This window comes from Nocardia sp. NPDC049149 (genome assembly GCF_043197455.1).
Classification (GTDB): domain Bacteria; phylum Actinomycetota; class Actinomycetes; order Mycobacteriales; family Mycobacteriaceae; genus Nocardia.
Genome location: NZ_JBICTD010000007.1, coordinates 175,851 through 233,156 on the forward strand (window position 1 = coordinate 175,851; position 57,306 = coordinate 233,156).

General features: G+C 67.6%; 54 protein-coding genes (1 of these 54 cut by a window edge). 11 read left to right on the forward strand and 43 right to left on the reverse strand.

Annotation, left to right across the window (positions count from 1 at the left end):
• The 9 genes from dprA to ACGFNJ_RS28455 form a co-directional block, all read right to left on the reverse strand.
• Positions 1-245: the start of a DNA-processing protein DprA gene (gene dprA / locus ACGFNJ_RS28415; RefSeq protein WP_393454602.1), read on the reverse strand. It extends 883 nt beyond the left edge of the window; 245 of the gene's 1,128 nt are visible here — the first part of the coding sequence; it begins with the start codon at positions 243-245; the stop codon falls past the left edge of the window.
• 38 nt (positions 246-283) lie between these two features.
• Positions 284-1,792: a YifB family Mg chelatase-like AAA ATPase gene (locus ACGFNJ_RS28420; protein ID WP_393454605.1), complete on the reverse strand. Its 1,509-nt coding sequence runs from the start codon at positions 1,790-1,792 to the stop codon at positions 284-286.
• On the reverse strand, positions 1,792-2,148 hold the full coding sequence (locus tag ACGFNJ_RS28425; RefSeq protein ID WP_393454608.1) for a YraN family protein: 357 nt from the start codon (positions 2,146-2,148) through the stop codon (positions 1,792-1,794). Before ACGFNJ_RS28425 ends, ACGFNJ_RS28420 begins: the two co-directional genes overlap by 1 nt.
• Positions 2,149-2,286: 138 nt before the next feature.
• Positions 2,287-2,592: a DUF2469 domain-containing protein gene (locus tag ACGFNJ_RS28430; protein WP_011210678.1), complete on the reverse strand. Its 306-nt coding sequence runs from the start codon at positions 2,590-2,592 to the stop codon at positions 2,287-2,289.
• 46 nt (positions 2,593-2,638) lie between these two features.
• Positions 2,639-3,430 carry a ribonuclease HII gene (locus ACGFNJ_RS28435; protein WP_393455363.1) on the reverse strand — a complete coding sequence of 264 codons (792 nt, stop codon included), beginning with the start codon at positions 3,428-3,430 and terminating at the stop codon, positions 2,639-2,641.
• A 43-nt stretch (positions 3,431-3,473) separates the two neighbouring features.
• Positions 3,474-4,277 carry a signal peptidase I gene (lepB, locus tag ACGFNJ_RS28440; protein WP_393454611.1) on the reverse strand — a complete coding sequence of 268 codons (804 nt, stop codon included), beginning with the start codon at positions 4,275-4,277 and terminating at the stop codon, positions 3,474-3,476.
• Positions 4,278-4,344: 67 nt separating this feature from the next.
• Entirely contained in the window at positions 4,345-5,094 is a 750-nt protein-coding gene (gene lepB, locus ACGFNJ_RS28445) for a signal peptidase I (protein WP_393454614.1), read from the reverse strand.
• A gap of 75 nt (positions 5,095-5,169) precedes the next feature.
• A complete protein-coding gene (gene rplS / locus ACGFNJ_RS28450) occupies positions 5,170-5,511 on the reverse strand; it encodes a 50S ribosomal protein L19 (RefSeq protein WP_029893064.1) in 342 nt (113 codons plus the stop codon).
• A 162-nt stretch (positions 5,512-5,673) separates the two neighbouring features.
• On the reverse strand, positions 5,674-6,240 hold the full coding sequence (locus ACGFNJ_RS28455; RefSeq protein ID WP_393454618.1) for a helix-turn-helix domain-containing protein: 567 nt from the start codon (positions 6,238-6,240) through the stop codon (positions 5,674-5,676).
• A gap of 74 nt (positions 6,241-6,314) precedes the next feature.
• Here ACGFNJ_RS28455 and ACGFNJ_RS28460 point away from each other — a divergent pair, with 74 nt between their 5' ends.
• A complete protein-coding gene (locus ACGFNJ_RS28460; protein ID WP_393454621.1) occupies positions 6,315-6,773 on the forward strand; it encodes a hypothetical protein in 459 nt (152 codons plus the stop codon).
• Between the two features lie 5 nt (positions 6,774-6,778).
• Here ACGFNJ_RS28460 and ACGFNJ_RS28465 read toward each other — a convergent pair whose 3' ends face one another.
• The 7 genes from ACGFNJ_RS28465 to ACGFNJ_RS28495 form a co-directional block, all read right to left on the reverse strand.
• Positions 6,779-7,933 (reverse strand): serine hydrolase domain-containing protein, encoded by a 1,155-nt coding sequence (locus ACGFNJ_RS28465; protein WP_393454624.1) that lies wholly within the window; start codon positions 7,931-7,933, stop codon positions 6,779-6,781.
• Positions 7,934-7,954: 21 nt separating this feature from the next.
• A complete protein-coding gene (locus ACGFNJ_RS28470) occupies positions 7,955-8,374 on the reverse strand; it encodes a DoxX family protein (RefSeq protein WP_393454627.1) in 420 nt (139 codons plus the stop codon).
• A gap of 137 nt (positions 8,375-8,511) precedes the next feature.
• Positions 8,512-9,417 carry a hypothetical protein gene (locus tag ACGFNJ_RS28475; RefSeq protein WP_393454630.1) on the reverse strand — a complete coding sequence of 302 codons (906 nt, stop codon included), beginning with the start codon at positions 9,415-9,417 and terminating at the stop codon, positions 8,512-8,514.
• 33 nt (positions 9,418-9,450) lie between these two features.
• Complete coding sequence (locus ACGFNJ_RS28480) at positions 9,451-11,865, reverse strand: Tex family protein (RefSeq protein WP_393455366.1); 2,415 nt, start codon at positions 11,863-11,865, stop codon at positions 9,451-9,453.
• Positions 11,866-12,007: 142 nt separating this feature from the next.
• Positions 12,008-12,442, reverse strand: coding sequence for a hypothetical protein (locus ACGFNJ_RS28485; protein ID WP_393454633.1), 435 nt, complete (start codon positions 12,440-12,442; stop codon positions 12,008-12,010).
• 228 nt (positions 12,443-12,670) lie between these two features.
• Entirely contained in the window at positions 12,671-14,296 is a 1,626-nt protein-coding gene (locus tag ACGFNJ_RS28490) for an AMP-binding protein (protein ID WP_393454636.1), read from the reverse strand.
• Positions 14,296-15,933, reverse strand: a complete 1,638-nt coding sequence (locus ACGFNJ_RS28495; protein WP_393454639.1) for an AMP-binding protein — start codon at positions 15,931-15,933, stop codon at positions 14,296-14,298. The genes ACGFNJ_RS28490 and ACGFNJ_RS28495 overlap by 1 nt, the downstream gene beginning before the upstream one ends.
• A gap of 86 nt (positions 15,934-16,019) precedes the next feature.
• On the opposite strand from ACGFNJ_RS28495, the gene ACGFNJ_RS28500 reads away from it, so the two are divergent.
• The gene (locus ACGFNJ_RS28500; protein ID WP_393454642.1) at positions 16,020-16,871 is read left to right on the forward strand and encodes a response regulator transcription factor; all 852 of its coding nucleotides are present in this window, start codon (positions 16,020-16,022) and stop codon (positions 16,869-16,871) included.
• Positions 16,872-16,912: 41 nt separating this feature from the next.
• Here the strand turns inward: ACGFNJ_RS28500 and trmD are convergent, their stop codons facing one another.
• The 10 genes from trmD to ACGFNJ_RS28550 form a co-directional block, all read right to left on the reverse strand.
• On the reverse strand, positions 16,913-17,605 hold the full coding sequence (trmD, locus tag ACGFNJ_RS28505; RefSeq protein ID WP_393454645.1) for a tRNA (guanosine(37)-N1)-methyltransferase TrmD: 693 nt from the start codon (positions 17,603-17,605) through the stop codon (positions 16,913-16,915).
• A 13-nt stretch (positions 17,606-17,618) separates the two neighbouring features.
• Entirely contained in the window at positions 17,619-18,143 is a 525-nt protein-coding gene (rimM, locus tag ACGFNJ_RS28510) for a ribosome maturation factor RimM (protein WP_393454649.1), read from the reverse strand.
• Positions 18,144-18,386, reverse strand: a complete 243-nt coding sequence (locus ACGFNJ_RS28515; RefSeq protein ID WP_011210690.1) for an RNA-binding protein — start codon at positions 18,384-18,386, stop codon at positions 18,144-18,146. It lies immediately after the preceding gene.
• Positions 18,387-18,468: 82 nt separating this feature from the next.
• Complete coding sequence (gene rpsP / locus ACGFNJ_RS28520; protein WP_393454652.1) at positions 18,469-18,900, reverse strand: 30S ribosomal protein S16; 432 nt, start codon at positions 18,898-18,900, stop codon at positions 18,469-18,471.
• Between the two features lie 385 nt (positions 18,901-19,285).
• Entirely contained in the window at positions 19,286-19,843 is a 558-nt protein-coding gene (locus ACGFNJ_RS28525) for a dihydrofolate reductase family protein (protein WP_393454655.1), read from the reverse strand.
• A gap of 101 nt (positions 19,844-19,944) precedes the next feature.
• Positions 19,945-20,967, reverse strand: a complete 1,023-nt coding sequence (locus tag ACGFNJ_RS28530; protein ID WP_393454658.1) for an LLM class F420-dependent oxidoreductase — start codon at positions 20,965-20,967, stop codon at positions 19,945-19,947.
• Positions 20,968-21,045: 78 nt separating this feature from the next.
• Entirely contained in the window at positions 21,046-22,140 is a 1,095-nt protein-coding gene (locus ACGFNJ_RS28535; RefSeq protein ID WP_393454661.1) for an amidohydrolase family protein, read from the reverse strand.
• Positions 22,141-22,249: 109 nt separating this feature from the next.
• Positions 22,250-22,981 carry a LysR substrate-binding domain-containing protein gene (locus ACGFNJ_RS28540; RefSeq protein WP_393454664.1) on the reverse strand — a complete coding sequence of 244 codons (732 nt, stop codon included), beginning with the start codon at positions 22,979-22,981 and terminating at the stop codon, positions 22,250-22,252.
• Between the two features lie 45 nt (positions 22,982-23,026).
• On the reverse strand, positions 23,027-24,334 hold the full coding sequence (locus ACGFNJ_RS28545) for a hypothetical protein (protein ID WP_393454667.1): 1,308 nt from the start codon (positions 24,332-24,334) through the stop codon (positions 23,027-23,029).
• Between the two features lie 102 nt (positions 24,335-24,436).
• Positions 24,437-26,074: a DUF4331 domain-containing protein gene (locus ACGFNJ_RS28550; RefSeq protein ID WP_393454670.1), complete on the reverse strand. Its 1,638-nt coding sequence runs from the start codon at positions 26,072-26,074 to the stop codon at positions 24,437-24,439.
• A gap of 131 nt (positions 26,075-26,205) precedes the next feature.
• Between ACGFNJ_RS28550 and ACGFNJ_RS28555 the strand changes: the two genes are divergently transcribed.
• Entirely contained in the window at positions 26,206-27,750 is a 1,545-nt protein-coding gene (locus tag ACGFNJ_RS28555) for an HD domain-containing phosphohydrolase (protein ID WP_393454673.1), read from the forward strand.
• Positions 27,751-27,796: 46 nt separating this feature from the next.
• Here the strand turns inward: ACGFNJ_RS28555 and ffh are convergent, their stop codons facing one another.
• The 6 genes from ffh to ftsY form a co-directional block, all read right to left on the reverse strand.
• Positions 27,797-29,362 carry a signal recognition particle protein gene (gene ffh / locus ACGFNJ_RS28560; protein ID WP_393454676.1) on the reverse strand — a complete coding sequence of 522 codons (1,566 nt, stop codon included), beginning with the start codon at positions 29,360-29,362 and terminating at the stop codon, positions 27,797-27,799.
• Positions 29,363-29,467: 105 nt separating this feature from the next.
• Positions 29,468-29,782: a hypothetical protein gene (locus tag ACGFNJ_RS28565; protein WP_245745826.1), complete on the reverse strand. Its 315-nt coding sequence runs from the start codon at positions 29,780-29,782 to the stop codon at positions 29,468-29,470.
• 117 nt (positions 29,783-29,899) lie between these two features.
• Complete coding sequence (locus ACGFNJ_RS28570; RefSeq protein ID WP_393454680.1) at positions 29,900-32,392, reverse strand: [protein-PII] uridylyltransferase; 2,493 nt, start codon at positions 32,390-32,392, stop codon at positions 29,900-29,902.
• A 69-nt stretch (positions 32,393-32,461) separates the two neighbouring features.
• The gene (locus ACGFNJ_RS28575; protein ID WP_069161855.1) at positions 32,462-32,800 is read right to left on the reverse strand and encodes a P-II family nitrogen regulator; all 339 of its coding nucleotides are present in this window, start codon (positions 32,798-32,800) and stop codon (positions 32,462-32,464) included.
• A gap of 5 nt (positions 32,801-32,805) precedes the next feature.
• On the reverse strand, positions 32,806-34,185 hold the full coding sequence (locus tag ACGFNJ_RS28580; RefSeq protein WP_393454683.1) for an ammonium transporter: 1,380 nt from the start codon (positions 34,183-34,185) through the stop codon (positions 32,806-32,808).
• Between the two features lie 311 nt (positions 34,186-34,496).
• Positions 34,497-36,017: a signal recognition particle-docking protein FtsY gene (gene ftsY, locus ACGFNJ_RS28585; RefSeq protein WP_393454686.1), complete on the reverse strand. Its 1,521-nt coding sequence runs from the start codon at positions 36,015-36,017 to the stop codon at positions 34,497-34,499.
• A gap of 119 nt (positions 36,018-36,136) precedes the next feature.
• Between ftsY and ACGFNJ_RS28590 the strand changes: the two genes are divergently transcribed.
• Entirely contained in the window at positions 36,137-36,526 is a 390-nt protein-coding gene (locus ACGFNJ_RS28590; RefSeq protein WP_014987060.1) for a DUF2237 family protein, read from the forward strand.
• Positions 36,527-36,674: 148 nt separating this feature from the next.
• Here ACGFNJ_RS28590 and ACGFNJ_RS28595 read toward each other — a convergent pair whose 3' ends face one another.
• A complete protein-coding gene (locus ACGFNJ_RS28595; RefSeq protein ID WP_393454689.1) occupies positions 36,675-37,448 on the reverse strand; it encodes a TetR/AcrR family transcriptional regulator in 774 nt (257 codons plus the stop codon).
• Positions 37,449-37,553: 105 nt separating this feature from the next.
• On the opposite strand from ACGFNJ_RS28595, the gene ACGFNJ_RS28600 reads away from it, so the two are divergent.
• A complete protein-coding gene (locus ACGFNJ_RS28600; RefSeq protein ID WP_393454692.1) occupies positions 37,554-38,468 on the forward strand; it encodes an NmrA family NAD(P)-binding protein in 915 nt (304 codons plus the stop codon).
• On the opposite strand, the gene smc is transcribed toward ACGFNJ_RS28600, so the two are convergent.
• Positions 38,465-42,082, reverse strand: a complete 3,618-nt coding sequence (gene smc / locus ACGFNJ_RS28605) for a chromosome segregation protein SMC (protein WP_393454695.1) — start codon at positions 42,080-42,082, stop codon at positions 38,465-38,467. The genes ACGFNJ_RS28600 and smc overlap by 4 nt on opposite strands.
• A 597-nt stretch (positions 42,083-42,679) precedes the next feature.
• Here smc and ACGFNJ_RS28610 point away from each other — a divergent pair.
• On the forward strand, positions 42,680-44,197 hold the full coding sequence (locus ACGFNJ_RS28610) for a hypothetical protein (protein WP_393454698.1): 1,518 nt from the start codon (positions 42,680-42,682) through the stop codon (positions 44,195-44,197).
• Positions 44,198-44,235: 38 nt separating this feature from the next.
• Here the strand turns inward: ACGFNJ_RS28610 and ACGFNJ_RS28615 are convergent, their stop codons facing one another.
• Entirely contained in the window at positions 44,236-44,661 is a 426-nt protein-coding gene (locus ACGFNJ_RS28615; RefSeq protein ID WP_393454701.1) for a DUF1707 domain-containing protein, read from the reverse strand.
• A 198-nt stretch (positions 44,662-44,859) separates the two neighbouring features.
• Here ACGFNJ_RS28615 and ACGFNJ_RS28620 point away from each other — a divergent pair, with 198 nt between their 5' ends.
• The 3 genes from ACGFNJ_RS28620 to ACGFNJ_RS28630 all read left to right on the forward strand — a co-directional run bounded on the left by ACGFNJ_RS28620 (position 44,860) and on the right by ACGFNJ_RS28630 (position 48,179).
• Entirely contained in the window at positions 44,860-45,945 is a 1,086-nt protein-coding gene (locus tag ACGFNJ_RS28620; protein WP_393454704.1) for an S-(hydroxymethyl)mycothiol dehydrogenase, read from the forward strand.
• A complete protein-coding gene (locus ACGFNJ_RS28625) occupies positions 45,942-46,568 on the forward strand; it encodes an MBL fold metallo-hydrolase (protein ID WP_393454707.1) in 627 nt (208 codons plus the stop codon). The genes ACGFNJ_RS28620 and ACGFNJ_RS28625 overlap by 4 nt, the downstream gene beginning before the upstream one ends.
• A gap of 435 nt (positions 46,569-47,003) precedes the next feature.
• On the forward strand, positions 47,004-48,179 hold the full coding sequence (locus ACGFNJ_RS28630) for a Cmx/CmrA family chloramphenicol efflux MFS transporter (protein ID WP_393454710.1): 1,176 nt from the start codon (positions 47,004-47,006) through the stop codon (positions 48,177-48,179).
• 69 nt (positions 48,180-48,248) lie between these two features.
• Here the strand turns inward: ACGFNJ_RS28630 and ACGFNJ_RS28635 are convergent, their stop codons facing one another.
• The 8 genes from ACGFNJ_RS28635 to ACGFNJ_RS28670 form a co-directional block, all read right to left on the reverse strand.
• Positions 48,249-48,704 (reverse strand): DUF350 domain-containing protein, encoded by a 456-nt coding sequence (locus tag ACGFNJ_RS28635; RefSeq protein ID WP_393454713.1) that lies wholly within the window; start codon positions 48,702-48,704, stop codon positions 48,249-48,251.
• Positions 48,705-48,739: 35 nt separating this feature from the next.
• Positions 48,740-49,906, reverse strand: coding sequence for a glutathionylspermidine synthase family protein (locus ACGFNJ_RS28640; RefSeq protein WP_393454716.1), 1,167 nt, complete (start codon positions 49,904-49,906; stop codon positions 48,740-48,742).
• On the reverse strand, positions 49,906-50,598 hold the full coding sequence (locus tag ACGFNJ_RS28645) for a hypothetical protein (RefSeq protein WP_393454719.1): 693 nt from the start codon (positions 50,596-50,598) through the stop codon (positions 49,906-49,908). The genes ACGFNJ_RS28640 and ACGFNJ_RS28645 overlap by 1 nt, the downstream gene beginning before the upstream one ends.
• 31 nt (positions 50,599-50,629) lie before the next feature.
• On the reverse strand, positions 50,630-50,917 hold the full coding sequence (locus ACGFNJ_RS28650; protein ID WP_393454722.1) for an acylphosphatase: 288 nt from the start codon (positions 50,915-50,917) through the stop codon (positions 50,630-50,632).
• A 58-nt stretch (positions 50,918-50,975) separates the two neighbouring features.
• Positions 50,976-51,422, reverse strand: a complete 447-nt coding sequence (locus ACGFNJ_RS28655) for an OsmC family protein (protein WP_393454725.1) — start codon at positions 51,420-51,422, stop codon at positions 50,976-50,978.
• A gap of 124 nt (positions 51,423-51,546) precedes the next feature.
• Positions 51,547-52,254, reverse strand: a complete 708-nt coding sequence (locus tag ACGFNJ_RS28660; RefSeq protein WP_069161742.1) for a response regulator — start codon at positions 52,252-52,254, stop codon at positions 51,547-51,549.
• Between the two features lie 56 nt (positions 52,255-52,310).
• Positions 52,311-54,809, reverse strand: coding sequence for an ATP-binding protein (locus tag ACGFNJ_RS28665; protein WP_393454728.1), 2,499 nt, complete (start codon positions 54,807-54,809; stop codon positions 52,311-52,313).
• A 114-nt stretch (positions 54,810-54,923) separates the two neighbouring features.
• Complete coding sequence (locus ACGFNJ_RS28670; protein ID WP_393454731.1) at positions 54,924-55,088, reverse strand: hypothetical protein; 165 nt, start codon at positions 55,086-55,088, stop codon at positions 54,924-54,926.
• 379 nt (positions 55,089-55,467) lie between these two features.
• Here ACGFNJ_RS28670 and ACGFNJ_RS28675 point away from each other — a divergent pair, with 379 nt between their 5' ends.
• Together ACGFNJ_RS28675 and kdpA are read left to right on the forward strand one after the other, a co-directional pair.
• Complete coding sequence (locus tag ACGFNJ_RS28675) at positions 55,468-55,554, forward strand: potassium-transporting ATPase subunit F (RefSeq protein ID WP_393455370.1); 87 nt, start codon at positions 55,468-55,470, stop codon at positions 55,552-55,554.
• Entirely contained in the window at positions 55,555-57,225 is a 1,671-nt protein-coding gene (gene kdpA, locus ACGFNJ_RS28680) for a potassium-transporting ATPase subunit KdpA (RefSeq protein ID WP_393454734.1), read from the forward strand. It begins immediately after the preceding gene.
• Positions 57,226-57,306 lie beyond the last annotated feature (81 nt).

Consider the following 57,306-nt stretch of genomic DNA (forward strand, 5'->3'; position numbering starts at 1 on the left):
AGGCCGAGCAGGCGCCAGGCAGGCCACTCGGGATCGTCGGGCGTCACGACTCGCCCGCCGATCCGCGCCATCAGCTCCAGATCCCGTTCCGCCGTGTCCGTTCCACGCCGCTGCTCGGTCGGCCCTCTGAGTACCGCGGGCAGTGCGCAGTCACGGACGGCGCGCGCCGCCTCCTCGACACCCACCGAGTCGATCAACGCCGACAGCGCCGGGCAGGGTCCGGAGATCACGCGCGACAGGTACACCCAAGCCAACCTCCGCGCGTCCGTCGGCGACCCCGCGCTCACTGCGCGCTCCGTTGCCGGAAGTTCAACGCCGCCAGCACATCCTGCGCAGACGGAAGTTCCGCGCCACGCAAGTCTCCGATAGTCCAGGCCACTCGTATTGCACGGTCGGCGCCACGCGCGGACATCCGACCGAGCCGCAATGCCGTTTCCACCGGAGCGATCGCCTCGGCGGGCAGCCGGAACCGCTGGCGCAGAACATGGCCGGGCACTTCGGAATTCGTCAGCCACCCGTGGTCTCGCCAGCGGTGCACGGCCGCCTGCCTGGCCATGGCGACCCGCTCGCGCACCACCGCACTGCTCTCGGCCGCGTCGGTGCTGAACGCCGCGCCGGACTGACCGCGCATCTGCACCCAGATGTCGATCCGATCCATCAACGGCCCGGACAATTTCCCCAGATATCGCCGACGAGCCAGCGGCGCGCAGATGCAATCGACGTCGCGCGCCGGCGCACACGGGCACGGATTGGCGGCCAGCACGAGTTGGAAGCGCGCCGGATAGCGCGCGACACCGTCGCGGCGGGCGATGCGAACTTCGCCCTCTTCCAACGGAGTCCGCATCGCCTCCAGCACTTTAGTCCCGACCTCGGCGCATTCGTCGAGGAAGAGCACACCGCGGTGGGCCCTGCTCACCGCGCCCGGCCGCGCGGTTCCCGAACCGCCGCCGATCATCGCGGTGACCGAGGTCGAATGGTGCGGTGCGACGAAGGGCGGCACCGCAATCAGCGGATGGTCGTCGGACAGCACCCCCGCCATCGAATGGATGGCGGTCACCTCGAGCGACTCGGACTCCGACAACGGCGGAAGCAGACCCGGAAGACGTTGAGCCAGCATCGTTTTCCCGATGCCTGGCGGACCGGTCAGCAGCAGATGGTGACCACCGGCCGCCGCCACCTCCAGCGCCCACCGTGCCTCGTCCTGACCGACCACCTCGCTCAGGTCGCCACCGGAACGGACCGGGTCGGGCAGGTGCCCGCTCGGTTCGAGCAGCGTGCCTTCCCCACGCAACCAGGCGATCAGCGCGCGCAGGCTGCCCGCCCCGAAAACCGTTATCCCGTCGACCAATCCGGCCTCGGCCAACGCCGACTCCGGCACCACGACCGAGGGCCAGCCCGCTTTGCGCGCCGCGATCACCGCGGGCAGGATGCCGCGCACTCGCCGCACCCGGCCGTCGAGGGCGAGCTCGCCGAGCAGCACCGTCTTCGCGAGTCGTGCGGCGGGGATGGTGCCCGCCGCGTCGAGCACCGCGATCGCGAGGGCGAGGTCGTAGACACTGCCGATCTTGGGCAGCGTCGCGGGCGACAACGCAAGGATCACCCGCCCGTCGGGCCACTTCTCCCCCGAGTTCGCGACGGCCGAACGCACGCGGTCCCGTGACTCCTGCAACGCGGTGTCCGGCAGCCCGACCAGGTGCACGGTCGGCAACCCCTGCCCGATGTCGGCCTCGATCTCGACGAGCAGACCGTCGACGCCGGTGACCGCGACCGAATGGGCTCGGCCGAGCGCCATCAGAACACCGCCGGGAGGTGATCGATCACCGGTTCGTGGCCGCGGGTCAGCAGCACCGAGACGACATCGAACCGGATCTGCCGCCACGGTCCTTCCTGCTCGGCCAGCCACAGCAGGGCCAGCCTGCGGATGCGCTGGCATTTGGCGAACGTGACCGACTCGGCCGGTATCCCGTAGCCGAGCCCGGATCGGGTCTTCACCTCGACGAAGGCGGTGATGTCGCCGTCCCTGGCGATCAGGTCCAGCTCACCGTATCTGCATCGCCAGTTCCTACTGACGATCTCCATCCCAGAGGCCTGCAGGAATCGTGCCGCCAACTCTTCCCCGTGCGCGCCGAGCGCCTGTTTGCTTGTCACCCGGCCAGCGTGCTCGGCGGCGCGCCGCCCACCCGGGCGCTGACCTGGGCAAATGCCAGGGCTGTTGATAACGGGCACCCTGTGCACAACTCACCGTGCGCAGGGCCGGAAAGGGCACCGAATCGTCGGTGCCCCGTGCTACTCGGGCAGCCGCAGGTCCGGCTTCTCCAGCTCTTCGATGTTGACGTCCTTGAAGGTGATCACCCGGACGTGTTTGACGAAGCGGGCCGGGCGGTACATGTCCCACACCCAGGCATCGCTCATCCGAACCTCGAAATACACCTCGCCGTCGGCGTTCTGCGGGCGCAATTCCACGGAGTTGGCCAGGTAGAAACGGCGCTCGGTCTCCACCACGTACGAGAACTGACCGACGATGTCCTTGTACTCGCGATACAGCGAGAGCTCCATCTCGGTTTCGTACTTCTCGAGGTCCTCGGCACTCATCGGGTGGGACGTCCTCCTTCTCGCCGCGCTGCGTCGTGTGCTGACATCATCGCGCATGGGTAGCGCCGGTAGCCACTCGGCTGTCCGGACGCAGGTCGGTGAACTCGGCGGGCAGCATCTCGTCCACCTCGCCTGCCAGCGTGGCGTCGGCCTGCTCGGCCACGTCCGCGACCGGCCGCAAGCCGGCCACCTCGCGCACATTGCGCCACGAGCGCCGGTGCTCGTCGCTGGCGCCGAGACGCTGCAGCGCCGCGAGATGATCGGGCGTGTTGTAGCCCTTGTGGGTGGCAAAACCGTAGCCGGGATAGCGCTGGTCCAGATCGACCATCATCCGGTCTCTGGTGACCTTCGCCAGGATGCTGGCGGCGGCGATGCAGGCCGCGGCGGCGTCACCGCCGATCACCGGCAGCGACGGCGCCGGGATGCCCGGCACCCGGAATCCATCGGTCAACACGTACCCCGGCGAATGACCGAGCCCGGCCACCGCCCGCCGCATGCCTTCGATATTGGCGACGTGGATACCGATCGAATCGATCTCCCAGGACGGGATGACCACCACGTGATAGGCCAGCGACAATCGCTGGATCACCGGGAACAGTTCTTCCCGCACCGGCTCGGTGAGCTTCTTCGAGTCGTCGAGCCCGGCCAGCTTGTCGTACGCCTTCGGCGCGAGCAGGCATGCCGCGACGACCAGCGGCCCCGCGCACGGTCCACGACCCGCTTCGTCGACGCCGGCCACCGGGCCGAGTCCGCTGCGGATCAACGCCGCTTCGAGCGTGCGCAGACCACTGGCCTTGCGCATCACCACACGCGGCGGCCACCCATTGCTGTGTCCCACTCGGCTCTGCCCCACCGTCCAATTATGCTGCGGCCGCTGACGATCAGTTCTGTTGGGCGTTCTGTGACCGCACCGGCCCGATCCGATTCGGCGGCCAGATCTTGAACACCGCCTTGCCGCGGACGTTGTCCACCGGCACCGTGCCCTGCAGCTCGTCGGTGATGTGGGCGCGGGAATCGGCGGACTCGTTGCGGTTGTCGCCCATCACCCACAGATGCCCCTCCGGCACCTTCACCTGCTTGAATTCGCGGCCGCCGCCCGGACCGTAGGGCTGGCCGGGCACGTAGGGGAAGATGTAGCGCGCGTACGGCTCGTCCAGTGGTTTGCCGTCCACCAGCACCCGGCCCTGTGCGTCGCAACATTCCACGGTCTGACCGCCGACGGCGATCACCCGCTTGACCAGATCGTTCTCGTCCGGGGGCACCAGACCGAAGAACGAGAAGAAGTTCTGCACGCCGCGCACGACCGCATTGTCCGAGCGGATCGACTGGTAGTGGGTGTTCCAGGACGGCGGGCCGACGAAGACCACCACGTCGCCCGGCTTCGGATCGCCCCAGTAGTAGCTCAGCTTTTGCACATAGATGCGGTCGCCGACGCAGCCGGCGCAGCCGTGCAGAGTGGTCTCCATCGATTGCGACGGGATCACGTACGGCCGCCCGACGAAGGTGACCATCAGCGCCGCGATCACGGCGGCGATGACGACAAGAATCGGCAGCTCCTGCCAGAACGGCCGCTGCTTCTTCGCCCGCCGTCGCTTGCCCCGACGCCGCTCGACCCCCTCGTCGTCCGAATCGGACACCGACACCGACCCACTCTCGTCTGCCACGCCGAACAGATTAGCCCGCATGGGTGACTCACGCCCTAGGCCGGGCCGTCCCTGGGGCCAGTCTCGAGCAACTCCCAGCCTCGCGCTGCTACGGCTGCGGGTTCTCCGACCGCACCGGCCCGATCCGGCCCGGTGGCCAGATCTTGAACACCGCCTTGCCACGGATGTTGTCCACCGGGACTGTGCCCTGCAGACTGTCGCCGACATGGGCACGCGAGTCGCGGGAGTTGCGGCGGTTGTCCCCCATCACGAACACGTGCCCTTGCGGCACGTGCACGGGACCGAAGAGCCTGCCTCTGGGATATGTCTCGTTCTGCTGGCCGCTCACCCACAGGTAGTCGGTGTGCACGTATGGCTCGTAGAGCGGCTCGCCGTCGACGGTGACTCGGCCTTGCGCGTCGCAGCACTGCACGACTTGGCCGCCGACCGCGACCACTCGCTTCACCAGGTCGTTCTCGTCCGGCGGCACCAAGCCGAAGATCGAGAAGAAGTTCTGCACCCCACGCACCGCCGTGTTGCGCGAGCGCGTCGAATGGAAGGTGTCGTTCCAGGAGGGCGGGCCGACGAAGACCACCACGTCGCCCGGCTTCGGGTCACCCCAGTAGTAGCTCAGCTTCTGCACATAGATGCGGTCGCCGATGCAGTCGGCGCACCCGTGCAGCGTCGGCTCCATCGACTCCGACGGAATCATGTACGGCCTGCCGACGAAGTTCACCAGCAACGCGGCGACCACCGCCGCGATCACGATCAGGATCGGCAGTTCCTGCCAGAACGGCCGCCGCTTTCTGCCCCGGCGTCTCGGCGCGTTGTCCGCCGGGTTCCCCCTGTGCTTTGCCACGCTTAAAACAGTAGCCCGACACCGGATTTGCGGTCCGATGCCGGGCTACTGGATGTTTTCGGTAGCGCTACGAGCTCAGCGCTTTTCCTTGATCTTGGCGGCCTTGCCGCGCAGATCGCGCAGGTAGTAGAGCTTGGCGCGGCGGACGTCACCGCGGGTGACGACCTCGATGTGGTCGATGTTGGGGGTGTGCACCGGGAAGGTGCGCTCCACGCCGACACCGAACGACACCTTGCGGACCGTGAAGGTCTCGCGGATGCCACCGCCCTGGCGTCGGATGACGACGCCCTTGAAGACCTGGATGCGCTCCTTCGAGCCTTCGATGACCTTCACGTGCACATTGAGAGTGTCGCCCGGCCGGAAGTCGGGGACGTCGCTGCGCAGCGACTTCTCGTCGACGAAGTCAAGGGTGTTCATGTCCATCCTTCTGGGTTGCGCGAACAGAGGACCCTGGCGGCACCGCACGTGCTCGGCCGGTTCATGCTCCGATTTAGGGGGATGCGCCTGGTCCACAACTCACCCAGGGCAACCTGAGCATTGTGCCAGATCGGCAGGTCGCGAGAAAAATCGGCCCCCGGATCAGGCAGGGCTGTCGGGTACCGCGAACAACCGGATGCTCATCGGTTGTGCGCCGTCGACCGCGTCCTCGCGAGCGAAAGTGTAGCGCTCGATCAGCGCCAGATACTCGGTCATGAACTCGCCCACCTGGGCTTTCGTCAGATGCGTCCCGAGACGTTGGACCTGCGCCCAGCCGTCGGGGCCGGCCCATTCGCGCACCGCCCGCAAATAGAGCTCGACGTCGTGCCCAGCCTTCAGCCTGCCGAGATGCTCCGCGGCGGCGTACTCCGCTGGTTCCATGGTCGCCGGATCGGGCGTGGTGTGGTGGAACGGCAGCGACTTCCACCAGCGCTCTCGGCCCGCCGATTTCTCCGCGATCTCGGCGATCAATCCGAGCTCGGCAAGCTTGCGCAGGTGGTAGCTGGTGCTGCCGGTGCTCTCCCCCAACACGTCGGCCAGCGTCGCCGAATTGGCCTCGCCGTGCTTGCCCAAGTAGTCGAGGATGCGGCCGCGCAGTGGATGGGCCAGCGTGCGGTAGAGCGCCGTGCGCTCGGCGCTTGTCATGTCGTCGGATCTGCGCAGCGCCATACACGAAGAGTAGCAAAGAGTTCTTTGCAAAGAAATGTTTGCAAAGAACTCTTTGCCTACGTAGCGTGGCCGACATGCGAACCACCGCACTTCTAGAGCCGTCTCGCCCACGCAACCGACTCCTCAGCCGAGCCATCCGCGACAAACCACGCGCGTTCCTCGCCGCCACCACCCTGGCGCTCCTACCGTGGGCAGCCGTCCTCGCACAGACGCTGCCGCACACCACGCAGGTCAGGAACTGGTCGTCGGCGTGGGTCGGTCTCGACCTGCTGCTGGCCGCCGGGTGCGGGCTGACCACAATCCTGTTGCACCGCAATGACCCTCGCGCTGGACTCACCGCCGCCGCAGTCGCCGGGGTTGCGGTCGTCGACATGTGGTTCGACGTGGTCACGTCGGATCCGGGGGCACAACTCGCCCAGGCCTTGGTGTGCGCGGTGGGCGAGACTGCGTTGATCGCCGCATGCATGCATATTGCGCTGACCCAGCTTTCGGAGCTCGAGCCAGCTGTGGCACGAATTACCGCGCAACGCTGAATATTTCAACGCGCACGCGGTGCTGCGCGGAACAGAGCCGCTGCCAATCTCCCGTTCTCGGGCGCAGTGAAGCCGAACGCGGCCCGACGGCGGGTGTAGCCGTAGGACAGGGCGCTGTGCGGATCTGCGAAGGCGTCGGAACCTGCAGCGCCGGAGTGGCCGAAGGCGTTTGCGGCAAGGAACGGGTGCCGCAGGCCCTTGGCTTCGAAGCCGACGAGGTATGCGACATCCGCGCCACGGACCAGGTCGTCGGCCGCGGTCTGGATGGTCGTGAACTCGGCAAGGGTGTCAGGTTTCAGCAGGGGCGGCAGGCCATTGACGGTCGAGATTGCGGCCGCGTACATGGTCGCGAGTCCTCGGGCGCTGCCGACGGCGCCCATCGAGGCGGGGCCGTTGGCTCGCAGTGCGGGGTTGTTGGAGAGAGCCAGTACGTCGCCATGGGTGAAATCGGGGGCGTTGATGTTGTATGCGATACCCGGAATACTTTGCGGTCCAGGTGAATTGGCCTCGAAGGCGGCCTCTTGCTCCGGTGTCGCGAGCCATGGCAGCACGGGGAGGTAGCGCTTGTCCACGGCTGCGGGCAGGCCGAGGAAGACATCGAGGTCGTAGGGGTCGCCGATGCGTTCCTCGAACAGGTCCTGAATCGAGCTGTCCATGACGCGACGGATGACCGCGTCCAGGATGGCGAAGGTCACGAAACCGCCGTAGCCCTGGGCTGCGCCCGGCCGGAAGAAGGGGCGCTGTCCGGCAACGCGCTGGGCGATCGCACGATCGTCACAGAGTTCGGCGAGGGTGAATCCGCCGCCGACGCCGATCACTCCGGATTGGTTCGCGAGCACCTGCCGCACAGTGATCGCGGCCTTTCCCGCGTCGGCGAACTCCGGCCAGTACGCCGCGACAGGACGGTCCAAGTCGAGCATTCCGTCCTGAACCAGCAGGGCGACAACCACTGTCGCCGCCCCTTTGGTCGAGGAAAGCAGCCCGGTCAGCGTGTCACCGGTCACCTGCGCGCCAGCCCACAGGTCGACAACCAGCTGGCCGTCCACGAAAGCCGCCAGCTGCGCGCCGGATTCGCCGTTCTCCTCGGCCACCACCGCACTGAATTCGGCGTGCACCTCTTCGAATCCCGCTGCGACTGTGCCTTGTACGTCGTTGCTCATCGATATCTCCTCGGCCCGATATCAGGCGTGTGCCGGACGGCGCAGCAAGGCAAGCGGATTGCGCCGGCCTGCGGGTGGGCGAAGGCCCCAGGACGCGAGGGTGAGACCGGTGGCAATCATCGGCCCGATCCACGCTTTGGGCGAGTCGCCGACCGCGAGGTGTGAGGCCGCCGCGCCGCCGTAGACGAAAGTCAGTCCGGCATAGGCCCATTCCTCGAGGCGCGGCGGACCGGGCAACACGACCGCGGCCACGGCGGCGATCTTCGCGGTGCCCATAATTGTTGCGAAATACATCGGATACCCGAGGTGATCGAAAACCTCACGGACATAAGCGATTCGGGCGAGATCCCAGTAGGAGCCGACCACCGATTCGGTGAGAATGAGCCCGGTGGCGGCCAGGTACGCCAGTCGTACCGCACGGTCCTTGGTGTTGGTGTTCACGGTTCGTTCCTTCCGTCGGTCGTACCTCTTTGACGGACGGGAGTGGACGAAGGTAACAACACATCTTCGGCCCCTGGTGAACGGGCCGGGTGAGCCGACTCGGGCCTTCTCGCGATTCGCTGTCCGCGGAGCAGGTTTCAGAGACCGTCGCCGCGGTCCGGCGTCTGCGACACCGGCTCCGGGCCGGGCTCCGACGCGAACAGCGACAAGTGGTGCCGGTGTGGCGCGGGCGGCGCAGGCACGACCGTGCGAGTGAGCTCGGCCTCGGCGGCGGTGCGGACATGCTCGACATCCGGTTTGCCTGCCACCAGATCCTGCACGAAGATCTTGGCGCGGATCACCGGCCTGCGATACCTGCGCTCACGCACGATGGCGCGATACATCAGCCGCCGACGGTCGGCGTAGCGCCAGCGCGCCCACGGCGCGCCGGGCCTGCTCAAACGGAACGCGCCGACGACGAGCAGCGGCAGGAAGAACATGCCGAACAACCCGGTCCAGATCTTGCCCTTGGCAATGACAATCGCCGCGAGCGCCAGGTTCACCACCGCGAAGATGATCACGAAGATCCGCACCTCGAGGCTCGGGTCGCTGCGAAAGTCGTTGATATCCAACAACCACAGCGGATGAAACCCGAGCAAGAGCAGCCCGGTCACCGCGAGCGCGACGAACACCGCGTCCACCGAGGTGCGTCCCTGTTCCTCCCAGTACACGTCGCGCAGATAGAAGATCAGCGCGAATTCGTCGAGGGTCAGCGCGGCGCCGACACCGAAGGCGGCGGCGAGCACGCTGGCCGTCGTTGCGGAGGCGTTCTGATACAGAGCGACCATGCCGAGGCCGGACGACAGCACCAGGATCACCCCGAACACCATGTGGTGAATGTGCACCCCGCCGGAGCGCAGGTTGCCCGGCCACCACCGCACCTGTTTCCGGATCAGCCGGACGCTGAGCCGGATCAACAGGAAGCCGACGATGAACCCCAGAAGGAAGCACAGCAGTGGAAGCCTGCCCTGCGCGATCACATCCTCATTGAGCCACCGTCGCATGGCGACCTGAATCCTCCGTCCGGTGCGTGCGTCCTACTGCCCGAAACCCGCGCGACGCAACGCGTCCGCCATGGAGCCGGTCGGCGCAGGCGCATTGCGGCGCTGGTTGCCTTGGTTGCGGCCCTGGCTCTGCTGCTTGGCTTGTCCCTGGCCCTTGCCCTGTCCATTCTGCCGTTGCCCGCCACGGTCCGGCCCGCCGCGACCACGTTCGCCCTGGCCACCGCCCTGCCTACGACCACCGTCGCCCTTGCCTGCGGTACCGGGTTCGTCGTCCAGGCGCAGCGACAGCCCGATGCGCTGGCGGGCGACGTCGACCTCGAGCACCTTCACCTTCACCACGTCGCCGGACTTCACGACCTCGCGCGGGTCCTTGACGAAGTTGTGCGACATGGCCGACACGTGCACCAGCCCGTCCTGGTGCACGCCGATGTCGACGAACGCGCCGAAGGCCGCGACATTCGTGACGACCCCTTCGAGCACCATGCCCGGCGTGAGGTCGGCGACCTTCTCCACGCCAGCGGCGAATTCGGCGGTCTTGAATTCCGGGCGCGGGTCACGGCCCGGCTTCTCCAGTTCGGTGATGATGTCGGTCACCGTCGGCACGCCGAAGCGTTCGTCGGTGAACTCGTCGGCACGCAGCGCGCGCAGCACGGTGGTGTTGCCGATGACCTCGGTGATATCGCGTCCGGTCGATTCCATGATCCGGCGCACCACCGGGTAGGCCTCGGGGTGCACCGAGGAGGTGTCGAGCGGGTCGTCCCCGCCGCGGATCCGCAGGAAGCCCGCGCACTGCTCGAACGCCTTCGGACCGAGTCGCGGCACGTCGAGCAGCGCCGTCCGGCTGCGGAACGGCCCGTTCTGATCCCGGTGCGCCACAATGCTTTCGGCCACCGACCCGGCGATGCCGGACACGCGCGACAGCAGCGGCACCGAGGCCGTGTTCACGTCGACGCCGACCGCGTTCACCGCGTCTTCGACCACCGCGCCGAGCGACCGCGCGAGCAGCGTCTCGGAGACATCGTGCTGGTACTGCCCGACACCGATCGACTTCGGGTCGATCTTCACCAGCTCGGCCAGCGGGTCCTGCAGGCGACGCGCGATCGAGACCGCGCCGCGCAGCGACACGTCCATGTCCGGCAGTTCCTGCGTGGCGTACGCCGAGGCCGAGTACACCGAAGCGCCGGCCTCGGACACCACGATCTTGGTCGGCTTGTTCTCCGGGATCCGCGAGATCAGCTCGGTGGCAAGGGCATCGGTCTCGCGCGAGGCGGTGCCGTTGCCGATCGCGATGAGCTCGACGCCGAACCGGGCGACCAGCGCGCCGAGCACGGCAAGCGACTTCTCGGTCTGTCCCTGCGGCTTGTGCGGGTAGATCACCTCGGTGGCGACGGCCTTGCCGGTGGCGTCGACAACGGCCACCTTCACGCCGGTCCGGTAGCCGGGGTCGAGGCCCATCGTCGTGCGCGTCCCTGCGGGCGCGGCGAGCAGCAGGTCGCGCAGGTTGGCCGCGAACACGTCAACGGCGTCCTTCTCGGCCGCCTGCCGCAGCCGCATCCTGGTGTCGATGCCGAGGCTCACCTGCAGCTTGGTCCGCCACGCCCAGCGCACGGTGTCCAGCAGCCAGCTGTCGGCCGCGCGACCCTTGTCGGAGATGTTGAACTTCACCGCGATCCGGCCCTCGTAGATGGTCCGAGTGCCTGGCTCGAGTTCTTCCGTATCGGGCTCGAGCTGGATCGAGAGCACCTCTTCCTTCTCGCCGCGCAGCAGCGCGAGGATCCGGTGCGAGGGCAGTTTGGTGAACGGCTCGCTGAACTCGAAGTAGTCGGCGAACTTGGCGCCGGCCTCCTCCTTGCCTGGCCGCACCGTCGAGCTCACCTGGCCGCGGTTCCACATCAGCTCGCGCAGTTCGCCGACCAGGTCGGCGTCTTCGGCGAACCGTTCGACCAGGATCGACCGCGCGCCGTCGAGCTGCTCGGCGGTGTACTGCGCGGGATCGGTGGTCGGCTCGTTGATCAGCGCGTCGGCGACCGGCTCGTGGCCCGCCTCGCGCGCGATCTGCGCCTTGGTGCGCCGCTTCGGCTTGTACGGCAGGTAGATGTCCTCGAGCCTGGCCTTGGTCTCGGCGAGCATGATCTGCTGGTGCAGCGCGTCGTCGAGTTTGCCCTGGCCACGGATGGATTCGAGGATGGCGCCGCGCCGCTCGTCGAGTTCGCGGAGATAGTGCAGACGTTCGTCCAGTTGTCGCAGCTGCGCGTCGTCGAGACCGCCGGTGATCTCCTTGCGGTATCGCGCGATGAACGGCACGGTCGAGCCCGCGTCGAGCAGCTCGACGGCGGCACGCACCTGGGTCTCGCGCACCGCGAGCTCGTCGGCGATGCGCCGGTTCACGCTGGCCTGAGGCGCGACGCCTGCGGATGTCGCGGGCGGCGCTGCCGTGGGCGGAAGCACGGGGTCGGACTCTGCACTTGCGGTCTCGGGCGCTGTCGTCACGTCCGGAGACACTACCTTCGTCACCCGACAAGACGCACCGGACCAGGCCGAGTGTGCCTGGCCTGGTCCGGTGTTTTCCACGTGCGTGCCGATTCGCGTACTACAGGACCACGCGCGGGCTGTAGATACGCGCGACCCCATCGTTGTACCTGGTGATTTCGGTGTAGCTGCCGTAACTGTGCCCTGGCTTCGCCTTTGCGCTGTCCACAGTCATCGGCGGCGAGGGATACCTGCCGTTCGTGCAGGGCATTTTGCCGCTGTCTGCGACCTCCTCGTTGTCCCCGGTCTTGTACGCGTCGAAGTCGATCACTTTGACGACCATGGTGCAGTTATAGGGCGAGAGCGAGTCGTCTTTGATGGTGAGCCCGCCGAATGCCCGGGGTACTCCGTTCTCGACGTAAATGCACGACTCCACATCCGAGGAGCCATCTTTCGACGGCACCGACTCCGAGCAGGTGTACGGGCTACCGGGATTCGCCTCGGCGGCCGGCGCCAGCACCAGCAGCGGTGCGGCAGTGGCGAAAACACAAGACATAACACGTGACATCGAACCGACGAACATGCAAGACCTTTCGAGACGCATTGGACAAAACCCCCAGATCGAATGATCAAGAGTCACCTTATGCGCGCAATCCACCGGTGACATGACCGCAATAATCGGGGCACCGACTACGAAAGGCCGTGCACTGCAACATGTAACGCATTTCCGCCGACAAACGATAAACTCATTTATCGGAACACCGGACCGGTCGAGCTTCCAATTTCAGCCGTCGGCGGGCAATCCCAAAAGCTCGCGCGACAATTCACGCATTTCGGCCTTACGGACTTTCCCGGTGACGGTCATCGGAAACTCGTCCACCACATGCACATAACGCGGAATCTTGAAGTGCGCCAGCTTCCCCGCACAGAACTCACGGACCGCGTCGGCGTCCAACGGTGTTGCGCCCTCGCGCATCCGGACCCAGACCATCAGCTCCTCGCCGTACTTCGGATCGGGCACGCCGATCACCTGGGCGTCGAGGATGTCGGGATGGGTGTAGAGGAACTCTTCGATCTCGCGCGGGTAGACGTTCTCGCCGCCGCGGATGACCATGTCCTTGATCCGGCCGGTGATCGCCAGGTACCCGTCGTCGTCCATCACGCCGATGTCGCCGGTGTGCATCCAGCGGGCGGCGTCGATGGCCTCGACGGTCTTCGCCTGGTCGTTCCAGTAGCCGAGCATCACCGAGTAACCGCGGGTGCACAGCTCGCCGGGCGCGCCGCGCGGCACCGTGAGACCCGTTGCCGGATCGACGATCTTGACCTCGAGGTGCGGGCCGACCCGGCCGACGGTGCCGGTGCGCCGATCGATGCCGTCGTCGCGGCGCGTCTGGGTAGACACCGGCGAGGTCTCGGTCATGCCGTAACAGATGCAGACCTCGTGCATGCCCATCCGGTCGATCACCCGCTTCATCACCTCGACCGGGCACGGTGAGCCCGCCATGATGCCGGTGCGCAGGCTCGACAGATCCGGTGTCGCGGAATCCAATTCGGCCAGCATCGCGATGAACATGGTCGGCACGCCGTAGAGCGAGGTGCAGCGTTCCGACTCGACAGCGGCGAGCGTCGCCACCGGATCGAACGACGGTGCCGGAATGATCACCGCCGCACCGTGACTCGTGCTCGCCAGGTTGCCCATCACCATGCCGAAGCAGTGGTAGAAGGGCACCGGCACGCAGATCCGGTCCTGCTCGGTGTAGCCGCACAGCTCGCCGACGAAGAAGCCGTTGTTCAGGATGTTGTGGTGGCTCAGCGTGGCACCCTTGGGGAAACCCGTTGTGCCAGAGGTGTACTGAATGTTGATCGGGTCGTCGATGGACAGTTCCGCCGCGAGCCCGGCCAGCCGGTCCGCATCGATCGCGGTCTGCGCCACCTCGTCCCATTCCGGGGAGCCCAGCACCAGCACCTGCGCCAAGTCCGCCAGGTTGGGCCGGACTTCCTCGATCATCGCGACATAGTCCGACGTCTTGAACTCGGCCGCCGACACCAGCATCCGCACGCCGGCCTGACGCAGCACGTACTCGAGCTCACTGGTGCGATAGGCCGGGTTGATGTTGACCAGGATCGCGCCGATCTTCGCCGTCGCGTACTGCACGAGGAACCATTCGGCACAGTTCGGCGCCCAGATGCCGACCCGGTCGCCCTTGCCGATGCCACGTTCGGCCAGCCCGGTGGCCAACGCGTCGACCGCCGCACCGAGCTCACGGTAGGTCCAGCGGCGGCCGGACGGCTTGTCCACCAATGCTTCCCGGTCCGGGTAGGCGGCGACCGTGCGGTCCAGATTGCCGCCGATGGTGTCGCCGAGCAGCGGAGTCTCGGCGGTACCCGACGCATAACTCGGAGCGGACATCACTTGTTTCCCTTCTGCCGCAACACGAACCGCTGCACCTTGCCGCTCGGCGTTTTCGGCAGCTCCGTCACGAAGTGCACGGTACGCGGGTAGGCGTGTGCGGCGAACTTCTTCTTCACCAGTTGCTGCAGCTCGGTCGCCAGTTCATCGCTGGCGGCAGACCCGGTGCGCAACACCACGAATGCCTCGAGTACCTCGCCGCGCAGGTCGTCGGGCATGCCGACGACGGCCGCCTCGGCGACCTGCTCGTGCAGCACCAGCACGCTTTCCACCTCGAAGGGGCCGATGCGGTAACCGGCCATGATGATCACGTCGTCGTCGCGGGCGGAGAAGTGGAAGAAGCCGTCCGCGTCCCGCGATCCGGCATCGCCGGTGAGATACCACCTGCCGTCGGCGGTGTAGCGCTGCGCGGTGCGTTCCGGCGCGTCGAGGTAGCCGAGGAACCACAGCAGCGGACTGTGCGTGGTGTCGATCGCGACCCGGCCCAGTTGGCCGACGGGCGCTTCGACATCGGCGTTGTCGTCGAGCACCGCGCAGGTCCAGCCCGGCATCGCCTTGCCCATCGAACCGGCGGGCGCGTCCACTCGCAGCGCGTCGTGCCAGTGGTTGCAGATGAGCATGCCGTGCTCGGTCTGCCCGTAGTGATCGCGCACCGCGACACCGAGCGCGTCCACCGACCAGGACACCACGTCCGGGGTCAGCGGTTCACCGGCCGACGAGGCCCGGCGCAGGCGCAAACCGGGTGGGACAGTGGCGGTGTCGGCGCGCAACGCGCGGTAGACGGTCGGCGCCGCGGTGAAGTTCGTGACACCGAAGTTCTCCAGCACCGCCCAGGTGAGCGGCGGCGAGAACCCGGCGTGCAGCAGCAGGCTGCGGATGCCGGAGGCCAACGGGCTCAGGATCGCCCAGTACAGGCCGTAGGCCCACCCGGGATCGGCGGCGTTCCAGTACACATCGTCGGCGCGCACATCCAGCGAGAACTCCTGGTACGCAACGAAAGCCGCGAGCGCGCGGACCGGGATCGGCACGCCCTTCGGCGTGCCGGTGGTGCCACTGGTGAACAGCTGCACCATGATTCCGTCGCCGCCCACCGCGACGGCTTCGGCCCCGGTCGGCTGCGCGGCGATCAATTCGTCCAATCGCAACGCATCCTGCGGCGTCTCAGCGGACCCGGTGTCGCCCGCGACAATAAGCCGCCACGGCGCCTCGGCAGGCATGTCTTCGCCCGGCGCCAGCTTGGGCGCCTGGTCTGTATCGGCGATGACCACGGTAGTGCCGCTCGCCTGCAGCCGGAACGCGATGGCGGGCGGGGCGAACGCGGTGAACAGTGGCACGTGCACGGCACCGCACCGCCAGATCCCGAGCAGCGCCACCACCAGATCCACCGACTTGGCCATCAAGGTCGCGACCCGATCCCCCGGTTCGACCCCGAGCGCCACCAGCGCCGCCGCGAATCGAGCCGACCGCTCCCGCAGTTCGCCGTAGGTGAGGTCGGTCGAGGACAGGTCGCTCTCGACGATGGTGAACGCGATGCCGTTGGCCGGATGCCGGTCGCACAGCAGGTCGGCGGCCGACGCCGCAGGCCCGTCATACGTCGCCAACAGTTCGCGCACGCGCAGGTTCAGGTCGGTGCCCATCTCGCCACTCCTCATAGTGATCCAGCTCACCCCATAGGATGTAGATCACACCATTTCGCCACTACCCCCGAAAAGGGTTGAGTTCGATGACCGACACCGCAGTGCTGCGTCCGCGCGACGGCGATGCGTTACGCGCCGAGATCCGCTGGGTGGCAAGCACGGCCGGGGTGCCGGTGACGTTCGGCGGCGAGGTGCACGGCAACGCGCTGCTGCTGACGGAATTCGTCGGTACTCGCACCAACGGACTGCGCGGGCTGTCCGTGCTGCGCACCTCCGGACTCGGCGGCCGGGTGATGGATTCGGGGCGGCCCGCGTCGGTCACCGATTACGTCAACACCTCGACGATCACCCATCATTACGACGGCCCGGTTTCCGGCGAGGGGCTCCGCTCGATCGTCGCCGTCCCGGTGCTCGTCGACCGGTGCTCCCGCGCGGTGCTCTATGCCGCCACTCGCGGTGGCAGTCCGCTCGGCGACCGCACCGCCGACCTCGTCGTGCAGGCGGCCCGCCGCCTCGGCACCGAATTCACCATCCGCGACGAGGTCGACCGCAGGCTACGCCTGCTCGAAATGACCACGCCCACTGCGCATACCGCACCCGCCGTCGCCGAGGAATTGCGTGACATTCATGCCGAATTGCGCGGCTTGGCGCGCTCGGCCGACGACGAGGACCTCCGCGACCGCCTGCACACCGTCTGCGAGCGGCTCACCCGCGTCGTGGTCGGCGAGCCCGTCCCCGGCGCACCGCGCCTGTCCCGCCGCGAACTGGACGTGCTCGCCCAGATCGCCCTCGGCTGCACCAATCAGGAAGCGGCGCAACGCCTCTCGCTCGGGCAAGAGACGGTCAAGAGCTATCTCCGCAACGCGATGGCCAAGCTCGACGCGCACACTCGCCACGAGGCCGTCAGCGCCGCACGCAAGCACGGCCTACTCCCCTAGGACGGGTCACTCGGCCACCGAGCCGTGAACATGACTGAGAGTCAGGGCTTTTCAGCGTCGGGCAGGAGATCCGGGCGCCGTTCCCGCGTACGCGCGAGCGATTGCTCGTGCCGCCAGGCAGCGACCTTCGCGTGGTCACCGGACAACAGCACCGGCGGAACCTCCAGCTCACGCCAGACCACGGGCCGGGTATAGCTGGGACCTTCGAGCAGACCGTCGGAGAACGAATCCTCTTGATGGGACTGCTGATTCCCGAGCACACCGGGCAGCAGCCGAACCACCGCCTCGGTCATCACCAAAACCGCCGCCTCGCCACCGATCAACACGTAATCGCCGATGCTGACCTCTTCGACCCGGACCCGCCGGGCCGCATCGTCGAAGACCCGCTGATCGATGCCTTCGTAACGGCCACAAGCGAAGACGAGGTGATTCTCGGCGGCCCAGCGGTGCGCGGTGGCTTGTGTGAACGGCACACCGGCGGGCGTCGGAACGACGAGCAGCGCGTCGTCGGGGCAGACCGCATCGAGCGCGTCACCCCAGATCGTCGGCTTCATGACCATGCCAGGCCCGCCACCGTACGGCGCATCATCGACGGACTTGTGCACGTCATGGGTCCACTGCCGCAGGTCGTGCACGTCCAGCGAGATCAGGCCCTTGTCGATCGCCTTGCCGAGCAACGCCGTTCGCAACGGCTCGAGATACTCCGGGAAGATCGTGACGACATCGAGTTTCATGTGATCCTCGTGTTCATTCCGGATCGAGCAGGCCCTCGGGCGGATCGATGACGACAAGCCGGTCCGCGAGCGAGACGGTGGGCACGATGGCCGTGACGAACGGGATCAGGATCTCCCGCTTGTCTTCGACGGCGCGCACCGAAAGCAGTTCTCCCGCAGCCGAATGCAGCACCTCGTGCACGGTGCCGACCACGGTGCCGTCGGTGAGCTGAACGGTCAGCCCTTCGAGCTCGTGGTCGTAGTACTCGTCCGGGTCGTCGGACGGCGGCAGTTCCGCGCTCTCCACCACGAACAGCGTGCCGCGCAACGCATCGGCGGCGTCCCGGTCGGCGATGCCGTCGAGAAACACGAGAAGCCGGCCCGAGTGTTCTCGGGCCGACTTGACCGTGAAGTCGCGGACATCCTTGGAGCGCGCCAGCCGACCACGCAGGGTGGCGCCGGGCGCGAACCGGGCCTCCGGCTCGTCGGTGCGAATCTCGACGACCAGCTCGCCGCGCACACCGTGCGATTTGGCGACCCGTCCTACGACAAGTTCCATCTACTGGTCGGTGTCGACCACGTCGACCCGGATACCCCGGCCGCCGATGCCTGCGACGAGGGTGCGCAGCGCGGTCGCGGTACGACCGCCACGACCGATCACTTTGCCCAGGTCGTCGGGGTGCACATGCACCTCGACGGTGCGTCCGCGGCGGCCGGTGATCAGCTCGACACGGACGTCATCGGGATTGGCGACGATGCCGCGAACAAGATGTTCGACAGCATCGGCGACGACGGCACTCACGACTCCACCTCGCTGGCGCTCGGTTCCGTCGTGATCGCCGGGGGCGCTGCGCTTGTGGTTCGCTCGCTCCGCTCACTCACAGTTACTCAGCAGCCTCGGTTGCGGCCTCAGCGGCCTCGTCCTTCTTGGCGGTCTTCTTCTTCGGGGTGACGGCCTCGGTGGTCGGCGCATTGTCGGCGGCGGCAAGCGCGGCGTTGAAGAGGTCCAGCTTGGACGTCTTCGCGGCCTTGACCTTCAGCGTGCCCTCGGCGCCCGGCAGGCCCTTGAACTTCTGCCAGTCACCGGTGATCTCCAGCAGGCGCTGGACGGGCTCGGTCGGCTGCGCGCCGACACCCAGCCAGTACTGAGCGCGCTCGGAATCGATCTCGATGAGCGACGGCTCTTCCTTCGGGTGGTACTTGCCGATGGCCTCGATGGCCCGGCCGTCACGGCGGGTGCGGGCGTCGGCGACGACGATGCGGTACTGCGGGTTGCGGATCTTGCCCATGCGGGTGAGCTTGATACGAACAGCCATGCTTGTTCTGCCTCTTTCATAGGTGTGGTCACGGCGCAATTCAGCGACCCGCACGGTCTGCGAGCCCGGTTTAGCGCTTGGAGTGTGTGACCGCCGCGCGGTACGGAACCGGAGACGGGCTGACACTTGTCCAGGAAGGACGGTGGTTCATTGTGCCAGATGGGTCGGCGTCGAAAGAAATCGCCTCGGCGCTGTTACGAACCGCCGCCAGACCGCTATAACGACGCATGGGTATCTTCCGTCGCAACAGGCGCCGCAGCACCACCCGCGAGATGGCGAGTGAAGTAGGCCAGGAGGCCGCCGCCGAGTTCGTCCTTTCCGGCGTGTTCCGCGTCCTCGGCGGCATGTTCAAGGGACTCTTCCGACTGCTCGATTGAGCGCGAACTCACGCCTTCCGGTACCGCAGCAGCACCACGCCCGAGTTGAACGGCCGCGTCTCGACGAGCCGCAGCACCGGCACCTCGGTGGCGTTCTCGAACAGCCGCCGACCGGTCCCGAGCACGACCGGGTAGACGAACAGCCGGTACTCGTCGACCAAGTCGGCAGCGATCAGCGCCCGGACGAGCTGAATACTGCCGGTCGACACGATGTCCTTGCCCGGCTGATCCTTCACCGCACGGATCTCCTCGACCAGCGGTCCGCGCAGCACCACCGTGTTCTCCCACTCCGGATCGTGGAGCGTGCTGGACACGACGTACTTGGTCACCTTGTTCAGGTGCTCGGTGACACCGGAGGTGTCCTCGGTTTGCTGCGGCCAGTACCCCCGCATCTCCTCGAAGGAGACCCGGCCGAACAGCACCGCGTCGGAGTCGGCCATGTGGGCACGCAGCGTCCCGACGAGGTCGGACTGGTCCACACCCGCCGCGTTGGCCACGTCGAACCATTCGGCCGCCTCGACCACCCCGTCCACGGTGATGTTCTCGGTGACGATCAGCTCCCGCATCGATACTCCTCCTGTTGGCGTGCGTCTCCTACTGAAGACGGTCCACGCCGACAGAACTCATCGGTGCCTACGTCATCAATGCCCTGCGAAGGCGGTGCTGATCAGGCGAACAGCGGCGCGAGAGTCCGTCCGGCGAGCTCGACCGCGCCGGGCTCGTGGCCGTTGGTGACCATGTTGACGATGACGCCGTCGATGCCTTGGTCGAGCACCCTGGTCTGCAGCTGCTCGACGACATCGTCGGGGTTGCCGACGAACTGACGGTCGGCGACGGACTGTGCGCGTTCCTCCTCGGACATCGCGGCCAGGTCGATCCCGATGTTGCCGAGGAAGTCCTGCTGCGCTTTGCGCGCCCGATCGCCGTCCTCGTCGATCATCAGGAAGCACAGGTAGCTGGTCTCCAGCGTCTTCGGATCACGGCCGACCTCGGCGCAGCGCTCGTGCAGCGCCGCGATCTTGCGCGGCAGCTCCGAGGCGTTGCAGATGATGTTGAGGTGGTCGGCGTACTTGGCGGCCAGCGCGAAGGTCTTCTTCTCGCCCGCACCGCCGAGCATGATCGGCAGGTCGTCGCGCAGTCGCGGCTCGTTCATCGCGTTGTCGGTGTGGTACCACTTGCCGTCGAAGGTGGCGTGCTCGCCGCGCAGCATCGGGTGGATGATCTGCAGCGCCTCGTCGAGGCGTTCGAAGCGCTCGGTGAAGGTGCCGAATTCGAAGCCGTAGGACTTGTGTTCCAGCTCGAACCAGCCCGCGCCGATGCCGAGGATCGCGCGGCCTGCGCTGACCAGGTCGAGGGTGGTGACGGTCTTCGCGAGCAACGCGGGATTGCGATAGGTGTTGCCGGTCACCAACGCCGACAACTGGATTCGTTCGGTGGACGCGGCGATCCCGGACAGTGCGGTGTAGGACTCCAGCATCGGGTCTTCGGGGGCGCCGAGGCCGGGCAGTTGATAGAAGTGGTCCATCACGAACACGGTGTCGAAGCCAGCCGCTTCGGCCTCTCTTGCCTGCGTGACCACCGTCGGGAACAGCTCGCTGACCGGCTGTCCGTAGGTGAAGTTGGGCATCTGATAACCGAGGCGAATACTGCCATGTCGACGGACGTCCCTGGCGGTGTCTTGGTTGCTCATACTGTCAACGCTAGGACTTGGAGTGCACTCCAAGTCAACCCTTCGACGCACCGGCGGGTCTCGCCACCGTTGCCCGCCTCACCGATGGCCTGTGATGGGGCCGTGGCGCTGAAACAGTCGCCCCCGCAGGATCACCGCGTACGGGGTGGCGAGAATTTCCGGGTTGACGCGCGGATCTTCCTGATAGACAACGAAATCCGCAGGAGCACCGGCCTCGATACTCGGCCGCCCCAGCCAGCTACGAGCGTTCCACGAGGCGGCTCCGAGCGCATCGTGCGCGGACAATCCGGCCGCACCGAGCGCCGCGATCTCCTCGGCGATCCGGCCGTGCCGGATCGAGCCGCCCGCGTCGGTGCCCGCAAAGATCGGCACGCCCGCCTCGTGCGCGTTGGTGACCGTCTGCTTGACGCGCCGATGCAGGTCACGCATGTGCGCGGCGTAGGTGGGGAATTTACCTGCGCTGTCCGCGATTTCGGGAAACGTGTCGATGTTGACCAGCGTCGGCACCAACGCGGTGCCGTGCTCGACCATCATCTCGATCGTCTCGTCGGTGAGCCCCGTGCCGTGTTCGAGGCAGTCGATGCCCGCGTCGATCAGGCCGGGCAACGCGTCCTCGCCGAACACGTGCGCGGTGACCCGGGCACCGTTGGCGTGTGCGGCGTCGATGGCTTCCTTGAGGATCGCGTCGCTCCAGAGCGGGCGTAGATCACCGACGGACCGGTCGATCCAGTCGCCGACGATCTTCACCCAGCCGTCGCCGAACCTCGCCTGCTCCGCGACGATCTCCGGCAGGTCGCGTTCGTCGTCGAGTTCGATGCCGAGCTCGCGGATGTAGCGCCGGGGGCGGGCGATGTGGCGGCCGGCCCGGATGATTTTCGGCAGGTCGTGGTGGTCGTCGATGAACCGGGTGTCGATGGGCGATCCGGCGTCGCGCAACAGCAACGCGCCCGCGTCACGCTCGGTCTCGGCCTGCGCGATCGCACCGGCGTGATCCTCGTCGCCCCCGCCGTACCTGATCCCGACATGGCAGTGCGCGTCGACCAGCCCCGGCACGATCCAGCCTGTGCGACACAGTGTTTCGGCACCCGGCACCGGCTCGAACGACACCAGCCCATCCCGCACCCACAGATCGCGCACGTCAGCATCGGGGAGAACCACACCACGCAGATGCACAGCAACCTCCTGGAACTAGTCGGCTGCCTCCAACCTACTGTCCACGCCCCCTGACAGTCACGCGCCAACCGCCGACGTGGACAGCCGGACCGAGCAGTGCCCGCGGTGGTCAGCGAACGACCACGACGTCCGTTCGTTCCTCGCAGACCGCACGCACCGCCGCCAACCCGGCGGCGATCGCGGGATGACCACCGCTGCCCCGGCGAATGCAGGCAACGTGGCGGCGAGTCGGGCGGGCGTCACCGTGCAGCGGCACGCGCACCACGTCGTGCGCGCCGGGCAGGTCGGCCAGGCGCGGAATCAGGCTGACGCCGAACCCGCGAGTGACCATGGCGGAGATGCCGATCCAATCCATGCCGCGATGCACGATGCGCGGCGTGAATCCGGCTGCGGCACAGGCACTCAGCTGCAGCTGGTTGTGCGCGACGCGTTCCGGTGCGCCGATCCAGGTCTCCTCGGCCGCCTCCGTCAATGCCACGCTCGTCCGGCCCGCCAGCGGGTGGTCGGCCGCGACCAACAGGTCCTGCGGCTCGTCGATCAGCGGAAATTGCTCGAAGCGTGGATCGTCCGTGGTCGGACTGCCTGCCGTCGGAATGAGCACGCCCAGATCGGTGTCCCCGAGCAACAGCAGCTCGTAGCACTGCCGGCTTTCGTCCTCGTTCATCTGCACAGCCAAGCGAGGGTGAGCGTCCCGCAGCCGCGCCGCGGCCGGGGCAACCAGCGCGACCAACGCGGTCGGCATCGCGCTGATCCGCAGCACCCCGGCCACCGAGTCCCGCTCCAGCGCCAGCTCGGCCTTGGCCCGCTCGGCCTGTGCGGCAAGCACTCTGGCTGACGCCAATCGAATTCGACGCGGCGCGGCTACTGCACCGCTGATCCGATCGGCTCATCCGGCTCCGAGCAAGGCATCGAGCGCGAGCCTGGCGCGCGGCGCATGCAGGGGTGAGAAGTGCGCGTTGATCTGCAAGGCCTCGGTGAGCGCCGCGGCGGCTTCCGTGTTGCGGCCGAGCGCGGCGAGGATCATGCCGCGGTGATAGGCGAAGGTGGCGTTGCGCCAGCCGAGGCTTGCCGCGCGATCGGCAAGCACGAGAGCGTCGGCGTCGCGCCCCGCCTTGTGCAGCGACCACGCCAGGGTGTCCGCGGTGAGAACGAACTGGCGACGCCCGAACTCCAACTCGGCCAGTCGAACCGCCTCGGCGGGGTCACCGTGGTCCGCCGCAAACAGGGCGGCGCCTGCGTACTCCGTCGTGCCCTCCGCCGCCAGCCTGTCGAACCGAGCAGCGACCTCCCGGTATTTCGCGGCCGCCTCGCCTGGTCGGCCCGCGGCATCGAGCAGCTCACCGAACTCGATCAGATACTCCGGCAGCGGAGCTTCCTCGGTCAGCGCCGTGTACTGCGTGATTGCCTCGCCGATAGCGCCGCGCGCGGCGGAAATCTTGGCCTGCCCTTGACGCAAAGCCACGCTGCCCGGGTTGGCCAGCAGCCCGGCACGGTACTGGCTCTCAGCCTCCGCGAGGTCACCGGTATTGAAGGCGAGCTCACCGAGGTGGTACCGGCAGAAGGCGATCTGGTCGGGAATGTTCGCCGCCGCCAGCGCCATCTGCAACGCGGTCCTCGCGTCCGCGGTGCGGCCGTGCAATTCCAGGTCGTAGGCGGCGCGGGTGAACGACGGAACGCCGGGTCGCAGCGCCAGCATCCGCTGCACGGCCGCGGTCGCCGCGTCCGCGTCGCCGAGCTGGGTCAGCGCATCGATCAGGACGCCGTAGCCGTCCGCACTGGTCGGCCGCAACGCGACGGCTTGTTCGGCATAGCCACGCGCGGGACCGAAGTCGTGCCTGGCGTTGGCGAGGGCGCCGAGCCCGATCAGTGCGTCGGCGTTGGCCGCCGGCTGTAGCACCAGCGAACGATCCAGCGCCCGTTGCGCATTGCCGTAATTCTCCGGATCGCCGGTGACGCGGGCCAATTCGACGTACGAGCCGCCCAGGTCGGCCCAGGCGCGCGGATTACCGGGTACTCGCTCCAACTGTTGGGTCAGCTGACTGATGTGTGCGGACAGCGGGTCAGTGGCCGCAGCAGCTGCGGTGGTCGACGGCCGGTCGTACAGCGTCGCGGTCACGCCGAGTGCTACGGCGCTGACCCCGATCAGGATGGTCGCGAGCACGTATCGTGGCCCGCGGAAACGTTTTTCGGTCATCTCGAGCTTCTTCGCGATGGGTTGTCGAACTTCTTCAGAGCACTGGGTAGTCGAAACACCGGGTGGCGCAACGAGTTCACGTTCCGCCACCCGGTGTCCGGGTCAGGCGTTCGGCTGCTGCTCCTGCAGCACGATCCGGTTGCCCCGGCGACGCCACCACAGCCACCCGCCACCGGCGAGCACTGCGGCGGCCGCACCGCCACCCGCGACGATCGGCGTCAAGGACATCCCGTCGTCACTCGGCGCCACCGGTGCCGCCGCGGGAGCCGTTGCCCCCGACGATGATCCGGCGGATGTCGTCTTGCTCCGCGCGGGCAACGCGACATACGGGAAGGAGGTGGAGAACGCCGCATCGTTGGCGTCGACCTTATCCCCTGCCGCCAGCGCGGGCACCAGCTTGCCCGTCTGCGCCGCACCCTCCACGGCCTGGACAGCGATGTCGACCACATCGTCACTCAGCCGCCTGCCGTTCGGGAACCCTTGCAGGTCACCGCCGAGCACGCCGAGCCGATTCGGCGTGGCCGTCACCGGCACCGCCATGTTCAACCGCAGCATTTCCGAGGGCCGGAACGCCGCGGCATTGGCATCGGCGTTGAGGACCTGCGAATTCAGATCCGCCTGGATGGGCGGTGCGCTGTGGTCCAGCGTCGGCGCCTGCTTCGCGATGCCGGTCAGGAAGATCTCGACCAGGTCGTTGCGTGGCGTGGCAGGCGCGGGCACCTTGTAGATTCCCTCGATCAATTGCGCCAGTTCGGGTTTGGTGACCCGCTCGACCACCTGCGGAACTCCGGCGTCGCCGACCGGTTGCAGCGCGTTGAACGCGTCCTTCAGCCCCGTCGGCACCACCACCTCGTTCACGAGCGGGTTGCCGAGCCGGGATACCTGCACGAACTCACCGGTCGGCGTGGCGGCGCCAGGGGTGAGTTGCATGGTGCGCCGCTCGGTGTCGCTCCACACCCCGATCACCGGGTTGCGCACCGGGTCGTTCTTCAACGCGAGATCACGCATCGGCACTTGCAGCACAACGGTATTGACGTTCGTGCCGGCGAGTGTGTCGGTGCCGACCTCGGACAGATTGCCGCCGTAGAGCAGATCGAACACCCGCAGATCGAGGAAGAACGGATCCTCGGCGGCGCCGACGTACACCGAGCCGCCGCTGGGCAGACTGTGCGTCGCCTCCTTACGCAACACGCCGTAGTCGGGGATGGACGCCGGGCCGGTGTCGGACGGCGCGACCGCCCCGTGCGCGATCGGCCGCCAATCGTTGGCGCCGTGGCTGACCGACAGCTCGTAGTTCTGCCGGTACAGCAGGTTTTCGTCGGTCAGGCTGGTGACCGGTCCGTTGTTGTACAGAAAGGTGTTGGCCCCACGGCGATCATCGGTCGTGACCGTGACGCGATAGCTGACATTCGGTTTCGCGTCGCCATCGCTGTCGATGTTGATGTCGTGATAGGTCTCGGTGGCCCATGGGTAGAAGTTCGGGCCGCCGTTGGGTTCCTGCAACCCGAACCAGTTGGCGACGATCGTCACGGTATCGGGCTTGTCCGGACTCACGAACGCGTAGACGTCGGTGTTGTCGGCCGCCGGATCTCCGGCGATCAGTGGGGCTTCACGATGGCTGGACGCGTCTGCGGCAGGCAGCGTCAGGCCGCAGACCGTGCCGCCGAGAACCGTGATTCCGACGACGGCGATGGCACCGGCGGCGCGGCGGCGAACACCTCGCCGAGGTGAACATGACATGAGGTTTCCTTCGGGACGTGCGAATAATGGTGCAGCTCATGGTGGCCGCGCGGGACGGTCACCCACATCGGTCGATCGACCTATCCCCGATTCCGCGGGACGCGCCGCCCCCGGCGAACTAACGTGGCAGAGTGACGATCCCGCCCGCCGCCATCCGAGTCACCGAGGTGCTCGCGGCACTGTCGCTGACGACCGACCTGGCGACCGGCGTGCCGTTCGAGAAGGGCTTGGCGACCTGCCTGGTCGCCACCGCGCTCGCCGAACGCATCGGCCTGGCGGAAGCGGATCGCAGGATCGTCTTCCACGCGGCGCTGCTCGGCGCCGTCGGTTGCACCAGCCGCGCCTCGGAGAACGCGGCCGCATTCGCCGATGACGTTGCCTTCCAACGCGCTTACCACGTGCTCGATCCCGGCGACGCACCCGTGTTCGCCGCACAGCTGGCCAGCTTCGGCTCCTGGGCGCCCGAAAGGCAGTCGCAGTTGCGTGACCGATACGTCGGCGCGCCACCGCAGCAGGCGGCCGCGGCGGTCCGGTCCGTGTGCGAGGTGAGCCGCGCCCTCGGCTCCCGGCTCGGACTGCCCGAGGCCGCGGTGCTTGCGCTCACCGAGGTCAAGGAACGCTGGGACGGGCTCGGCGCGCCGGAACAGCTTCGGGGCGAGGAGATCTCGCTGACCGGGCGGATCGTGCACCTCGCCGAACAGGCGGTCCTCGCCGCGGCGGGCCGGAACCGGCAGGACGCGACGGCCGAGCTGCGACGGCGGGCAGGCGGACATCTCGATCCCGATCTGGTTGCCCTGTTCAGCGCGGACGCGGACGCGATGTGGGACTGCCTCGATGTGCCGGATGTGCTGACCGCCGTTGTCCGCGGGGAACCCGGTGTGCCGCTGCATATCCGGCCGCGTGAGCGACTGCACCTGTGTTTGGCGCTGGCGATCGTGGTCGACTTGAAAGGCCGGTGGCTGCTCGGGCATTCGGGCCACGTCGCCGATCTCGCGGGCGCGGCGGGCGAGCTGTCCGGGATGACCCCGGACGACCGGGAAACCCTGCGGGCCGCGGCGCTGCTGCACGACATCGGGCGGGCCGGGGTGTCGAGCGCGATCTGGGACCGGCCGGGCCCGCTCGGTCCCGGCGATTGGGAACGGGTTCGGCTGCACACGTATTGGACCGAGCGGGTGCTGCGCCGCTGTCCCGGGCTCGCCGATCTCGCCGATCTCGCCGCAGGCCATCACGAACGGCTGGACGGCACCGGCTATCACCGCGGCGTCCGTGGCCGGGACCTGGCGCGTCTCGCCCGGATTCTCGCCGCCGCCGATGTCTTCGCCGCACTCACCGAGCCGCGCCCGCACCGACCCGCCTACGCGCCCGACGACGCCGCCCGCGAATTGCTCGCCGCAGCGGCTGCGGGAAGCCTCGATCGAGAGGCGTGCGTGGCCGTCGTGGAAGCGGCCGGACTACGCAAGCCACGGACCGACCTGCCCTGCGGACTCACCGAGCGTGAGCTCGATGTGCTCAGGCTGGCCGCCCGCGGACTGTCGAACCGGATGATCGCCGCGGAGCTGGTGGTCTCCGAGCGCACCGTCGGCCACCATCTCGCGCACATCTACGACAAAACCGGCCGACGCACCCGCGCGGGCGCCGCGGTGTTCGCGATGGAACACGGGCTGCTGCCGGACTAGGCCCCGGCGCCGCCCCGTGCCGGAAAGGCCGGGGCGGCGAAAACGGTTAGTTCTTCGGGAATTTCAGCTTGCTGAGGTCGAAACCTTCCAACCCCGGCGGGAGTTGGTCGAGGCCGGGAGGCATGTTCGACAGGTCAGGCATCCCTGCGGGCATACCTGGCATGCCGGCGGGCATCCCGGGGAAGCCGCCACGAACCTTCGGCGGTGTGGGACCGCGCCCACCCTTCTTCCCCTTCTTGCCCTTTTTGTTGTTCCCGCGTCGAGTGCCTGGCATGCCCATCTGACGGCCCATCATCGCCATCATCTTCTTGGCTTCGAAGAAACGATCGACGAGCTGGTTGACATCGGAAACCTGGACGCCGGAGCCGTTGGCGATGCGCAACCGCCGAGAGGCGTTGATGATCTTCGGGTTGTCCCGTTCGGCCGGGGTCATGCCGCGAATGATCGCCTGCACCCGGTCGAGCTGCTTGTCGTCGACCGCGGCGAGCGCGTCCTTCATCTGGCCCGCGCCGGGCAGCATGCCGAGCAGGTTGCCGATCGGGCCCATCTTGCGGATGGCAAGCATCTGCTCGAGGAAGTCCTCCAGCGTCAGCTCGCCGCTGCCGATCTTGCGGGCGGCCTCCTCGGCCTGCTCCGCGTCGTAGATCTGCTCGGCCTGCTCGATCAGGCTGAGCACGTCGCCCATGCCGAGGATGCGGCTCGCCATCCGGTCGGGGTGGAAGACGTCGAAGTCCTCGAGCTTCTCACCGGTGGAGGCGAACATGATCGGGGCGCCGGTCACCTCGCGCACCGACAGCGCCGCGCCACCGCGGGCGTCGCCGTCGAGCTTGGTGAGCACGACACCGGTGAACCCGACGCCGTCGCGGAACGCCTCGGCCGTGGTGACCGCGTCCTGACCGATCATGGCGTCGAGCACGAACAACGTCTCGTCCGGCTGCACGGCATCGCGGATGCCTGCGGCCTGCCGCATCAGTTCCTCGTCGATGCCGAGACGACCGGCGGTGTCGACGATGACCACGTCGTACTGCTTGGCCTTGGCCTCGGCGATACCCGAGCGCGCGACCTCGACCGGGTCGGCCGCGCTCACCCCGAGCGCGTTGTCGCCGCCGCCGATGGAGGTGCCGGGGTGCGGCGCGAACACGGGCACTTCCGCACGCTCACCGACCACCTGCAGCTGGGTGACCGCGCCCGGCCGCTGCAGGTCGCAGGCCACCAGCAACGGCTGATGTCCTTGTCCCTTCAGCCATTTCGCGAGCTTGCCCGCGAGCGTCGTCTTACCGGCGCCCTGCAGACCGGCCAGCATCACCACGGTCGGCGGGTTCTTCGCCAGGCTCAGCCTGCGGGTCTCGCCGCCGAGAATCCCGACGAGCTCCTCGTTGACGATCTTGACGACCTGCTGCGCCGGATTGAGGGCCGCGGACACCTCGGCGCCCTTGGCGCGCTCCTTGATTCGCGTGATGAAACCGCGCACCACCGGCAGCGCAACGTCGGCCTCGAGTAGGGCTAACCGGATCTCACGACAGGTGGCGTCGATGTCGGCCGGTGACAGACGCCCCTTACCACGCAGATCCTTGAGGGCACCGGTAAGCCGGTCGGACAGGGATTCGAACACCGATCGCGCTCCTGATCTCGGGGGACGTCAATTGCCTCCCAGGGTAATGGGATCGCCCCCACTACTCTGCAGGCGGTTCGTCCTTCGAGGTCGAAGTGTGTCTTTTCAGTCGAGTGAACGGCGACGCGGTTTGGCTGTCCTGCGGTAGTCGTGGTTTTCCTTGGCCACCATGTAGACCGCCTCGCGAGCGGTCAATCCCAGTTCCAACGCGAGGTCATCGAGAATGGCCCACTCCGTTGTCGTCGGGATCCGGGAATTGGCCACCGTAGAGGCGATGGTCATCGCGGTCACAGCTTGCTGCGCGGTCAGGGTGCGACCGGGTAGCCAAGAAACAACCCAGCGATCTCCGCCGACGCACCGCGCCATATGCGTGGTTTCGTCGCTCGTCATCATCGACGCCGCAACAACTTCAATTGCCACAGACGTGCTCCCCTCATGCTAGCGATAGCCAGACGCTACTGATCCTAGGGCGCGAAAGGTTCACAATAGAAGGGTTCCAGCAAATCATGTGCAACAGATTGGTTACTTCCCGTGCTGTCAGGTTCCGATGACCTCGGGACCGGGCATACCATCCTCCGGCTTCTTCGGCGCGGGCCGCGGCACGACCGCCAGGATCGCCTTTTCGATGGCCGCTCTGCGGTCGGGGCCGTCGTCGGCACCGAGGTCGACGCAGAAGGTGTCGACCACCGCAGAACCCATCGTCACCACCTTGGCCCAGCGCACGTCGGCGCCGCACTCCTCGAGCGCGGCGGCCAGCCTGCTCAGCACGCCGATGCGATCCTCGGCGCGCAATTCCAGCAGCACCTGACCCGGCACCGAGGTGCCCGACCAGAGCACTCGCGGCTGAGCCTGCGCGTATTGGCTCGGCCCGATACCGCCCGCCTCGCGCTCCCTTTTGACCAGGAGCGCGGGCACGTCCAGGTCACCGGCCATGGCGCGGATGAGTTCCTGGCGCAACAGTCCCGCATCCGGCGGGTCACCGAACTTGGGCGAAACCACGAAAGCGTCGATGGCGGAATCACCTTCGCCGCCGAGCGAGGCCGAAAGCACCCGCAGCGAATGCAGCGCGAGCACCCCGGCGGCGTCGGACAACAACCCGGCCTTGTCCGGGGCGATCACGGTGACCGCGTAGGTGTGCTTGCTCTCCCCCGGTTTCAATTCGACGTGCACGCCGCCCGCCTTGGCCTTCGCGATCAGCTCCGGGGCGATGGGCTCCGGCGTCGGCAGCTCGCCGCCCGCCATCACCAGTCGGCAGCGGCGGACCAGATCGCCGATGAGCGAGGCCTTCCAATCACCCCACACGCCGGGCCCGGTGGCCAGCGAATCCGCTTCGGCCAGGGTGTGCAGCAGTTCCAGCAGTTCCGGATCACCGCCGAGCGCGTCGACCACGAATTGCACGGTGTCCGGGTCGGCGAGATCGCGCCGCGTCGCGGTATCCGGAAGCAACAGGTGGTGGCGCACCATCGCGCTGAGCGTCCGCACATCCGAGGGCCACAGGCCGAGCCTGCGGCCGATGTGGTTGGCCAGTTCCGCCCCGACGATGCTGTGGTCGCCCACCCGGCCCTTGCCGATGTCGTGCAGCAGCGCGCCGAGCGCGAGCAGATCCGGCCTGGCGACGCGGGTGCTCATCGCGCTCGCGTAGGCGACCGTCTCCATCAGATGGCGATCGACCGTCCAGGTGTGCAGCGCGTCGCGCGGCGGCAGGTCACGCACGGCGCCCCATTCCGGAAGCAGCCTGCCCCACAAGCCCGTTCGATCGAGCGCCTCGATCGCGTCGATGGCGCCGCGGCCCGCGCCGAGCAACACCAGCAGGTCGTTGAGTGCGTCCTTGGGCCACGGCTCGCGCAGCTCGGGGGCGTCCTCGGACAGTCGATTGAGGGTGGTCGCCGACATCGGCAGCCCGGTCTGCGCCGAAGCGGCGGCCACCCGCAGGATCAGCCCCGGATCGCGCTGCGGCCGCGCGTCCCTGGCCAGCACCACCTCGCCCGCATGCTCGACCACCCCCTCATCGAGTGGTCGCCGCACCGGCATGCGGCGTAGGCGCGCCAGGCCGCGACGCGGCAAGGCGTTGGCAGCGGTGCGCAACCCGACATCGACCGAGTAGCTCACGGTCCGCGCCGAATCACTCAGGGTGCGAGCAAGATCGAAGCGATCGCCGATCCGCAGCGCCGCCCCGATCTCGTCGGCATCCTGCGCCCGCAGCTGGTCACGGGCCCTTCCCGCCACTCGGTGCAATTCGGTGCGAACGTCCAGCAAACGTCGATGCGCCTGTTTCAAGCCGCCACCGGGCACCTCGGGACCTAGGCCGGGCATGGCGTCGGTCAACTGGGCGATGGCCAGCGCATCGAGGAGTTGGATGTCACGCAGTCCGCCGCGCCCGTTCTTCAGATCGGGCTCGGCCCGATGCGCGATCTCGCCGCTGCGCTGCCACCTGGCCTCGGCCTGGGCGATGAGTTCGTCGAACCGGGAACGGATCCCGGTCCGCCATTCCCGGCGCACACCGCCGATCAGCAGGTTGCTCAGTTCTTGATCGCCCGCGATGTGTCTGGCCTCCAGCATCCCGAGTGCCGCGATCAGATCGTCGGAGGCGACCCGCAGCGCCTGGGGGACGGTCCGCACACTGTGATCGAGCTTGATGTGGGCGTCCCACAACGGATACCAGAGTTGGTCGGCGACCTCGGCCACCCTCGCGGGATCGACGTCGTCGTGCAGCAGCACCAGATCGAGATCGGAGTACGGCAGCATTTCTTTGCGACCGAGACCACCGACGGCGACCACGGCGAGACCACTCTCCCTGGTGATACCGAGCTCGACGGCCTTGCCGGTGAGCCACAGCTCGTACAGGTCGACCAGGGCCTGTCGCAAGGATTCGGCGTCGAGTCGTGGATTACGCGGCACCCCACCGTCGAGCAGTTGGCCGCGAGCGCGGACCAGATCGGCCGCTCCGTTGGATACCTTGCCGCCGTTGGTGTCTCCGGTGCCGGTCCGCCCACCGTCGTGCTCACTGCCCACAACCCACCGCCCATTCATGCAGTGCGGCCCCGCCCCGACCGGAGCTCCGGTGGGAGGCGAGGCCGCCGCGTTAACAAGGATTTTCGGTTACAGCGCGTCAGAACCGCGTTCGCCGGTCCGCACCCGGATGATCGCCTCGACCGGCGTCACCCAGACCTTGCCGTCACCGATCTTGCCGGTCCGCGAGGCTTCGACGATCACCTCGACGACCTTGTCGACGGACGCGTCGTCCACGACTACCTCGACCCGGACCTTCGGCACGAAATCCACGGAGTATTCGGCACCGCGGTAGACCTCGGTGTGACCCTTCTGGCGGCCGTAACCCTGCACTTCGCTGACGGTCATGCCGAGCACGCCTGCCTGCTCGAGCCCGGTCTTGACGTCCTCGAGTGTGAACGGTTTGACGATTGCGGTGATCAGTTTCATGTTCGTCATGCCTCCTTGACGGCCGAACGTGCCGTGCTACCCACAGCGGCGAAATCGTAGGCGGTTTCCGCGTGCTCGGACTCGTCCAAGCCAGCGGACTCGCCTTCCTCGCTTGCGCGCAGCCCAATGGTGAACTTCACGATATAGGCAATGATCAGGCTGGCGATGAAGGAGAAGGCAAGTACCGCACCGGCACCGACCGCCTGACGCCACAGCTGATCGATGCCGCCGCCGTAGAACAGGCCGGTCTTCGCGGCGCCCATCTCGGGCGCGGCGACCAAACCGACCATCAGGGTGCCGACGATGCCGCCGACCAGATGCACGCCGACCACGTCGAGCGAGTCGTCGAAGCCGAACTTGAACTTCAACCCGACCGCGAGGGCGCACAGCGCACCGGCGACCGTGCCGACCGCGAGGGCGCCGATCACGTTCACCGAGGAGCAGGACGGGGTGATGGCGACCAGGCCTGCCACGATGCCCGAGGCCGCGCCGAGCGAGGTCGGGTGACCGTCACGCAGCTTCTCCACCAGCAGCCAGGCCAGCATGCCCGCGGCGGTCGCCACGGCGGTGGTGACGAAGGTGGTGCCCGCGAGACCGCCGGAGGTCAGCGCCGAACCCGCGTTGAAGCCGAACCAGCCGAACCACAGCAGGCCTGCGCCGAGCATCACGAAGGGAAGGTTGTGCGGGCGGAAGGCGGTGGTCGGCCAGCCCTTGCGCTTGCCGAGCACCAGCACGAGCGCCAGCGCGGCAGCACCGGCATTGATGTGCACCGCGGTGCCGCCCGCGAAGTCGACCGCGAGCAGTTTGTTCGCGATCCAGCCACCCTCGTGGATGACGTTGCCGTCGGCATCCTTGGCGTCGAAGTCGAAGACCCAGTGCGCGACCGGGAAATAAACGACCGTGACCCAGATACCCGCGAAAAGCAGCCAGGCACCGAACTTCAGGCGGTCGGCGACCGCACCCGAGATGAGGGCAACCGTGATGATGGCGAACATCAATTGGAAGGCGACGAACACGCTCATCGGAATCGTGCCGAGCAGCGGAATGCCGGTGGCCGCGGAGGTGACGGCGCCGCTGGCGTCCTTGACCTCGGCAACGGCGTTGCCGCCGAGGATGCCCTTCAGGCCGAAGAACTGCGATGGATCGCCCATCACGCCGAACTTGTTGTCACCGAACGCCATCGAGAATCCGTACAGCGACCACAGCACTCCGACGAGGCCCATGGCGCTGATGCTCATCATGATCATGTTCAGCACATTCTTCGACCGGACCATGCCGCCGTAGAAAAATGCCAGACCAGGCGTCATCAACAACACCAGGGCTGAGCTCGCCAGCATCCATGCGGTGTCACCGGTATCCGGTGCACCGGTAAGGGGAAATGCCACCTTAATGTCCTCCTCATCTCGGGCCCTGCCGACTCCGGCAACTGGACCTGACCAGAAGGGTGCTCACTCGGTGTTTCATCCGAAGAGCAGTCGTGTTTCCCCGACGTGAACGGATGCGGCAGTTGTGTTGCCTTTACGTTTCGCGATTTACACCGTGAGTTTGCGCGCAACTTCGGGGCACGTTCCGGACAAAACGGAAACATGGTTACCGGCGGGTATCAGCAGCAAACATTCGGTGTGCGGTGCGCTGCGCCGCACAAGCACACCGAATACCGCGCGCAACCACGAGATGCGGCGAGCATGCCGGCGTCTCAGCCGAGCAGCGCGTCCACGAAAGCGCCCGGCTCGAACGGAGCCAGATCGTCGGCGCCCTCACCGAGGCCGACCAGCTTCACCGGCACACCGAGCTCGTGCTGCACCTGGAAGACGATGCCGCCCTTGGCCGTTCCATCGAGCTTGGTGAGCACCACGCCGCTGATGTCGACCACGTCGGCGAACACACGTGCCTGCATCAGACCGTTCTGGCCCACGGTCGCGTCGAGGACGAGCAGCACCTCGTCGACGGCGGCCTTCTTCTCTATCACGCGCTTGACCTTGCCGAGCTCGTCCATCAGGCCGGTCTTGGTGTGCAGGCGACCCGCGGTATCGATGAGGACCACGTCGACGCCGCGCTCGATGCCCGCACTCACCGCGTCGAAGGCGACCGCGGCTGGATCGGCGGCCTCCTTGCCACGCACGGTCTCGGCGCCGACCCGCTCACCCCAGGTCTGCAATTGGTCAGCAGCGGCGGCACGGAAGGTGTCTGCGGCACCGAGCAGCACGCGCCGCCCGTCCGCGACGAGCACGCGCGCGAGCTTGCCGGTGGTCGTGGTCTTTCCAGTGCCGTTGACGCCGACGACAAGCAGGATCGACGGGTGATCCGCGTGCGGCAACGCCCGGATCGAACGGTCGAGCTCCGGGCGCAGCGCCTCGATCAGCACGTCGCGCAGCACCTCGCGGGCCGCGTCGGTGGTGCGTGCGCTGCGCGACGCCATCTCCTCGCGCAGCCGCGCCACCACGGCGGCGGTGCTCGCGGTGCCGAGGTCGGCGAGCACCAGGGTGTCCTCGACCTCCTCCCACGATTCGTCGTCGAGGTCGCCGCCGCCGAGCAGGCCGAGCAGGCTCTTGCCCACCGCGTTCTGGGACCGGGCCAGGCGGCCGCGCAATTTGATCAGGCGGCCCGCGGTGGGTTCGATCTCTTCGAGCGGGGCGGGAGCTTCGGCGCCCGCGGCGGTGTCGGGCGCGGCGGCAGGAGCGGTGCTTGCCTCTGCGGTGTCCGCACCGGACTGCGCCGCTGCCGTTTTCAGCTCGGCGACTTCTGTTCCGGTCGGAGTCGAATCAAGTCCGCTCGGAGCGGAATCCGCTTCAGACGGAGTTTCCTCAGCGACCTCCGGAGCTACCTGCGTGTCCGCCGAGGCGGTCGCTGCACTCTCCGGTGCGGTCGTCGCCGTTTCCGGCACCTCGGCGACATCGGCCTCGGGCAGCCGGACATTCGTGATCCCCCGCTTCGGCGCATCACGCGGAATCGCCGCGTCGTCGCCGACATGCGGCTGGCCGTCCGTGTCGGTCCGCTCGATCAGCTGCGGCTCGGGTTCGGCGGTCGCGGTCCCGCCGCGACTGAAACTGAACCCGCCCGACGCCGCGTAGCCGCCGGACCGATCCGCCAGCTCCTTCTCGGCAGACGGTGGCGTCAGCGACACCCGGGAGCGCTTGTACCGGACAAAACCGACGACAAGCACGACGAGGAGCAGGGCGGCAACCGCGGCGATCAGGATCCAAGCTTCGGAACTCACGCGCCCATCCTTGCAGAACGCCGCAGCCCGCTTTACCACGCCGCTCCGGCTGGAAGACACAACCCCTGAGATTTCTTGTCCTGCGGAACTTCTCGCGACGTGCCAATAGGATCGGCGACGTGACCGATCGAAACGTGCTTGGGGGGCCGCTGGAAGAGTGCGGCGCCGATCCTCTCACCGGCTTCTACCGGGACGGCTGCTGCAGCACCGGGCCGGAGGATCTCGGTAGCCACACCGTGTGCACCGTCGTCACGGCCGAATTCCTGGAGCACCAGGCGTCTATCGGCAACGATCTCAGTACGCCGCGGCCGGAAAACAACTTCCCCGGCTTACAACCGGGCGACCGGTGGTGCGTCGTTGCCGTGCGCTGGCTACATGCGCACGAGGACGGTGTCGCCGCACCCGTCGTGCTGGCCGCGACCCACGAAAACGCCCTGGAAGTGATCTCCATGGACATCTTGCGCAAGTACGCGGTCGATGTCCCCGACGACGTCAGCGACCTGTTGTAAACCCCAGACCGTGCCAGGCAGCCCGGGCCACCCTCCGGCTGCCGGTTTTCTGCTGTCCGTCGCCCGGCAGCGACAGTCGCGGGCGACATCTGTCGCTTTTGCGCCGTGTGATCTCCCTCCCATTCAGGGCAACTCGGGCATTACCCGCTCACCGGCGCGTGGCAGCGACCCTTTGCCGATGCGCCTTCTGACGGCAGGCAGGCGAGCAATACCGAGGACGACGGCCGGTCCCGGTGTGCCGGACGCCCGCGCCACACACAGGGCAGCGGTGCGCAGAGTCTTCCGTTTCGTTACGACCCGCCATTTCGTTACGCAGATCGGTGTCGGCGGCTGAATTCGTCACGCCCGGTACGGCGCGCATCGCGTCGAGAACAATCGCGGCGGCACGGGCGAGGCCACCGTCGGTCGGCTGAACTCGCTGGATGGCAACACATCCGGTGAAGATCGCCAGCACATCGGAGACCTCGATGTCGGCACGCACCGCGCCGTCGCGTTGCGCGGCCGCCAGCAAGGCCGCCAAGGCTCGGTGGAACCGCTCCCCCGCGCTCATCAGCAGCGCACGCGGCCAGCCGTCATCGGATTGCACCAGATCGCACAGCGCCTGGTTACCCGGCGTCGACGTGACCACTTGGTGGCAGAACGCGAAGAACGCCGCACCCGGATCCGGCGACCCGAGCCGGTCGGCGGCCAGCGCGGCGAGCCGATCGACCCGCTGCTGCATAACCGCTTCCAGCAGATCGACTTTCGTCGGGAAGTGCCGGTAGACCGTGCCCGCGCCGACCCCGGCCCTGCGGGCCACCTCGGCCAGCGACACCGAGGGGCCCTGCTCCGCCAACGCCCGCTGTGCTGCGGCAAGAACCAGGGCACGGTTGCGTCTGGCGTCGGCGCGAACCGCCGGTGCCTCGTCGATGATGTCGGTCATTTCGTTACGGCCCTCTCTTGCGTGACCTGGCCAAGCGGGCCAGTGCACCCGTAACGTCCGAAATACGGGTTACCCGACCCGATTCTATCGACAGAGAAGGCACGCATGTCCCCTCAGCACAACCTCGTCCTGGTCACCGGCGCAACCGGCAAGCAGGGCGGCGCGACCGCCCGCCGACTGCTGGCCGACGGCACAGCCGTCCGGATACTGGTCCGCGACCCGAATACGCCTGCGGCCCAAGCATTGGCCGCCGCGGGCGCGGAAGTCGCCGTCGGCGACTTCGACACACCCAACAGCCTCCCCGCCGCATTCGCCGGAGCCACCGCACTTTTCGCGGTGCCACCCGCCACCTACGGCGCGCAAGGCTGGGACGCCGACCTGGAAGCCACCCGCGGCATCGCCCTCGTCACCGCCGCCCGCCGCGCAGGCGTCGAGCAGATCGTCTTCACCGGCATCGGCTCGCTGAGCGACGACACCTCATGGGGCGCAGACGGAAAGCAGCGCATCGAAGACGCCGTCGCGACCAGCGGCGCCCGATACACCCTGCTGCGCCCGGTTCGCTTCATGGAGAACTATCTGCTGCGCGGCATGCCGGTCGACGGCATCGTCGACGGCGTCCACCGCCACCTGTTCCCCGCCGACCGCCCGATGAAGATCATCGCCCTCGCCGACATCGCCGACATCGCGGCAATGGCGTTCGCGGACCCGGACCGATTCCACGGCCGCACACTCGAACTCGCGGGCGACGCCCTCACTCCCCCCGTGGCCGCCGCGGCGATCACCGAGGCCACTGGCCACCAGGTCCGCTACCAGGAACTCGACGAATCCGACGCCGCCGCACTCGGCGACGTGATCGCCCACACCTGGCGGCTGATGCGCGCCACCGGCGGCTGGCGCGCCGATATCGCCACCGTCCGCGAAATCCATCCTGGCCTGCGCACTTTCGACACCTGGCTCGCCGAAACCGGTGCCGCCCAGATCAAGTCCCTCCTGGACAGCGACCGAGTCGGCGCGCGCTAGCTGGCGGCGCCCACCGGGGTCAGGTTCTCGCCGCGCATGCGCTGCGAGATCACCTGGGTGATGCCGTCGCCGCGCATGCTGACGCCGTAGAGCGCGTCGGCGATCTCCATGGTCGGCTTCTGGTGGGTGATGACGATCAGCTGGCTCTTCTCGCGCAACTGCTCGAACAGCCCGATCAGGCGGCGCAGGTTGGTGTCGTCGAGCGCCGCCTCGACCTCGTCCATCACGTAGAACGGGGACGGGCGGGCGCGGAAGATGGCCACCAGCAACGCCACTGCGGTGAGCGACTTCTCGCCGCCGGAGAGCAACGAAAGTCGCTTGACCTTCTTGCCCGGCGGCCGTGCCTCCACCTCGATGCCGGTGGTGAGCATGTCCGACGGGTCGGTGAGCAGCAGCCTGCCCTCGCCGCCGGGGAACAGTTTCGCGAACACGCCGACGAATTCGCGCTCGACGTCCTCCCACGCCTCGGTGAACACCTGCAGGATCCTGGCGTCCACCTCGGCGACCACCTCGAGCAGATCCTTGCGCGCACTCTTGACGTCTTCGAGCTGCGTGGACAGGAAGTTGTAGCGCTCCTCGAGCGCCGCGAACTCTTCCAGCGCAAGGGGATTGACCTTGCCGAGGGTGGCGAGATCCTTCTCGGCGCGTTTGGCGCGGCGTTCCTGGACGGTCCGGTCGAACGGCATCGGCGCGGGCGCGGTGACCTGTTCACCGCGCTCCTTGGCCTGCTCGTACTCCTGCCACTCCAGGTCCGACGGCGGCAGCGGCACGTCGGGGCCGTATTCGGCGATCAGGTCGTTGAGGGCGATGCCGAACTGCTCGGAGATGGTCGTCTCGAGCTGCTCGATGCGCAGTGCCGCTTGGGCTTTGGCCACCTCGTCGCGGTGCACCGCGTCGGTGAGCTGAGCCAGCTGGGCCGACAGCGCGCGCACTCGCTCCTTGATCTGCTCGACCTGACCGGCGACCTCACCGCGGCGGCGGACCAGATCGTCACGCCGCGTACCCGCCTCGGCCACCACCTTTTCCAGTTCCGCGGCGACCCTGGCGCCGGATTCGGCCACCGCCGCAGCCACTTCCGCCGCCTTCTTGCGGGAGGCCTGGGCGCGTTCGGCCCGCGCGCGGGTCTCGCGTTCGGCCCGCGCGGCCCTGCGCAACGAATCCGCCTTGCCGCGCACCGATTCCGCGCGTTCCTCGGCGGTGCGCACCGACAGGCGCGCCTCCACCTCCATCGACCGCGCCTCGGCCAGCGCGGCGGCGGCCTCCTCGCGTTCGCGGCCCGCGGTCTCGGTGCCCGCCGAGGTGCCGTCGGCGTCGATGTCGCTCTGTTCCATCTCGGAATTGCGCAGCCGGTCTTCGAGTTCGGCGAGCTCGGCCAGCGATTCCTCTCGGCTGGCCTCGATCTCGGCACGCTGAGCGTGCAGTCGCTCGTTGTCGGCCTGTGCGGTGCGGGCCGCGTGGCCGAGCCTGCCAAGCCGGTCGTAGATGGCGACCAGCGACTGGTCGGATTCGTGCAGCGCGAGCAGCGCCTGATCGACGGCGTCCTTGCGGTCCGTCTGTTCGGCGAGCGCGCCGGACAGTGCGGCCTCGAGCTCCTCGGCCCTGCGCTGCGCCGCAACGAGATCGGCCTTGGCCGTGTCGATATCGGCCTGGATCTCCAGCTGGCTCGGGGCGCGATCGGATCCGCCGAGCAGCCAACCGGTTCCGGTGAGGTCGCCGTCGCGGGTCACCACCCGCACATCGGGCCGCGCCGCCACCACCTGGCGGGCGGTGGCCAGGTCGTCGGCGACCGCGATACCCGCGGTCAACGCCATCATCGCGGCGCGCACGGTGTCGGGGCACTCCACCACATCGGACAACCAGCGGGCGGCACCCGGCAGCGGTCCGAGCTGCGGGCGGCCGTGCTCGGCGGCACCGAAGACCAGCGCGACCCGGCCACCGTCGGCGTCCTTCAACGCGCGCACCGCGGCGTGCGCCGACTCACCGGTGTCGGCGGCAACCGCGTCCGCGAGCGGGCCGAGCGCGGTGGCGACCGCGGCCTCGAAGCCGCCGTGCACCCGCAGCAGTCCGGACAGCGGCCCGAGCAGACCCTGCGACCGATGCTCGACCAGCCAGGCCGCACCGTCGCGACGGGCCAGGTTCATGCCGAGCGCTTCGATGCGCGCGGTCAGCGACGCGACCCTCTTGCTCGCCTCGCGATCCTGTTCCCGCAGTTCGGTCACGCGTTGATCGGCCAGTGCCAGTGCCTGCGTTGCGTGCTCGTGCTGTGCGTCGAGGCCTGCTTCGCCGGCATCCAGCTCGGTGAGTTCGGTCTGTACCGTGTCGAATTCGGCCTGCGCGGCGTCGCCGCGCTGCCTGGCGTCGGTGATCGCCGTGGTCAGCCGGGCGATCTCGGTGTCGACCGACTGGGCCTTGCTGCGCAGCGTGTCGACCTTGCCTGCGAGCCGGGCGACGCCCTCGCGCCGATCGGCGATCGCTCGCACGGCGGCGAGGTGCGCCTGCTCGGCGGCCTTGGCGGAATGTTCGCGTTCGGCCAGCGCGTCCCGGGCCGCCTCGAGTGTTTCGGTCGCGATCTCAACCGCCTCGCGCAGCTCGGCCTCTTCGGCCTCCACCCGCTCGGCCTCGGCCTCCAGCTGTTCCGGGTCACGCCCGCTGCTGACCGGGGTGTCGGTGTCGAGATGGCGGGCACGGTCCTGCGCGATCCTGATGGTCGCGTTCACCCGCTCGGCCAGCGCGGAGAGCTGGAACCAGATCTGCGCGGCGGCATCGGCGCTCGGCGTCAGCCGGGACAGCTGGAATTCCTGCTGTGCCAGTGCGGCATTGGCGGCGTCCAGCTCGCTCTGCACGGTGATGTGCTGTTCGCGCGCGTAGGCTTCCTTGCTCTGCTGGCTCTCCAACTCCCCGCGCCGGGTCACCAGGTCGTCGGCGGCCAGGCGCAGCCGCGCGTCGCGCAGGTCGGCCTGCACGGTCTGGGCACGACGGGCCACCTCGGCCTGCCTGCCGAGCGGCTTGAGCTGGCGGCGTAGCTCGGTGGTGAGGTCGGTGAGCCGAGCCAGGTTGGCCTGCATGGCGTCCAGCTTGCGGACCGCCTTCTCCTTGCGCTTGCGATGCTTGAGCACGCCTGCGGCCTCTTCGATGAACGCGCGCCGATCCTCCGGGCGCGATTCCAGAATGGCCGAGAGCTGGCCCTGCCCGACGATGACGTGCATCTCGCGACCGATGCCGGAGTCGCTGAGCAACTCCTGCACGTCCATCAGGCGGCACGAGCTGCCGTTGATCTCGTATTCGCCTGCACCGTCGCGGAACATCCGCCGGGTGATGGACACCTCGGCGTAGTCGATCGGCAGCGCGCCGTCGGAGTTGTCGATGGTGAGGGTGACCTCGGCGCGCCCGAGTGGGGCTCGGCCCGCGGTGCCTGCGAAGATCACGTCCTGCATCTTGCCGCCGCGCAACGCCTTCGCGCCTTGCTCGCCCATCACCCAGGTGAGGGCGTCGACCACGTTGGATTTGCCGGATCCGTTCGGACCGACCACACAGGTGATGCCCGGCTCCAACCGCAGTGTCGTCGCGGACGCGAAGGACTTGAAGCCCTTCAACGTCAGGCTCTTGAGATGCAAGTCGACGACCTTTCCGTGTCCAATTCGCGGCCTTCGCCGTCCCTCCGTGGTGACGCAAGCTGCCGCGTCCGGGCCGAACGCTCAGTCCGTGGTGCCCAATTCGCGGCCTTCGCCAGGATGCCCTACCGGCCCCTGTGGTTGTCACGTGCACTGCTGCGCCGAGCCCATCGCCCGCGCCGCCATGTTCTGCCTGGTCAGCAGACGCGGCGACCAGTCATGGTATCCGTCTGATGCCGAATACCCCGGACGCGGGACAGCCAACGCGGCCGAGAAGCGGTTCGGCGATACCCGTAGGTTATCGAGTTATCCCCCGATATCGCGTATTTCGATGTGCCCGGAGTTTGCCGGACGTGTCCTTCCCCAGTGTCCACCTTCCCCGATCTGGTGGTGTGACGACGCGCCAGCGGCCTGCGGGCCGGTAGCGTGACCGCCCGTCGCGAGGCGGCCCAGGTGAAGAACTCGGGCATCTTCATCAACCTCAGCGCAACCTTTACGCCAACAGCCGGACCAACTCGCCGCACGCTCTGCCGCGGGGCGACGCCGCCGCATACGATCCAGTCTGATCCGCCAGCGTCAATGTTTGGAGCGACCACACAGATGCCAGCCGCAGCCGGGACAAGCACGGCGTTCCGGCTTGCCCGCATCGCGGCGTTGGTGCTCGGTTGCTTGCTGTTTCTGTATGCGTGTGAGACGAGCAAGGGTTCGGTGCTCGCCGACAAGTGGGTGGAGGTGGCGCTGGCGGGTGGGCTGTTGGTCGCCGGGCTCGGCGCGGCCTGGTTCGAGATCAAGCTGCGCGACTTCCATGACGACGAGGATCTCGACGAGGTCGATGAGGAAGACGATCGGCACCACGATCGGCTGGCCGCCAGGATGAACCATCCGGCGGGCCGCGGTCGCCGTCCTGAAGTTCGCCGGGCGCGTGCGGATGTCGACGACGAGCCGCCGGTGGATCGGCACTCGTCCCGCAAGGATCGCGTCGGCCTCAGTGCGACGCATCGGGAGACCAGGCACGAAGGACTCACCGAAGCACGGACGGCGGCCGCACACACCCGTGGTGGTCACCGCAAGTCCAAGGACAGTGGCCGCGAAAGCCTCTGGCAGCGCCGCAAATCCACACCGGAGCACGACGACATCCGGGCCGAGCGCACCGAAACCGGGGAGTTCCTTGTCGAATCCGAGGGTTGGTCGGTGCGCGCCAAGATCACCCGCTCCGGCGATCTCATCTTCCACGGGCACGACTTGGGCGGCACCTATCGTCCGTATGAATGGATGTGGATCTTCCACCCCGATGCGTTCCCTGCGATCCGCGCCGCCCTCGGCGACGACGACGGCGATCTGCTGGTGTTGCTCGAAGAGGTTGTCCCCCAGCTGGATCGGCACGGCAGGCATGATCCGGGTGCCTGGCTGCGTGCGCACGGCATTCCGGCGACCTATCGGGAGAAGGGTGTCAGCGCCACCCAGGACACGCGCGAACTGCCGCTGCTGCATCCCGGTCTGCCGCGAAGAACACCGAGCCGCGCCGACTCGATACCTCGGCCGACGCACCGAAACGACCCGTGGCCCAACCGTTCTGGATACGAGGATGCCGCTCCGGCGCCCCGCAGACGCGCGGTGGCCGAGGATCCAGCGCCCGAGCACCCGCAGTATGCGGAGCCTGAACCTCGATGGATAGCAAGGCAAGACCCTGCCGAGCGCCCACGCTCCAGACCTGAGCAAGCACAGCGACCCCGGTACGCAGAGCCGGAGCGCGGCAGGTCACGCTACGACGGCCCGGCCCCCTCCGATGCCGACCCGGATGACCACTCGCACTACCCGAAGCCTCGCTGGTCGCGCCACGAGGAGGCGGAAGCGGCAGGATACGAACACCTTTCGCCGCAGCAGCGCCCCCGACAGTCACGCTACGAGCAACCCACGCCGAACCGGCTTCCGGCACCACCCGTGCATCGTGGTGAATCCTCGTGGCAGCCAGACGAATACGCCGCACCGTGGCCGACCAGACAATCCGACTACAACGACCCGCCGCCCGCCCGCCGCCATCGATCGAGTCCCCCGCCGAGCGCTGCGGACTCCGGGCGACCCGCACCATCACACCGCGCGGCCCCACCCTGGCCGTAGCGGTCCAGGCCAGGACATCGCAGGCCGGCCAAGCATGCTCAGCGCAGCGGGCTTGCGCAGCGGCCGGATTCCCAGCCGGTCAGCATCCGGAAGACGAGCACCGCGCCCCACGGTCCGATCACCCAGATCGGCCACGGGTAGGTGAATTCGCCGACACTGAGCGAGATCGCACCCCAGATCGCCAGCACGAGCAGGCTGACGCCGAGCCAGCTGGTGCCTTCGATCTTCTGCCAGATCGGGATGCGGGCGGCCGAAGCCTTTTGTCCGGCAGGTTCTTTCGACAGTTTGGGCAGGTCCGTCAGGACCAGCTGCAGATCGTCCTTGGTGGTGGTCTTGTACACCTGCGCGGTGCGCTCGTCGTATTCGGCGAGGTCGATGCGCCCGTCCTCCAGATGCCTGGCGAGCAGTCGCACCACCTTGTCGCGTTCGGCGTTCGAGGCGCGGGTCCCGGTCGAGATGTCCATGTCACGTCCTTTGCGAGGTTCCACCCTCCACAGTGGAATATGTATCCATAGTGAACACTCCACAGTGGAATGTCAACCCTCCGCTCGGCGGCATCCGGCCCCGGCGGTGGTGCCGGGATGGCGAGCGCGGCAGGATAGACAGGTGCTCAACTCGCGGGCGCCAGGGTCCGCGTCGACGAAATCGCTTAGGAGGCACAGGTGTCGGAAACCGTGCGCGGCGTCATCGCCCGCAGCAAAGGCGCGCCGGTCGAGATCGTCGACGTGGTGATCCCCGACCCGGGCCCACACGACGTGGTCGTCCGGATTCAAGCCTGCGGCGTCTGCCACACCGACCTGCACTACCGCGAAGGCGGCATCAACGACGAGTTCCCCTTCCTGCTCGGCCACGAGGCCGCAGGCATCGTGGAAACCGTCGGCGCGGCCGTCACACACGTCGAAGCGGGCGACTTCGTCATCCTCAACTGGCGTGCCGTCTGTGGCGAATGCCGGGCCTGCAAGCGCGGCCGCCCCTGGTACTGCTTCGCCAGCAACAACGCGAGCAAGAAGATGACGCTCACCGACGGCACCGAGCTGAGCCCGGCGCTCGGCATCGGCGCCTTCGTCGACAAGACGCTCGTGCACGAAGGCCAGTGCACCAAGGTCGATCCCGCCGCCGACCCCGCGGTCGCCGGGCTGCTCGGCTGCGGCGTGATGGCAGGCCTTGGCGCCGCGGTGAATACCGGCAACGTCTCCCGCGGCGACACCGTCGCCGTCCTCGGCTGCGGCGGCGTCGGCGACGCCGCCATCGCAGGCGCCGTGCTGGCCGGTGCGAAAACCATCATCGCGGTCGACCGTGACGCCCGGAAACTCGACTGGGCCACCGACTTCGGCGCCACGCACACCATCGATGCGAGCACCGAGGACGTGGTCGAGAAGATCCAGGAGTACACCGACGGCTTCGGCGCCGACGTGGTGATCGAGGCGGTCGGCCGCCCGGAAACCTGGAAGCAGGCGTTCTACGGCCGCGATCTGGCAGGCACCGTGGTCCTCGTCGGCGTTCCGACGCCGGACATGACCATCGAGATGCCGCTGATCGACCTGTTCTCCCGCGGTGGCGCGCTCAAGTCCTCCTGGTACGGCGACTGTCTGCCCGAACGCGACTTCCCGACCATGGTCAACCTGCACCTGCAGGGGCGGCTGCCGCTGGAACGCTTTGTCACCGAACGGATTTCCCTCGATCAGGTGGAAGACTCGTTCACCGCCATGCACGCGGGCGACGTGCTCCGCTCGGTGGTGGTCTGGTGAGCGCGCGCATCGACCGCGTCGTCACCTCCGGCACCTTCTCCCTCGACGGCGGCACCTGGGACGTCGACAACAACGTCTGGTTGATCGGCGACGACCACGAGGTCCTCGTCATCGACGCCGCCCACGATGCGGACACGATCGCCGCCGCCGTCGGCACCAGGACGGTCACCGCCATCCTCTGCACCCACGGCCACAACGACCATGTCACCGTCGCACCGGAATTGAGCAAGCGGCTCGACGCCCCGATCCTGCTGCACCCCGGCGACGACCCGCTGTGGCGGATGACCCACCCGGACACGCCTTACCGATCGCTGGCAGACATCGACCGAATCACCGTGGCAGGCACCGACATCGACATCCTGCACACTCCAGGCCACTCCCCCGGCTCGGTCTCCCTCCACCTCCCCGAAGTCGCCGCCCTCTTCACCGGCGACACGCTCTTCGCAGGAGGCCCCGGCGCCACCGGCCGCTCCTACTCCGACTTCGACACCATCATCGACTCGATCCGAGAACGGCTCCTCACCCTGCCGGAGGAGACCACGGTCCACACCGGCCACGGCGACACCACCACCATCGCCGCCGAAAAGCCCGCCCTCGCCGACTGGATCGCTCGCGGCCACTGACCGCGATCCGGCAATCACCCAACGCGCAGTTGCTCGTCGCCGAAGTCGGCGACGAGCTTCAGCACCCCACCGAGAGCAGATACGTCCCGGTCCAACACCTCTCGGGTGGTCTGACCGGTTGCCCCCGAGCACAACGACGATGGCTGCGAATTTCCGTTGCGGGGCTGGGTGGTGCCGTTGCTAGAGTGGCGATCGTGAATTCGCCGGAGGCTTCCAGACGCTAGCCACCTGTCTGCGTGACCAGGTGGCGTGTGCAGTGCGCCGTGGTGCGGCGCTGTCTCCACGTTCTTTGCCGTGCGCGAATTGATGTGCGGCCCCTGGTCATTCGACCGTGCCCACCCCGTGTGGGGCGAGATCTGTTGTGCTGCCTGTCCTTTGTGACTACCTCCCAAGGACTGGCGGCTCGGTGTCGAACCAGAGTCTTGGAGCCTTGCTGTGCCAATTGTTGTTTTCGTCCTGGGTGTTGCCGTATTCGCCCAGGGCACCTCGGAATTCATGTTGTCCGGATTGCTCGAACCCGTCGCCGCAGCCACGGGTGTTTCGCTCGGCGCGGCGGGGTTGCTTACCTCGCTGTTCGCCGTGGGCATGATCGTCGGAGCCCCGCTGATGGCGATGACGGCGGGCCGATGGCCGGTGCGGAACGCGCTGGCAGGGTTTCTGTCGCTGTTCCTTACCGCGCACGTAATCGGCGCGCTCACTACAACATTCGCCGTGCTGCTGCTGACAAGGGTGGTCGCGGCAGTCGCCAACGCGGGCTTCCTGGCCGTCACGTTGGCCGCGCTAGCCGGGCTTGTCGGCCCGCACCGAGTCGGTCGCGCGACCTCGGTCATCCTGTCCGGCATCACACTGGCCTGCATCGTCGGCGTCCCCGCCGGCGCCTTCCTCGGTCGAGCTCTGGGTTGGCAGGCCGCATTCTGGGCGATTGTCTTCGTCGGTGCACCGGCGCTGGTCGCGACCTGGCTGCTCGTACGGACTCCGGTCGACCATGCCGCCCTGGTCGACCAGGGCGCGGAGTCCGGCGGCTCGATACGACGGGAATGGCGCACGCTCGGCAACCCACATGTGCGCGCGATACTGATCCTGGGAGCACTGGTGAACGCCGCAACCTTCGCCGCGTTCACCTACCTCGGCGTCCTGACCACCAGCGCCGGAGCAGGCACCGGGTGGGTGCCAGTTGTGTTGGCACTGTTCGGCATCGGCTCCTTCGCCGGTGTCACGCTCAGCGGTCGCTACGCCGACCGGCACGCACAACGAATAGTCCAGCTCGGCACGGTAACCCTGCTCGCAGCCTGGAGCACGACAGCCTTACTCGCAGACTCACTCCCCGGCCTGCTGGTACTGGCAACGATAGGCGGCGCGCTGTCCTTCGCCGTCGGCGCCACCCTGATCGGCCTGGCAGTCCGCGCCGCAACCCCGACCGCACCACGCCTCAGCGGCGCCTTCGCCACCGCAGCGTTCAACCTCGGCGCCGCCGCAGGCCCGGCACTGGCCGGTCTCACCATCACCGCGACCGGAACCCCAACGGCCGCACTATGGATCAGCGCCGCACTCGCCGCCGCGGCCACCGCCACCGCGCTCCTCCACCCCAAGTCCCACCCCAGCACCCGCTAGCTCGTCGACGAGTGGCACATGGCTGCGCCGTTCACCGAGAGACCCTCTCGGTGGTGTGCCACTCGTCGGTCAGAGGATGGCGAAGGCGACGACGAGGCCCAGGGCGAAGTGGGCGGCGGCCACCACCAGGACCTCGGTGGTGTAGGTGTCGGAGTGCAAGGCGGCACCGATGTCGATGCCAAGCGCCTTTTCGATCACACGGACCGAAACGACCTGGGCGATGATGCCGACCAGGCCGTAGATCAGGGCGGCAATGAGGCCCTCGGAGAGCTTGCCGCCGCTACCGACCGCGAAGATGGCCAGCACCACGATGAAGGCCATGCTGATCATGCCCGCAGCGGTGACGATGATGGCGTTGGGATTGCCGGCGACCACCATCGCGCGCAGCTTGCCCGGCGTAGTCAGGTCGATGGCGTAGAAGCCGACGAGCATCAGCACCAGGCCGATGAGGGCGTAGAGGATGATCGCTCCCACGCCCTCGCCGAGCGAGCTCCAGTACCCCGATTCGAGGGCATAAGTGGTCATCGCGATCCTTCCGAAAGGGATTGGGTGGCTTGGGGTTACGAGGTGACGATGCGGTGCGGGACGAACGCGGAGCCGTCGTCGGTGATGAGTCCGGCGGTCTCTCTGATGCCTAGGCCCGCCGCGGTGTCGCCGACGATCCACGCCCCGAGCACGGGACGCATATCGTCGAATTCCGGTAGCGGGTCCAGCAATTGGTAGACGTACCCTTCTTCGCCGTAGACACCGCCGGTGGCGGTCTCCAGGCCTGCGCCGACGATGGTCATGTTGGCGCCTTCGCGACCGAGCTTGGGCTTGCGGATGTACTCGGTGAGCTCGTTGGGTTGATCGAGGTAGGCGGGCAACAAGTTCGGATGCCCCGGATACATCTCCCACAGCACCGCGAGGATCGCCTTGTTGCTGAGCAGCGTCTTCCAAAGCGGTTCGATCCACATGGTCTGCGGCAGGCTTTCGACGACGCGCTTGCCGAAGTCGTCGTCGAGCGCCCACTCCCACGGGTAGAGCTTGAAGATCGCTTCGATCGGCGCCTCCGCCAAATCGACGAATCGCTCCAGCTCCGTGTCGAATCCGACTTCTTCGATCGGCAGCGCAATGGTGTCGAATCCGGCCTCGGCGGCGGTCTCCTGCATGTAGGCGGTGGTGACGTTGTCTTCGCCGCTGCCGTCGGCGCCGGACCAGGTGAAGTGCAGCTGCGCGGTCGGCAGCGTGTCGCGCAGCTCGGTCCAGCGCTCGACCAGCTTCTCGTGCACCGAGTTCCACTGGTCGCCGCCGGGGTACTGCGCGGTCAGCCAGTGCCACTGCACGATCGCGGCCTCGAGCAGCGATGTCGGCGTATCGGCGTTGTACTCCAGCAGTTTCGCGGGCCTGCGCGCGTCGTAGCGCAGGTCGAATCGCCCGTACACGTGTGGGTCGCTGCGCCGCCAGGATTCGGTGATCGGCGCCCACGTCCATTCGGGCAGCCCGAAATCCTTGAACCGTTCGGTGAGCACGATCTGCTCGACCGCGTTCAGGCACATCGAATGCAGCAGCTCGACATCGGCTTCCAGCGCGAGGATCTCCGACATCTCGAACTCGTAGTGCACCGACTCGTCCCAGTACGGCCGCGGTTGTCCGCTGGCGTCGCGCCCCGGAGAACCGTAGACCAGGCCTTGTCCTTCGGTGATCGCCTGCCAGTCCGGTCGCGGCGTGCTGCGCACCCGCCGCATTACGACCCGCTCCCGGTGCTCTTGCTGCCGAGTCCGCCGCGCTGCACGGTGGTGCCGCTTTTGGTTTTGATATCGGCGCTCTTGGGTTTCACCGTGGTGCCGCCAGTCGGCGGCTTGCCGATGGTCGGCGTGCCGCCGTAGTAGTAGCGGTACTGCGGTCCGCCGCCGAGGAAGATCAGTCCTGGGCTGCCGTGACCGTAGCTGCTGTCGTCGACGAAACCGGGACGCCCTGTGCCGCAATAGTTGTCGTCGACCACGAGCTCTTGGCCGTTCTCGACCTTCACACAGGACGCGGTGACCTGATCCGGCGCGGTGAGCGCGCGATAGGCGAGGTAACCGCCGCCGACCAGCCCGGCGACGCCGACGATCGCGACACCGCCGATCATCACTCGCTTGCGGGTGCGCTTCTTGGCCTCGCCCGCCGCGACGGCGGCGCGCTGCGCTTCTGCGGCCCGCTTGCGCGCTTTGTCCCTGGCGCGCGCCTCGGCGACCGTCGGAGGGCGCGGCTGGGTGACGCCTGCTTCCTGGCGCTGCATGCTGCCCTGGCGGGACGCGGGCTCGGTGGGAAACGGCGGAGGGCCGGGAGTCGGTGTGCCTGGCGTGTTTTCGGGGGCGCCCGCCGACGCGGGCGGCATCGGCTCGGGCGTCGGTTCGGTCCCGGAATGCTCGTCACCAGGATTGTTCGTGCTCAATGTTGAGTCCTCGCCGTATCCCGACCCACCATTACCGCTCCTCGAATCCGGTCATTTCGCCGCGCGCGGGCTCCCAGCTTTCCACAACAAGGGTCACCCGACCAGGAGTATCACCGGAACGCAGCAATTCGAGCAACCGTGCGCAGTCGTCCATCGGCCCCTCCGCGACAACGTGCACCCTGCCGTCGCGCGCGTTGGTCGCGTGCCCGGTCAGCGCGAGCTCCAACGCACGCGACCGCGTCCACCAGCGAAATCCCACACCCTGAACGCGGCCGTGCACCCACGCACTCAAACGGATCACATCGGTCGATTCACCCATCAGGACACTGTGACATGCGGGAGGTCCACCGCCGGTCGACTCCGGCGCGTCGCGCGCCTCACGCCTCCACGTCGAACGACAACGTCACCTTCGTGCCCGCCTGCAGCGTCCGGCCGACGGTGCAGGCCTTGTCGATGGCGCGCTGCACGGTGACGAGCAACCGCTCCCGCGCCTCTTCGTCCAGTTCGCTGAGGTCGAGCTCGAACCGCTCGTCGAGCTGCGGGTACACCTCGTTCTCCCGGTCCGCGTCGCCGGAGACCCGGATGGTCGCGTCGAAGGAGTCGCCGAGCTTGCGTGCCAGCGAGAAGTCGGCGCTCAACCCGGAGCAGCCTGCCAGCGCGATCTTCAACAGTTCGCCCGGGGTGAAAGCGCCGGGCACTCCCTGAGAGGCGATCAGCACCTCGGCGCCGCGCGAGCTGCGGCCGGTGTACGCCCGCGTCCCGGTGCGCTCGACCCAGAGCTCGGTCGGTGGGGATGTTGCGGGAGGGGAGGTCTGTTCAGCCATGGGTAAATCCTGCCATTCTCGTCGCGTTGAACTCACGCCTGCCAACGTGACGAAGGCCTCCGCACATTCCGTTCCACGACGCGATCCTCACCACTAATGGACGCGCGTCCAACCGCGGTCCGCCTTACTCCTGGAACCGGTACCCCATGCCCGCCTCGGTCAGCAGATGCTTGGGATGCGAAGGATCGTCCTCCAACTTCCGCCGCAGCTGCGCCAGATACACACGCAGGTAATGGGTTTCGGTCGCATACGACGGCCCCCACACCTCGCGCAGCAACTCCTTGCGCCCGACCAGTTTGCCGCGGTTGCGCACCAGCATCTCGAGCATGCCCCACTCGGTGGGCGTGAGATGCACCGTCTCGTCGTTCTTGGTCACCTTCTTGGCGGCGAGATCGACGGTGAACGACGAGGTCACCACCACCGGGTCGGACGCGTCGGCGTCGGAAGCGCCGCGTCGGACCGCGGCGCGCAGCCGAGCGAGCAGTTCGTCCATCCCGAACGGCTTGGTGACGTAGTCGTCGGCGCCCGCGTCGAGCGCCTCGACCTTGTCCGCCGAATCCGTGCGCGCCGACAGCACGATCACCGGCGCCGACGTCCAGCCGCGCAGGCCGGCCAGCACCTCGATCCCGTCGATATCTGGCAGGCCGAGGTCGAGGATCACCACGTCGGGATGCTTGTCGGCCGCGGCACGCAGCGCGGCGCCGCCGGTGCCCGCGGTGATCACCTCGTAGCCGCGGACCGACAGGTTGATCCGCAGCGCACGCACGATCTGCGGTTCGTCGTCGACCACCAGCACCTTGATCGCCGGGGCATCCTGCTTCTTGTCGGTCATCACGGCTTCCTGTGTGGTCCGGGGCTGCGGTGCTCCCGCTGTCGATGTACTCATCATCAGCTGCTCGCTTCGGTTTCGTCGGCAGGCAGGTCCACGATCATCGTCAATCCTCCACCCGGAGTCGGTTCGGCGTGCACGGTGCCGCCCATTGCCTCGACGAATCCGCGCACCACCGACAGGCCGAGCCCGACGCCGGTGGTGTTGTCGCGGTCGCCGAGCCGCTGGAACGGCTCGAACAGTTGCTCCTCCGACCCCGGCGGCACACCGGGACCGATATCCACCACTGCGATTGATACGCGGTCACCTTCGCGTTCAGCGGTGACCCGGACCGGCGTGTCGCGGGTGGCGTGCCGCAATGCGTTGTCGATCAGGTTGGCGACCACCCGTTCCAGCAGCCCGCTGTCCGCCCGCACCGAGACGTCGCCGACCTCGACCTTCACCCGATCCATGGCGGCACGCCGCAGGCCACGCGCGCCCATGCCGACGCTGACCAGCGCCCGGTGCACCACCTCGTCCATGTACACCCGCCGCAGCTGCGGTTTCACCACGCCGACGGCAAGACGGGAGGAGTCGAGCAGGTTGCCGACGAGCGCGGTCAGCTGATCCACCGATTCCTCGATGGTCTCCAGCAATTCGGCGGTGTCCTCGACGGAGAACTCGATCTCGTCGCTGCGCAGGCTGGACACCGCGGCCTTGGCGCCGGCCAGCGGGGTGCGCAGGTCGTGGCTCACCGCGGACAGCAGTGCGCGGCGCAGCCGGTCCGCCTCGAGCAGTGCGGCCGCAGCGCTGGCCTCTTCAGCGAGCCGGGATTGGCGCACGAGTCCGGCGGCCTGGTTGGCGACCGCGTTGAGCACCGGCCGGTCACCCGCGTCCAACGGCCGTCCGGCCAGCAACAGCCAACTCGACGCGTCGCCCGCCTCGATCGCGGTTTCGGCATCCGCCCCGCGCTGCGGCGGATCGATGCCGACCGCGGCGATCACCTCGTTGCCGCAGAGCATGCTGACCGCGCGCAATCCGTAGGTCTCGCGGACCTGCTCCAGCAGATTCGGTAGATCCGCGCCGTGCAACACCGCGCCTGCGAACATGGTCAACAGCTCGGCCTGCTGCGAGGCCCGCCGTGCCTGGCGAGTTTGCTTCGCGGCCACATCCACCAGCGCCGCCACCGCGAGCGCGACGAACAGCAGCACCACCACCGTGACGAAGCTGTCCGGCTCGGCGATGGTGAGGCTGTAGCGCGGGTCGGCGAAGAACCAGTTCAGCAGCAGACCCGACAGCAGCGCCGAAAAGGCCGCAGGGACAACGCCACCCAGCAACGCGACCGCGACGACGCCGATGAAGAACACCGCGCTGAGGCCACCGAGTTGCAGGTAGCCGTCCAAGAACGCCGCGCTGATCCCGCACACCGCCATCGGCACCAATACCGCCGCGAGCCAAGCACGGATCGGCTGCCGCGGCATCAGCGACCGCCGCGCACCACGATGGGCTTCCTCGTGCGTGACCATGTGCACGTCGATCTTGCCCGACTGTTGCACCACCGTCGCGCCGATGCCCTCGTCGAACATGCGCGCCCAGCGCGAACGCCGGGAGGTGCCGAGCACCAGCTGAGTGGCGTTCACCTCACGCGCGAATTCCAGCAGCGCGGTGGGCACGTTGTCGCCGGTGATCGTGTGCAGCGAGGCATCGAGGCTGCCTGCGAGTTCGCGCAGCCGGTTGAGTCGTTCGGTGGAGACACCGGCCAGCCCGTCGCCCCGAACAACATGCACGAGAACGAGTTCGGCGCTCGCCTTGGTCGCGATGCGGCTGGCGCGGCGGACAACGGTCTCCGATTCCGGGCCACCGGTCACCGCGACCACCACGCGCTCGCGAGCTTCCCACAGCTCGGTGATCCGATGGTCGGCCCGATACTTCGCCAGCGCCGCGTCGACCTGATCGGCCAGCCACAGCAACGCCAATTCCCGCAATGCGGTGAGGTTTCCGGGACGGAAGTAGTTGCGCAGCGCGGCGTCGACCTTGTCGGCCGCGTACACGTTGCCGTGGGACAGCCTGCGGCGCAACGCTTCCGGGGTGATATCGACGAGCTCGACCTGATCGGCGCCGCGCACCACCGCGTCCGGAACGGTCTCCTTCTGCTGGATGCCGGTGATCTGCTCGACCACATCGTTGAGGCTCTCGAGGTGCTGCACGTTCACCGTCGAGACCACATCGATGCCCGCGTCGAGCAGCTCTTCGACGTCCTGCCAACGCTTTTCGTGCTTGCTACCGGGAATGTTGGTGTGCGCCAGTTCATCGACCAGGGCCACCGCGGGGGCACGGCGCAGCACCGCCTCCAGATCGAGTTCCGGCAGCATGGTGCCGCGATACTCGACCTGCTTCGGCGGGATCCGCTCGATCCCCTCCAGCAGCGCCGCCGTCTTCTCCCGACCGTGCGTTTCCACTACTGCAGCCACCACATCACGGCCGCGCTCCAGGCGCCGGTGTGCCTCGCCGAGCATGGCGAAGGTCTTGCCGACTCCCGGCGCGGCGCCGAGGTATATGCGTAGTTGACCGCGCTTCACGCGTCCATCATTGCGCGTCGTGACCCGAGAGCCAGGTACGCCGCGCTTACGTGCTGCGTCGGCTCGGCCTCCTGCCCTCCACACAAGGCCGTACCGACGTGCTGCGCCCGAACCTCAGGCATCCAGGCGCCCCGCTTCGGCGGCACGCCACTCGGGAGCCTGGTCCACTTCCATGACCACGCTCGACCCGTCCTGTGCACGACGATGCTCGCTCAACGCCCGCAGGATCAGCGCACAGCACACGAAACCCACGAGAAGGGCGACGGTGACAGCCGACATTGCGTTCCTCTCTCCATACACGCCAAAACAACCGGTTGCGCTGGAGTCGTCCGCCTGGCCGGCCCTCAACTACTACCCCCATATATGAAGATCAGCCGGATCTTTACGGTGTGTTGACGGTCTACCCGCACTCTTTGACGGCATCCTTTCAGCTACCCGAGCCAGGGGTGTAAACGAAGCGCAAAGGCAATGGTCGGACGCGCAAAGGAGTCGTAAGGGACCTCGGCTCGGCCCAAATCGGACGATTAACTCGCCCTGGTGCGCTCCGCGAGTGGAGTGCTGATGGAGGTTGTTGATTCATGTCTGTCGTGATTTTCACGGTGCTCACCGTGGCGATCTTCGCGCTGCTGGGCCTGATCCAGCGGGGGGTGGAAAAACTGTGACCGCGAACCTGATCGGCCTGGTGCTTGCCATCGCCGTCGCGGTCTTCATGGTTGCGGCGCTGCTTTTTCCCGAGAGGTTCTAGGTGAACACGACAACTGCGGGGATCGTCTTCATCGCATCCCTGATCATCGCGCTCGTCCTGGTGCATGTGCCGCTCGGCGACTACATGTTCCGGGTCTACAGCGCGACCAAACACTCGCGTGCCGAGCGCGTGATCTACAAGGCCATCGGCGTGCAACCGGAGGTCGAGCAGACCTGGGGCGTGTACGCCCGCAGTGTGCTCGCCTTCTCCGGCGTCAGCATTCTGTTCCTCTTCTTCTTCCAGTTGCTGCAAGGCAAGCTGCCGCTGCACCTGAACGACCCGGCGACCGAGATGACCCCGGCGCTGGCCTGGAACACCGCGGTCAGCTTCGTGACGAACACGAACTGGCAGAACTACTCCGGTGAATCCACCCAGGGGCATCTGGTACAGATGGCCGGGCTCGCGGTACAGAACTTCGTGTCCTCGGCCGTGGGTATCGCGGTGGCGATCGCGCTGGTGCGCGGCTTCGCCCGCAGGCACACCGGCGATCTCGGCAACTTCTGGGTGGACCTGGTGAGGGGTACCATCCGGATCCTGCTGCCGATCGCGTTCGTCTTCGCCATCGTGCTGGTCGCGGGTGGCGTCATCCAGAACTTCCACCTGCACGACCAGGTCGCGCAGACGCTGAACGGCACCCAGCAGACCATCACCGGCGGTCCGGTGGCCAGCCAAGAGGTCATCAAGGAGCTCGGCACCAACGGCGGTGGCTTCTACAACGCCAACTCGTCGCACCCGTTCGAGAACCCGACCACCTGGACCAACTGGATCGAGATCTTCCTGATCCTGGTGATCAGCTTCTCGCTGCCGCGCACCTTCGGGCGCATGGTGGGCAGCAAGAAGCAGGGCTACGCGATCGTCGCGGTCATGGGCACCATCGCGCTGGTCAGCACGGTGCTGCAGAACGTCTTTCAGCTCGCGCACCACGGCACGGTGCCGACCGCGATCGGCGCGTCGCTCGAAGGTGTCGAAACTCGTTTCGGCGTAGCCGATTCCGCGACCTTCGCGTCCGCGACCACGCTCACCTCGACCGGTGCGGTCGACTCGTTCCACGACTCCTACACCAGCCTCGGCGGCATGATGACGATGTTCAACATGCAGCTCGGCGAGGTGGCACCCGGCGGCACCGGCTCGGGTCTGTACGGCATGCTCATCCTCGCGGTGATCACCGTGTTCGTGGCAGGCCTGATGGTCGGGCGCACACCGGAATACCTCGGCAAGAAGATCACGCCGCGCGAAATCAAGCTCGCCGCATCCTATTTCCTGGTCAGCCCACTGATCGTGTTGGTGGGCACCGCGATTGCGATGGCCATGCCGGGGCAACGCGCGAGCATGCTGAACACCGGGCCGCACGGACTATCGGAAGTGCTGTACGCCTTCACTTCCGCGGCCAACAACAACGGCTCCGCGTTCGCAGGCCTGTCCGGCAACACCGAGTGGTACAACACCGCGCTCGGCCTCGCCATGGTCTTCGGCCGGTTCTTGCCGATCATCTTCGTGCTCGCGCTGGCCGGGTCGCTGGCCAAGCAGGGCACCACCCCCGAGTCGATCGGCACCCTGCCGACGCACCGGCCGCAGTTCGTCGGCATGGTCGTCGGTGTCACGGTGATCCTGGTCGCGCTCACCTTCCTGCCCGCACTCGCACTCGGGCCGCTCGCTGAAGGAATCCACTGAAATGACCACGCCTACTACTGAAGTCACCACCGTTCCCGACGAATTCAACGAGTCGAAGAAGCAGCTGGAGCAGCACTCCGG

Excerpts from the sequence above, each read along its gene's own strand:
- ACGFNJ_RS28420 (WP_393454605.1), bottom strand. The coding sequence starts at position 1,792 with ATGGCGCTCGGCCGAGCCCATTCGGTCGCGGTCACCGGCGTCGACGGT.
- ACGFNJ_RS28430 (WP_011210678.1), bottom strand. The coding sequence starts at position 2,592 with ATGAGTGCCGAGGACCTCGAGAAGTACGAAACCGAGATGGAGCTCTCG.
- lepB (WP_393454611.1), bottom strand. The coding sequence starts at position 4,277 with ATGCGGGCTAATCTGTTCGGCGTGGCAGACGAGAGTGGGTCGGTGTCG.
- rplS (WP_029893064.1), bottom strand. The coding sequence starts at position 5,511 with ATGAACACCCTTGACTTCGTCGACGAGAAGTCGCTGCGCAGCGACGTC.
- ACGFNJ_RS28455 (WP_393454618.1), bottom strand. The coding sequence starts at position 6,240 with ATGGCGCTGCGCAGATCCGACGACATGACAAGCGCCGAGCGCACGGCG.
- ACGFNJ_RS28460 (WP_393454621.1), top strand. The coding sequence starts at position 6,315 with ATGCGAACCACCGCACTTCTAGAGCCGTCTCGCCCACGCAACCGACTC.
- ACGFNJ_RS28465 (WP_393454624.1), bottom strand. The coding sequence starts at position 7,933 with ATGAGCAACGACGTACAAGGCACAGTCGCAGCGGGATTCGAAGAGGTG.
- ACGFNJ_RS28475 (WP_393454630.1), bottom strand. The coding sequence starts at position 9,417 with ATGCGACGGTGGCTCAATGAGGATGTGATCGCGCAGGGCAGGCTTCCA.
- ACGFNJ_RS28485 (WP_393454633.1), bottom strand. The coding sequence starts at position 12,442 with ATGTCTTGTGTTTTCGCCACTGCCGCACCGCTGCTGGTGCTGGCGCCG.
- ACGFNJ_RS28490 (WP_393454636.1), bottom strand. The coding sequence starts at position 14,296 with ATGTCCGCTCCGAGTTATGCGTCGGGTACCGCCGAGACTCCGCTGCTC.
- ACGFNJ_RS28495 (WP_393454639.1), bottom strand. The coding sequence starts at position 15,933 with ATGGGCACCGACCTGAACCTGCGCGTGCGCGAACTGTTGGCGACGTAT.
- ACGFNJ_RS28500 (WP_393454642.1), top strand. The coding sequence starts at position 16,020 with ATGACCGACACCGCAGTGCTGCGTCCGCGCGACGGCGATGCGTTACGC.
- trmD (WP_393454645.1), bottom strand. The coding sequence starts at position 17,605 with ATGAAACTCGATGTCGTCACGATCTTCCCGGAGTATCTCGAGCCGTTG.
- rimM (WP_393454649.1), bottom strand. The coding sequence starts at position 18,143 with ATGGAACTTGTCGTAGGACGGGTCGCCAAATCGCACGGTGTGCGCGGC.
- rpsP (WP_393454652.1), bottom strand. The coding sequence starts at position 18,900 with ATGGCTGTTCGTATCAAGCTCACCCGCATGGGCAAGATCCGCAACCCG.
- ACGFNJ_RS28525 (WP_393454655.1), bottom strand. The coding sequence starts at position 19,843 with ATGCGGGAGCTGATCGTCACCGAGAACATCACCGTGGACGGGGTGGTC.
- ACGFNJ_RS28530 (WP_393454658.1), bottom strand. The coding sequence starts at position 20,967 with ATGAGCAACCAAGACACCGCCAGGGACGTCCGTCGACATGGCAGTATT.
- ACGFNJ_RS28545 (WP_393454667.1), bottom strand. The coding sequence starts at position 24,334 with ATGACCGAAAAACGTTTCCGCGGGCCACGATACGTGCTCGCGACCATC.
- ACGFNJ_RS28550 (WP_393454670.1), bottom strand. The coding sequence starts at position 26,074 with ATGTCATGTTCACCTCGGCGAGGTGTTCGCCGCCGCGCCGCCGGTGCC.
- ACGFNJ_RS28570 (WP_393454680.1), bottom strand. The coding sequence starts at position 32,392 with ATGAATGGGCGGTGGGTTGTGGGCAGTGAGCACGACGGTGGGCGGACC.
- ACGFNJ_RS28575 (WP_069161855.1), bottom strand. The coding sequence starts at position 32,800 with ATGAAACTGATCACCGCAATCGTCAAACCGTTCACACTCGAGGACGTC.
- ACGFNJ_RS28595 (WP_393454689.1), bottom strand. The coding sequence starts at position 37,448 with ATGACCGACATCATCGACGAGGCACCGGCGGTTCGCGCCGACGCCAGA.
- ACGFNJ_RS28600 (WP_393454692.1), top strand. The coding sequence starts at position 37,554 with ATGTCCCCTCAGCACAACCTCGTCCTGGTCACCGGCGCAACCGGCAAG.
- ACGFNJ_RS28610 (WP_393454698.1), top strand. The coding sequence starts at position 42,680 with ATGCCAGCCGCAGCCGGGACAAGCACGGCGTTCCGGCTTGCCCGCATC.
- ACGFNJ_RS28615 (WP_393454701.1), bottom strand. The coding sequence starts at position 44,661 with ATGGACATCTCGACCGGGACCCGCGCCTCGAACGCCGAACGCGACAAG.
- ACGFNJ_RS28635 (WP_393454713.1), bottom strand. The coding sequence starts at position 48,704 with ATGACCACTTATGCCCTCGAATCGGGGTACTGGAGCTCGCTCGGCGAG.
- ACGFNJ_RS28640 (WP_393454716.1), bottom strand. The coding sequence starts at position 49,906 with ATGCGGCGGGTGCGCAGCACGCCGCGACCGGACTGGCAGGCGATCACC.
- ACGFNJ_RS28650 (WP_393454722.1), bottom strand. The coding sequence starts at position 50,917 with ATGGGTGAATCGACCGATGTGATCCGTTTGAGTGCGTGGGTGCACGGC.
- ACGFNJ_RS28655 (WP_393454725.1), bottom strand. The coding sequence starts at position 51,422 with ATGGCTGAACAGACCTCCCCTCCCGCAACATCCCCACCGACCGAGCTC.
- ACGFNJ_RS28660 (WP_069161742.1), bottom strand. The coding sequence starts at position 52,254 with ATGACCGACAAGAAGCAGGATGCCCCGGCGATCAAGGTGCTGGTGGTC.
- ACGFNJ_RS28670 (WP_393454731.1), bottom strand. The coding sequence starts at position 55,088 with ATGTCGGCTGTCACCGTCGCCCTTCTCGTGGGTTTCGTGTGCTGTGCG.